This window comes from Oceanobacillus locisalsi (genome assembly GCF_042675985.1).
GTDB classification, from domain to species: Bacteria; Bacillota; Bacilli; order Bacillales; family Amphibacillaceae; genus Oceanobacillus; species Oceanobacillus locisalsi.
Map to the genome: position 1 here is coordinate 1 of NZ_JBHTKK010000010.1, position 57,671 is coordinate 57,671.

Genomic DNA, 57,671 nt, shown 5'->3' on the forward strand with positions numbered 1-57,671 from the left:
CATCATCCGTTCGTAAACTCACGGTGATTCCTTTATCTCAGTTGCTTCGGTCCAGTTGTTACGTTTTTAAACGACGCTTTCCGCTTTCCTTTCAGGAGTCAAAACGGTCCGCCTCCGCTAGTGGGATATTCTATACATGAAATAGCTGAACAAATAAAAGTCAGATCAGACAGAACACATTTTCCGTGATGCATGGTAAAAATGTTCCGCACTCATTCCATTCTGTGCATGAAAGCTATTCTCAATAGAAACGATTCATGCTGTCATGTAATCAATCATTTTGAAACACCAGAATGATGGTTTATTTAGGCTTAAAAGCGATTATTTCATCTAATTTCATTAAGATGTTATTTCTTCCAAGCGTTGTAGCATCCTATTAGAGCGCAGGCCAACCACGGAGACTCCTATGGGAACAGGGCGAGCTGAAGATCCACTTGAAAAGCGGTCTTCTTTTCAAGTTAGCTGAAGCCGTCCCCATGGAAAGCGGAGTGGTTGGCCGGAGCGGTTGCTACACACCATACCTTGTTCAAAAAAAAGGACGCGTTATCGAAAAGCAAGCATGATAACAGAGAACCTGTTCACCTTGGAAAAGCAAGGTTTATATGTTTATTCTTAGGTGCGTAAGTTGAGTAATAATAAATGAAGTTTTCTTTTCATAAATAAAAATGTCTATAGATTGGAGGGGCATAAATGGGGATTTCCAAGCAAGAAAAAATGAAATTGCTGCTTGAGCAAATTCAATTGTCAGAAACATCGATTCAAACGTATTTTGCTTCAAGTTATTTGGAAAAAGTAGAAGTATATAAACAAGAGAAAAAATGGCATTTTTATATTCATTTAGAAGATGTGCTTCCTTTTGATGAATATTTATATTTATACCAGTCCCTGCAAAAAAGCTTCTCATCCATTGCGGACAAGGTAGAGCTGACATTACATACAGATAATAAACAATGTAATGAAAAAGACATGGGCGTATATTGGAAACACTTTTTGGCAACAACACCGATTTCCCCCGCCCATCAGGAAATGGTGATGCAGCAGACACCGCGCATTGCGGAAAATAAGATTATGCTGACTTCCAGAAATGAAACAGAATCAAATATTTTGAAAAAAAGACTGGAACCTGCCTTTAGTCAATTCTGTTATCAAATCGGGGCCAGACCTTATGCTATTGATTTTGAAGTGCAAGCAAATCAAGATGAAATGCAGGCGTTTCAGGATAACAAAGCTAAAGAGGATCAGGAGCTGGTTCAAAAAACGGTTAAGGAAAAAGAAAAACGGGATAAAGAGAAAGATACGCCTGTCAGTCAGCCGCTTGCAATTGGTTATAAAATTCAAGATGAACCTGTAGAGATGAATCAAATCCTAGAAGAAGAAAGACGTATCACGGTACAAGGGTATGTTTTTGATGCTGAAATCCGTGAACTGCGATCCGGGCGTAGTCTGTTGATTATGAAAGTAACCGATTATACAGATTCCCTGCAAATCAAAATGTTCTCAGGCGGTGATGAAGATGTCAGCAAGTTTCAATCTGTGAAAAAAGGCATGTGGGCAAAAGCCCGCGGAAGTATCCAGACAGATATGTATACTAATGAACTGGCTATGATGGCAAAGGATATTCACGAGGTGCAAGTCAAAGAAAAACAAGACGAGGCGCCGGAAAACGAAAAAAGAGTCGAACTGCATGCCCATACGACCATGAGCCAAATGGATGCTGTTGTCTCTCCAGAGGCGTTAATAGAACAAGCGGGGAAATGGGGTCAACCTGCGATTGCTATCACGGACCATGCCGGAGTACAAGGCTTTCCGGATGCGTACTATGCCGGACAGAAAAATGGTGTAAAAGTACTCTATGGCGTAGAAGCAAACCTGGTCGATGATGGTGTTCCAATTGCCTACAATGAGAGCGACCGTTCTTTAAAAGAGGACACGTATGTGGTATTTGACGTGGAAACAACAGGACTGTCTGCGGTGTACGATACCATTATAGAATTGGCCGCTGTAAAGGTGAAGGATGGAGAAATTATTGACCGGTTTGAATCTTTTGCCAATCCACATCATCCGCTATCACAGACAACAACTGATTTAACAGGTATCACAGATGATATGGTGAAGGATGCTCCAGAAGTAGATGATGTGTTAAAAGAATTTCATGCCTGGATGGGCGACGATATCTTAGTAGCGCATAATGCAAGCTTTGATATGGGCTTCTTAAATCAAGGATTTAAACGGATTGACTATGCGAAAGCAGCTAATCCGGTCATTGATACACTGGAATTAGCGCGGTTTTTAATTACCGAGCTCAAAAACCACCGTTTGAATACCTTGTGTAAACATTTAGGGATTGAATTAACACAGCATCACCGTGCGATTTATGATGCGGAAGCTACTGGCTATTTGTTGTGGAACCTGGTTCAGAAATTGTTGGAAAGAGACATAACCAACCACCAAGACTTAAATAACCACATGGGAGAGAACAATGCCTATCAGCGTTCCAGACCGTATCACTGTACGATTTTAGCGCAGACACAGGAAGGCTTGAAAAATTTATACAAGATTGTGTCCCATGCGCATATTGACTATTTCTACCGTGAGCCGCGGCTGCCAAGGTCTATTTTGAAAAAATATCGCGAAGGACTCTTGATCGGAACAGCATGTGACCGCGGTGAAGTATTTGAAACAATGATGCAGAAATCCGAGGAAGAAGCGGAACAGGTTGCCGAATTTTATGACTATATTGAAGTGCAGCCGCCAAAAAACTTTGTGCATTTAGTAGATAAAGATTTAGTACAAAATGAAGCGCAGATTGTCGATATACTGCGAAAACTCGTTGATCTTGGCGACCGGATGGGTAAACTGGTAACAGCAACCGGAAACGTCCACTATCTGCATGACTTTGATAAGCAATACCGTCAAATTCTGATTGCTTCTCAGGCCGGTAACCCATTAAATCGGCAAACCCTGCCGGACACGCCGTTCCGGACAACGAATGAAATGCTTGCGGCTTTCTCCTTTTTAGGGGAAAAAAAAGCAAAAGAAGTCGTTGTTCAAAACACGCAACAATTAGCAGATAATATAGAGGAGATTTCTCCTATCCAGGACGGTTTGTTTACACCGAATATTGAAGGCGCCGAACAAGAAATGCGGGATTTATGCTATAACATGGCCAAGGAAATATATGGGGAACCTATACCGGAAATTGTGACGAAGCGTCTGGAAACAGAGTTAGAGAGTATTATCGGAAATGGCTTTGCTGTTATCTATTTAATTTCCCAGAAGCTTGTTAAAAAGTCACTGAATGATGGTTATCTGGTAGGTTCCAGGGGATCGGTCGGTTCATCCTTTGTTGCAACAATGACCGAAATTACCGAAGTGAACCCGCTGCCGCCGCATTATGTATGCCCAAGCTGTAAGCACTCCGAATTCTTTACAGATGGTTCGGTTGCAAGCGGCTTTGATTTAGAAGATAAGGCTTGTCCATCTTGCGGAGCTGCGCTGAGAAAAGATGGACACGATATTCCTTTTGAAACATTCCTAGGCTTTAAAGGGGATAAAGTGCCCGATATTGACTTGAACTTCTCAGGCGACTATCAGCCTCGTGCTCATAACTATACGAAAGATTTGTTTGGGGTAGATAATGTTTACAGAGCGGGAACAATAGGAACGGTCGCTGAAAAAACAGCCTATGGTTATGTGAAAGGGTACGCTTCCGATCATCAGCTGGTTTACAAAAATGCAGAAATTGACCGGCTTGTACAAGGCTGTACAGGGGTGAAAAGAACGACCGGACAGCATCCGGGAGGAATTATTGTTGTCCCGGATGATAAAGAAATTTATGATTTTACGCCAATCCAGTTCCCGGCGGACGACAGGAACAGTGAATGGCGGACAACGCATTTTGATTTCCACTCGATTCATGATAATTTGCTGAAGCTGGATATACTCGGACACGATGATCCGACCGTCATCCGGATGCTTCAGGATTTAAGCGGTATTGATCCGAAAACCATTCCGACAGATGATGAAGAAGTAATGAAAATCTTTGGCGGAACGGAATCTCTAGGCGTTACGCCGGAGCAAATCCAGTGTAAAACAGGAACGTTGGGCGTACCGGAATTTGGTACAAGATTTGTCCGGCAGATGCTGGAAGATACGAAGCCGAAGACATTTGCGGAATTAATCATTATATCTGGATTGTCGCATGGTACCGATGTATGGCTCGGCAATGCGCAGGAATTGATTAATGACGGCATTTGTAATCTTCCCGATGTTATCGGGTGCCGGGATGATATTATGGTGTATTTAATGCATAAAGGATTAGAACCATCCTTGGCATTTAATATCATGGAGTTTGTCCGTAAAGGCAGAGGTTTGAAGGATGAATGGATCGAGGAAATGAAAAAGAACGGTGTACCTGACTGGTATATTGAATCTTGTAAGAAAATCAAATACATGTTCCCGAAAGCCCACGCTGCAGCCTATGTACTGATGGCTGTGCGCATTGCCTATTTCAAAGTGCATCATCCGATTCTTTTTTACGCTGCCTATTTTACTGTCCGCGCAGATGATTTTGAATTAGATACGATGATTAAAGGGTCAGATGCGATTCGGAAACGTATTGAAGAAATCAGTTACAAAGGCAATGATGCTTCACCGAAAGAGAAAAGTCTGCTTACGGTGCTGGAGATTTGTCTAGAAATGTGTGAACGCGGTCTATCCTTTAACAAGGTAGATTTATATAAATCAAGCGCGACAGAGTTTATTGTGGACGGGAATTCCCTGCTCCCTCCTTTCAACGCTGTGGACGGTTTAGGGACAAACGCTGCCTTAAATATTGTTAAAGCGCGTGAAGAAGGCGAATTTTTATCAAAAGAAGATTTAAGAGAAAGAAGTAAAATTTCCAAAACGGTGCTGGAGTATTTAGATAACCATGGATGCTTAGAAGGAATGGAAGAAAAAAACCAGCTTTCTTTATTCTAAATGAGATGGATTATCCGGTTAAAATGCCCTGTTTTTGGGAAAACTGACTGTAACGGCACAGCTCTGGAAAGCTTTGAAGTCTTGTTTTGATGGTTTGCAATGGGGTATAGAATATGCTATACTATTTTTTGGTTAGAATGTTTGATACGTACGAATGCAAAGAGTGGGTTCACGCCCGCTCTTTCTTCATACTCCGCCTAAACAGGACTCTCTGCTTCCCCCGCCACTTTTTTAGGCAGGGGTTTTATATTGGGGGAAAGTGCGGAGACATGGTTAAAGGAGGTTTACACTTGAGTTCTAAGATAATTGATATAGCAACGGAATTAGTTAATCCAATTTTAGAAGAGAAAAATTTAGAATTAGTTGATATGGAATATGTGAAAGAAGGAAAAAACTGGTTTCTACGTGTTTATATTGATAAAGAGGGCGGTATTGACATTGTAGAATGTGGCGAGGTATCTGAACAGTTAAGTGAAAAACTGGATGAAGCCGATCCGATTAAAGAACCTTATTTTCTGGAAGTATCTTCCCCTGGGGTTGAAAAGCCGTTAAAAACATTGGAAGACTTAAAAGAAAATATTGGACAGAATGTTTTCGTCAAATTATATGAGAAAATTGATGATGAAAAAACATTTGAAGGTACTTTACAAAATGTAGAGAATAACACCCTTTCGATTGAATACAAAGAAAAAACAAGAAAGAAAACCGTGGAAATACCTTATGAAAAAGTTGCAAAAGCAAGACTTGCAGTCATGTTTTAATGAGTGCCTTTAAAAAGACGGTAAAAGGATTTACATCTCCTTTTATCTGATTTATTGATAAACATCAACCAGAAGGGGGAAAAGAAAAAGTGAGCACGCAGTTGTTTGATGCGATTGATCATTTAGCAAAAGAAAAAGGGATAGAAAAGGATATTTTGATGGAGGCCTTGGAAGCAGCGCTTATTTCTGCTTATAAGAAAAATTTTAAAGCAGCGTCAAATGTCCGAGTGGAGTTAAATGAAACGACTGGAAAGATGGGTGTCTTTGCGAGAAAAACGATTGTTGAAAACGTAGAAGACGACCAGCTTGAAATATCTCTTGATGAAGCAAAAAGTATTAATCCAAATTATGAAGCAGATGATGTTATCGAAGTGGAAGTAACACCGAAAGATTTTGGACGTATTGCTGCACAGGCTGCAAAGCAAGTAGTTACCCAGCGTGTGCGTGAGGCAGAACGCGGTGTAATTTTCTCTGAATATGTTGATAGAGAAGAAGATGTTATGACAGGGATTGTTCAGCGCAAGGATGCCCGTTTTGTCTATGTGCATCTTGGAAAAATTGAAGCCAAGCTGGCAGAAGCTGAACAGATGCCAACCGAAGAATATCATCCCCACGATCGTTTGAAAGTGTTTGTAACAAAAGTGGAGAATACAAGTAAAGGACCGCAAATTTATATTTCGCGTTCCCATCCCGGTTTATTAAAACGGTTATTTGAAATGGAAGTCCCAGAAATTTATGATGGCATTGTGGAAATCAGATCTGTTTCCCGTGAGGCCGGCGACCGTTCTAAAATATCTGTTCATGCGCCAGATCCGGAAATCGATCCGGTAGGTTCCTGTGTAGGACAGAAAGGACAGCGCGTTCAAGCGATTGTTACCGAGTTAAAAGGGGAAAAGATTGATATAGTCGAGTGGTCGGAAGATCCGGTTGTTTATGTATCAAATGCTTTAAGCCCTTCCAAAGTATTGAAAGTACTGGTAGATGAGGAAGATAAAGCAACGACTGTTATTGTGCCGGACTATCAATTATCACTGGCAATCGGCAAACGGGGACAGAATGCACGGTTAGCCGCTAAACTTACAGGCTGGAAAATTGATATTAAAAGTGAATCCGACGCAAGAGCAGAAGGTTTGCTTGATGATGCAGATGTAGAAGCAGCTTATTCTGACAACGATGAAGATTTGTTTGAATAAGGAGGTATTTCCCTTGGCTAAGAAGAAAAAAATACCAGAACGAAAATGTGTTATTACAAATGAAATGAAGCCGAAAAAAGACTTAATCCGCATTGTCCGGAATAAGGAAGGGGAAGTGTTTGTGGATGAAACCGGCAAGAAAAACGGCCGCGGCGCTTACCTTTCCAAAGATAAGTCTGTGATTGAGCAGGCCCGGCAAACGGGTGCGCTTAACAAAACATTGAATGCAGAAGTAAGTCCGACAATCTACGATGAGTTAGAAGCTTTAGTAGAGGGAGAATGACATGAATCCGAATTATCTAAACATCATTGGTCTCGCTGTCAGAGCAGGTAAATGTTCCACAGGAGATAACATTATAAAGGATATCCGTAAAGGTCGTGCAAAGCTTGTCTTATTGGCTGAAGATATTGGACCGCAAACGAAAAAGAAACTTGCGGATAAATGCAACTCGTTTGATGTTCCGTACCGTTTTGTCGCTGATCGGGAAGTATTATCACAGGCAATCGGGAAAGAACAGCGGGTTGCGATAGCCATATTGGATGCAGGTTTTGCCAAAAAACTCCTTTCTTTATTAACAAAGAAGGTGTAACCTTTTTCGAGAATGAACTCCCAAGCTATAGATATAGCTTTCTAGCTCCGGGCGCCAAACGAAAGAGATTGCAGCGCTGTATGTTCAACGGCTGAAAAATGGTCATATCGCGTATGGAAGGAAAGCCGGTATGTGTCCGGTAAATTCCGTCAAAGCGGGTAAATACAAGTAAGCGGCCGTATTTAAGGGCGCTCTCCATTTTTAGTTTGTTGGATAAAATAATCCGGAGGTGAAGGTATGAGCAAAATACGTGTATATGAATACGCAAAGAAAAATAACGTTGCGAGTAAGGAAATCATTCAATTTTTAAAGAATAAGAATATAGAAGTTTCCAATCATATGTCTACTATTACTGATAAAGAAATCAAACAATTGGATGAAAAATTCAACCCGCAGCCAAAACAAAATAATAATAATCAGACAGCTGCGAATAAGAAGCCAAAAGATAAAAAAACGACGAATCAAAAACCGAATGCAAATCAGCGCGGGAAGAAAGAAAATCCGAATAATAAAAAACAACATTCCTCTAAAAAAGGGAAACAACATCAACCGCAAAAGGGGCAGTCATTAGTGAAAGAAACTCCAAGTAAAATTATGTACCATGGTACTTTAACCGTACAAGAATTAGCAGATAAACTGCAAAAAGAGCCGTCTGAAATCATCAAGAAATTGATGTTTATGGGTGTGATGGCTACAAAAAACCAGGACCTGGAAGATGACGCTGTTGAGTTAATTTGTGAAGAATTTAATGTAGAAGTAGAAAAAGAAATCATTCTGGAAGATACAGACCTTGACAAATATATTGAAGAAGACGATAGTGATAAATTAGTAGAACGTCCTGCTGTTGTTACAATTATGGGACATGTTGACCACGGAAAAACAACACTGCTGGATGCTATTCGTCATACAAAAGTGACAGCTGGTGAAGCTGGCGGTATCACACAGCATATTGGCGCTTATCAGGTTGAAAACGACGGGAAAAAAGTGACGTTCCTGGATACGCCGGGCCACGCTGCGTTTACCAGCATGCGTTCGCGCGGTGCACAGGTAACGGATATTGCTATTTTAGTTGTTGCTGCAGATGATGGCGTTATGCCGCAAACAACAGAGGCAATTAACCATGCGAAAGCTGCAGGAGTACCAATTATCGTCGCAGTTAATAAAATGGATAAAGAGGGTGCTAACCCGGATCGCGTTATGCAGGAGTTGACAGAGCATGAATTAGTTCCGGAAGCTTGGGGAGGCAGCACCATCTTTGCGAATCTTTCTGCTGTAAAAGGGGAAGGTATAGATGACCTGCTCGAGATGATTTTGTTAGTTGCGGAAGTAGAAGAACTAAAAGCAAATCCGGATGCAAAAGCTTTCGGTACAGTTATTGATGCCAAGTTAGATAAAGGTAGAGGATCTGTAGCGACTCTGCTGATACAAAACGGTACATTGCATGTCGGTGACCCGCTGGTTGTGGGAAGTACGTACGGAAAAGTGCGTGCGATGGTAAACGACCTCGGACAGCGTGTGAATGAAGTCGGTCCATCCGCACCGGCTGAAATTACCGGACTGCAACATGTTCCGCAGGCCGGCGACCAATTCCTTGCATTTTCAGATGAGAAAAAAGCGCGTCAAATTGGTACCGCCCGTCAAGAGAAAGAAATTGATGAAAATCGTGGCAGTCAATCTACGGTCAGCTTAGATGATTTGTTTGAGCAAATTAAGCAAGGGGAAATGAAAGAATTAAACCTTATTGTTAAAGCCGATGTTCAAGGTTCTGTGGAAGCTCTGGCAGCTTCTCTGCGAAAAATTGAAGTGGAAGGTGTAAATGTTAAAATCATCCACACCGGCGTAGGTGCGATTAAGGAATCCGATATTATCCTTGCTTCTGCATCCAATGCCATTGTGATCGGGTTCAATGTCCGTCCGGATGCGAATGCGAAAAGAGCTGCAGAATCCGAAAAAATTGATTTACGTCTTCATCGTGTTATCTATAGCGCGATTGAAGAAATCGAATCAGCCATGAAAGGCCTGCTTGACCCAGAGTATCAAGAAAAAGTAATCGGTCAGGCGGAAGTCCGTGAAACATTTAAGGTATCACGTATCGGTACGATTGCCGGAAGCTATGTAACAGACGGTAAAATCACGAGGGATTCCAGCGTCCGTTTAATTCGTGACGGTGTCGTACTTTTTGAAGGCGACCTGCTTGATTTGAAACGTTTTAAAGATGATGTAAAAGAAGTTCAAAAAAACTATGAATGTGGTATCACATTGAAGAACTTTAATGATATTAAAGAAGGCGACACAATCGAAGCTTATGTCATGGAAGAAATAGAAAGAAAATGATTCTCTATGCAGAAGTAGAATGTATGTTGTATGAAGGAAATTCATTAAAGGCGAAACGGTCCGTTTTAAAACGGGTGATGAACAAATTACGTCAATCTTATAATGTTTCGGTTTCTGAGATTGGGTTTCAAGACCTTTGGCAACGAACAAAACTCGGGATTGTCATTGTTTCGACGGATTATGTGCATGCTGAAAAAGTAATCCAACAAGCTTTACACACAATAGATTCTTTTTCTGAATTAGAGAGAACAATAACCAATGTAGAACGATTGTAAAAGTGCGTGTTCAAAAAGATCTGCATGTTAAGCAATAAATGCTTTCAGACAAGAGCTTTTTGAACATCCTTTAACATGAAGGTTCATCGAAGTATGTGAGGTGAGATGAATGGCTGAATTAAGAGCCCATCGCGTTGCAGAGCAAATGAAAAAAGAAATGGGTGATATTTTATCCAGAAAAATAAAAGATCCCCGTGTAGGCTTTGTGACAGTTACCGATGTAGAAGTAACCGGCGATTTGCAGCAGGCAAAAATTTTTATTTCGGTATTAGGTGATGAGAAGAAAAAGCAGGAAACTTTATTGGGACTTGCAAAAGCAAAAGGGTTTATTCGTTCAGAAATCGGCAAGCGGATTCGTTTGCGTAAAACTCCTGAACTCAGCTTTGAATTTGATGAAGCAATCGAGCAGGGTAATCGGATAGATGCTATCTTGAGAGATCTTAATAAGTAATGTTGAAAACTGATTCTTCTGCTTTCCGGGGGGATCAGTTTTTACTTTTAGGATGTAAAATCTCCACGGAGGATGATAGAGAGCCTCGTTCTATTGACTATTTCTTGAAGAAAGGATGGCTTTTTATGGTGAATGGAATTTTACCGCTTTGGAAGCCTAAGGGCATGACTTCTTTTGATTGTGTGGCGAAATGCCGCCGCTATTTTCAAACGAAAAAAGTCGGGCATACCGGGACGTTAGATCCGGAAGTAGAGGGCGTACTGCCTATTTGTATTGGTCAAGCTACCAAGATTGTTCCGTATTTGACAGATACAGAAAAAGTTTATTTAGGAACGGTAGCCTTAGGAGCGGAAACAGATACAGAAGATGCAACCGGAAATGTGATGGCCGAAAAAGGAGTGACCCGCATGCCGGAGAAGTCAGAAATAGAAGCTGTTTTAGAAAAAAATAAAGGGGCCATAACCCAAGTGCCGCCTATGTACTCTGCTGTAAAAGTGCATGGCAAAAAACTTTATGAATATGCAAGAGCAAATGAAGAAGTCGAAAGGCCGGTGCGGGAAGTATTTATTCATGATTTGCAGCTTACAGCTATAGATGAGGAAAAAAACACCTTTGATATATATGTTACTTGTTCTAAAGGAACCTATATCCGAACGTTATGCGTGGATATTGGAAAACAATTAGGCTACCCGGCACACATGCTGCAGTTAGAAAGAATACAAACCGGCAGCTTTTCCAAGAAAAAGACGGTGACTTTTGCTATGATAGAGGAGGCAGCTACCAAAAGCGAACAGGAACAGCTGTTAAGTCCGATTTCAGAAGGATTAAGCCATTTAACACATCAAGAAGTAGATGAAGCATTAAAGGCCCGTATTAAAAATGGCCAGAAATTAACGATTACAGAAACTCCTTTCTTGACAAATGATCCGATTGTATTTACAAATAATGAAGAAGTGTTAGCGATTTATGGCAGACATCCAGATAAACCGGAGCAGATGAAACCATTAAGAGTATTCTAACGAAAGAAAGTGAAGGTGTAGCAGGATGAAAACGATAGAATTATCCTATCCGCATACGTTACATAAGGAAGATTTACCGGAAACAGTCAGTGCTATTGGATTTTTTGACGGAATCCATAAAGGGCATCAAAAGGTTATTCAGCAGGCTATAGATAAAGCGGCACAAAATAATATGGAAAGTGCTGTCATCACTTTTTTTCCGCACCCTTCTGTTGTGTTAAAAAAAGATGCAGCCCATGTGAAGTACCTGACATTGCCTTCTGAGAAACAGGAAATCGTCGAGGAGATGGGTGTGGACCGTGTATACATTATCCGTTTTAATGAGGAATTATCGAAACTTAGTCCGCAAGAATTTATTGACCACTTTATTATCGGTTTAAATATACAGCATTTGGTTGCCGGTTTTGATTATTCTTTTGGTCACAAAGGAAAAGGGCAAATGGCAGATATGCAGCATTATGCAAGAGATGCATTTACTTGGGAGACGGTAGATAAAGTGACTTTAAAAGAAGAAAAAATCAGTTCTACCCGCATCAGACAGGCATTGGCCGCCGGAGAAATGGAGGAGGCTGAGCAGCTGCTGGGGAGACCGTACACCATATCCGGTGTTGTCGTAAAAGGGGCAAGCCGCGGCCGTGAATTAGGTTATCCCACTGCAAACTTGGCTATACCTAAAGAAACGCTGCTGCCCAAGCAGGGTGTCTACGCTGCACGTGTTTACCGGAAGGACAGGGTATATGGCGGAATGGCGAATATCGGAACCAACCCGACATTCACGGAAGACCAGGTGGACATGTCTGTAGAAGTGTACCTGTTTGACTTTGATGACAATTTGTATGGAGAGGAATTAATGATGGAATGGCTGTCTCATACAAGAGATGAAATCAAATTCGATTCGAAGGAAGCGCTGATAGAAAGAATGCAGCAGGATGACCAGGAGATCAGAGCCTATTTAGAAAATAGATAAACTTATACTTGATTTTTTTCTTCAAAAGCGCTATGCTTGTATTTGTACAACCATCGCTTGGCATCACGTAACTCCGGCGTATGCTAGGGGATTGGGGATAAAAATTATTTTTTTGGAGGTGCCATCATGGCAATTACACAAGAACGTAAAAATGAAATTATTAATGAGTACAAGGTGCATGATACAGATACTGGATCTCCAGAGGTTCAAATCGCTGTTTTAACTGCAGAAATCACTGCATTAAACGAGCATTTACGTACACATAAAAAGGACCACCATTCACGTCGCGGTCTCTTGAAAATGGTAGGTAGACGCCGTAACTTATTAACTTATTTACGTGAAAAAGACGTTACCCGTTACCGTGATCTAATCAGACGACTTGGTTTACGCCGTTAATGACGCAAAAAGCAGGAGCAATCCTGCTTTTTCTTTTATGTAAAAGCATTAAAAGCGGCCATGCACGGAGACAATCAGGCAGCCTGTACCATAGGAAGTGATTGATTCCCGGCAGGCTATCGTTTATCCTATAAAAAGGGATTCTTTTGTGAATAATAGTAGAAAAATGTAATATATGAAGCGCTACATATATATTTAATTTAAATTGCTGTAGCCTTGAAAGGAGCAACAAAACTAATGGCAGACGAAAAAAAGCTGTTCTCTACCGAGATTTCAGGCAAGAAATTTACAGTTGAAGTAGGAGAACTGGCAAAACAAGCAAATGGTGCCTGCATGATTCATTATGGAGACACGTCGGTACTATCGGTAGCAACTGCTTCCAATGAACCGAAAGATTTACCATTTTTCCCTTTAACTGTAAACTATGAAGAAAGACTATATGCAGTAGGAAAAATACCAGGAGGATTTATTAAACGGGAAGGACGCCCCAGCGAGAAGGCTATCCTGTCTTCCAGACTGATTGACCGCCCAATCCGCCCGTTATTTCCGGATGGATTCCGCAATGAAGTGCAAGTAATCAGCACCGTTATGAGTGTTGACCAAGACTGCTCTTCCGAGATTGCCGCAATGATTGGTTCTTCTATTGCTTTAGGTATTTCCGATATTCCGTTTGAACAACCGATTGCAGGTGTGCAAGTCGGTCGTGTTGACGGGGAGTTAATTATTAACCCTACCGTGGAACAAGAGGAAAAAAGCGATATTGATTTAACCGTTGCCGGCACGAAAGATGCAATCAACATGGTAGAAGCCGGGGCAGACGAAGTGCCGGAAGATGTTATGCTTGAGGCAATCATGTTCGGACATGAAGAAATTAAACGTCTCGTTGCTTTCCAGGAAGAAATTGTACAAGCTTTTGGCAAAGAGAAGTTTGAAGTGGAAACAGCAGAAGCTGAGGAAACCCTGGTTGAAAAAATTGAAGCAGAAGCAAAAGAGAAGCTGGTTGAAGCTATTCAAGTGGTTGAAAAACATGCTCGTGATGAAGCTATCGATAAAGTAAAACAAGAAATTGTCGACAAGTATGAGGAAGAAGAGGCAGAAGAAGAAACAATCAAACAGGTAAAATCGGTATTGGATAGCCTCGTGAAAGAAGAGGTACGCCGACTGATTACAAAAGAGAAAGTACGCCCTGACGGCCGGAAGGTAGATGAAATCCGCCCATTATCTTCTCGTATCCATGTTCTTCCGCGTACGCATGGCTCTGGTTTATTTACCCGTGGACAGACACAGGCTCTAAGTGTATGTACATTAGGAGCACTGGGTGATGTGCAAATCTTAGACGGACTTGATTTAGAAGAAACAAAACGCTTTATGCATCATTATAATTTCCCGCAGTACAGTGTTGGTGAAACTGGACCGATCCGCGGACCGGGCCGTCGTGAAATTGGTCACGGTGCATTAGGTGAAAGAGCGCTGGAAAAAGTAGTGCCAAGCGAAAAAGATTTCCCTTATACAATTCGTCTTGTATCCGAAGTGCTTGAATCAAACGGTTCTACTTCCCAAGCAAGTATTTGTGCAAGTACATTGGCTATGATGGATGCCGGAGTACCGATAAAAGCACCGGTTGCCGGTATTGCGATGGGACTGGTGAAATCAGGAGATGATTACACGATCCTTTCCGATATTCAAGGCATGGAAGATGCACTTGGAGACATGGACTTTAAAGTGGCCGGTACAGAAAACGGAGTTACCGCGCTGCAAATGGATATTAAAATCGAAGGCTTGTCACGTGCGATTTTAGAAGAAGCATTAACGCAAGCGAAAAAAGGCCGCATGCATATATTAGATTCCATGCTTGCAACCATTGAACAGCCAAAAGAAGAACTGTCTGAATACGCGCCAAAAATCTTAACGATGTCTATTAATCCTGATAAAATCCGTGATGTTATCGGACCGAGCGGGAAACAAATCAATCAGATTATTGATGAAACCGGCGTGAAAATAGATATTGAACAGGATGGTAAGGTCTTTATTTCATCCACCGACAGCGCAATGAACCAGGAAGCGAAAAAAATCATTGAAGACCTGGTACGTGAAGTAGAAGTCGGTCAAGTATATCTTGGAACAGTGAAACGGATTGAAAAATTTGGTGCTTTTGTGGAACTGTTCAAAGGAAAAGACGGACTGGTTCATATTTCTGAACTTGCAGAAGAACGTACGAACAAAGTGGAAGACGCCGTTTCCATTGGCGACCAAATTACGGTCAAAGTAAAAGAAATTGATCGCCAAGGAAGAGTGAACCTTTCTAGAAAAGCCGTTCTGCAAGATGAAAAGAAAGAAAATGCTAATTCATAACCCTTTTCCTGGGAATATAGATATTTTATAAAAAAGAAGCTGATTTTTTCATTCAGTTTCTTTTTTTATGCTGTACTTTAAAACCATTCATACTTGTCCCTTCAAAAGCATAAACATATCAAGAGGGAGGGATTAGAGATGAAGCGGTATTTAAAGTATGCACATGTTCTTGTATTTCTCATTTTAATAGTTACGGTATTTGATATACGTTATAATCCTTTTCAAACGGATACGGTCGTTGTAGATCCGTCAGAAATAGAAGTAAGTGCACCAAAAGATGCGCTTTATATGGAGATTGAACAAAAGAAAGATACGTACCAGGAAGATGCAGAAAATGCTTATATTGACGAGGTCTGGAAAAAAACACCGGGACGGAACGGATTGACAGTCAATGTGGAAGAGTCCTATCAAAAAATGCAAGAAGCAAATAAATGGGATGAGGAGCTACTCGTTTTTGATGAAACCTCTCCCGATATTCTGTTGGAAGATTTAGAGCCATCCCCCATTTATCGGGGGCATCCTGAAAAAGAAATGGTTTCCTTTTTAATCAATGTTTCCTGGGGAGAAGCGCATATCCCGGAAATGCTGCAAATTTTAAAAGATCATCAGGTCAAAGCAACCTTTTTTATTGAAGGAAAATGGGCGCAAAATAACTCCAGTCTTGTAAAAATGATTGAAGAAGAAGGACATGTTATCGGCAATCATGCCTATGATCATCCAGATATGGCAACGCTTGATAAAAATAATGCCCGTACACAAATCGAAGAAACCAATCAAATTTTAAAAACGATTACCGGAGACGATCCCAAATGGTTTGCGCCTCCCAGCGGAAGCTTTAATGACGAAACCGTAGAAACAGCAGCAGAGTTAAATATGGAAACGATATTATGGTCGCTGGACACAATTGATTGGAAGAATCCATCTGTTTCTGTTATGGTTAATCGCATAGAAAAAAACGCTCATCCCGGAGCAATGATTCTTATGCATCCAACTGCGTCCAGCACAAGCGGCCTGGAGCAAATGATTACCCTACTTAAAGAAAAAGGGTATAAAATAGGAACAGTAGAATCGTTGTTAAGTGAATCGCGTTAAGCTACAAGAGGATGTATGACAAGGAGGAAAAGAATTGGTAGAAAAATATACAAGCAGCAATGGCGTACGGATTGTATTAGAATCCATGCCGTCTGTACGTTCTGTGACCATAGGGGTATGGATCAAAACCGGGTCCAGAAATGAAACCATTCATAATAACGGTATTTCGCACTTTTTAGAGCATATGTTTTTTAAAGGAACGAAAACAAGAAGTGCGCAGGATATTGCGGAAGCATTTGACTCTGTCGGCGGGCAGATTAATGCGTTTACTTCGAAAGAATATACCTGTTTTTATGCCAAAGTATTAGATACACATAAAGCATTCGCGCTGGAAGTATTAGCGGATATGTTCTTTGAATCCACCTTTGATGAAGAGGAAATGGAAAGAGAGAAGAAAGTTGTCTATGAAGAAATAAAAATGTGTGAAGATACACCGGATGATATTGTGCATGATTTACTGGCGGAAGCGGCTTACGGCAAGCATCCGTTAGGATACCCTATTCTTGGAACAGAAAAACAGCTGGCGTCCTTTGACCAGAAACAATTACAGCAGTATGTGGAAGATCATTATACACCTGAAAATGTGGTTATTTCAGTAGCAGGGAATGTAAGCCATGCTTTTATTCATGAGATTGATGCTTATTTCGGCTCATTTACAAGAAATGCTTCCAAAGAAAACATAACAAAGCCTGTATTTTTGCAGGAGGAGATTTATCGGAGCAAAGATACGGAACAGGCGCATCTCTGCCTCGGTTACAATGGTTATGAAGCAGGGGATAAGCAGTTATATCCGTTGGCTATCGTAAATAATGTGCTGGGCGGCAGTATGAGTTCACGCTTATTCCAGGAAGTACGCGAGAAAAAAGGGCTGGCTTATGCTGTCTTTTCTTATCATGCTGCATTTTTGGATGATGGTCTGCTGACAATCTATGCCGGAACCGGAAAAGACCAGCTTGGAGAATTGGAAGAAGTGATTCAATCCACCATTCATGATTTTGTGGAACAAGGTCTATCAGAAAAAGAACTACGGAACAGCAAGGAGCAGATAAAAGGAAATCTGATGCTGGGGCTGGAAAGCACAAACAGCCGGATGTCACGGAACGGACGAAATGAATTAGTATTACAAAAACATCGTACCTTAGATGATTTGGTTCGGGAAATTGATGGCATCACCAACGAGCAAATAACACATGTTATCCAAAATGTGTTCCAGCAAAGTCCATCCCGGGCTCTTATTGCACCTGAGAATTCACGTATATAAGGCATGTTTTCCTGTTTTGGACATATAGTGTATTAATGGAATCTTCAGCGTTCTGAAACCGTAATGCCTTGTTTGCAGAATGGAGAAAAGGAGGTTTTAAGATGGTACGCTTTCGTGACATGGGAGATAAGGAAATTATTAACGTGAATGAAGGAAAAAGACTTGGTATGCTCGGTCAGACCGATCTGGAAATTAATCCGAAAACAGGACAAATTGAGTCATTCATTATCCCGAGCTATAAATGGTTCGGCTTGGTGAAAGAAGGGGAAGAAACCAAGATTCATTGGCAATCCATCCGGAAAATTGGTACGGATATGATTATGATTGATACCGAACTCCCTGAAGAAGAATAATATGGATAAGCTTGTTTATCTGGTTGGAAAAGGATTCCGTTTTATCTTTTCTGAGCCGGGTAAACAAGCTTTTTTTGATATGAAAATAGGTTGTATCCCTTTTTTGACTGGTAAATTGGATTTTTACGGCTTAATTGGTCACCACTGATTTAAAAATTCATAAGCTATATCGAATCATGAATACGTGAAAAGTTGTCTGGAGGTTATACGTAAAATGAGTCGACGAATTGCAGTAATCGGTGGAGATGCAAGGTATTTAGAGTTAATAAAGATATTAAAAGGAAATCCTGATAATGAAGTGATTCTTTGCGGTTTTGATAAATTAGAGCAAGGTTTTACCGGTCTAAATGAATCCGCGCTGGATGAATTGGACCAGAGTAAGTTAGATGTCGTGGTTTTGCCTATAACAGGTATAGACTCCAAAGGGAAAGTGGAAACCGTTTTTACAGATAAAAAAATACATTTAGATGAAGCGTGGTTTCGAAAATTAGCCCCGCAATCTACGGTGTTTACCGGAATTACGAATGCTTACTTAACCAGTTTGGCACAGACAGCAGGTGTAAATCTAGTACCATTGCTTGATCGTGATGATGTTGCCATCTATAACTCCATTCCAACGGCGGAAGGTGCTATTATGATGGCTTTTGAGCATACTGATCAGACCGTTCATTCTTCAAGGGTAATGGTTGTAGGTTTTGGAAGAGTAGGTAATACGGTAGCCAATAAATTCTCGGCGTTGGGAGCAAAGGTTTCCGTTTGCGCCAGAAGTATCAGAGACTTAGCCCGGATTACCGAAATGGGTTTATACGCAGTACCTTTACATGAATTAGATCAACATACGGAGGAATGCGGTATTTTAATTAATACCATTCCGAGTCTGGTAGTGACGAAAGAGGCGATTCGAAACCTGCCGACGAATGCTGTTATTATTGATCTCGCATCAAAACCGGGCGGGACGGATTTTGAATTTGCGGAGAAACGGGGAATTCAGGCTATTCTGGCTCGCAGCCTGCCGGGTATTGTTGCTCCAAGAACGGCTGGGAAGATTCTGGCAAATGTAATGGAACAAATTTTGGAGGAGGAGCGTGCATCCGAATGACATTCAAGGATAAGCGGATTGGCTTTGGCTTAACAGGTTCACATCATACGTTCACGCATATTTTTCCGATTATAGAGGAGCTCATGGATCAGGGTGCGGAAGTGGTTCCGTTTATAACGGAAACCGTTCAGTTCACAGATACCAAACACGGGAAAGCAAAGGACAATGTGAAAAAATTGGAGAGAATCACCAATCAGCCCATTATTACCACGATTCCAGATGCAGAGCCTTATGGTCCGGATAAACCGCTGGATGTAATGATTATTGCCCCGTTGACAGGCAATTCCATGAGCAAATTCGCTAATGCCCACACAGATAATGCGGTGTTAATGGCCGCCAAGTCTACACTCCGCAATGAAAATCCAATCGTATTAGCGTTAACTACCAATGATGCCCTCGGATTAAACGCCAAGAATTTAGCTGTGCTGCTTAATGCAAAGCATATCTATTTTGTACCGTTCGGGCAGGATAATCCGTATCAAAAACCCTCCTCCCTCTCAGCAAATCTGAACCAATTAGTTCCTGCTGTCGAGGAAGCATTAAAAGGAAAACAAATTCAGCCGATTATTGTACCTTATTCCACAAAAAATGTGTTAAAATGAAGATTAGTTGACATTTAATTAAGTGGAGGGAGTAATTGGAATGGCAGAGCAACAAACATTTAATGTAGCTATTGTAGGTGCTACAGGGGCGGTAGGCCAAAAAATCAAACAAATATTAGAAGATAAAAACTTTCCGGTAAAACAGCTGAAATTATTATCCTCAGCTCGTTCGGCAGGAAAGGAAGAAACCTTTCACGGGGAAAAGATAATTGTCGAAGAAGCAGCGCCGGAATCCTTTGAAGATGTAGATATTGCGTTATTTTCAGCGGGTGGATCTATTTCGAAAAAACTGGCTCCTGAAGCGGTAAAAAGAGGAGCAGTCGTTGTTGATAATACAAGTGCTTACCGTATGGATAAAGATGTACCGCTTGTTGTGCCGGAGGTTAATTCGGAAGATATCGCCAGCCATCAGGGAATTATAGCTAACCCGAACTGTTCTACTATCCAGATGGTAGCAGCGTTGAAACCATTAAAAGACGCATTTGGCATCGGGAAAATTATTGTGTCTACCTATCAAGCTGTGTCTGGAGCTGGAAACGAAGCGGTGGATGAATTATATGAACAGTCCAGAGATTATTTGGAAGGCAAAGAAGTAACAGCTGAGGTTTTACCGGTTAAAGGAGATAAAAAGCATTTTCCAATCGCTTTTAATGCTTTGCCGCAAATCGATGTTTTTGAAGATAATGGCTTTACTTTTGAAGAGATGAAAATGATTAATGAAACGAAAAAAATCATGCATGATGACGCGTTAAACGTAGCAGCAACTTGTGTGCGTCTTCCATTTGCTGTTTCGCATGCAGAGAGTGTCTATATCGAACTCGACCAGGAAGATTTGAGTGTAGAAGACTTTAGAAAGACGCTAAAAGAAGCAGATGGAGTGGTACTGCAGGATAATCCGCAAGAACAGGAGTATCCGACACCGCAGTCTGCTCAAGGCAAAGAAGAAGTATTTGTAGGTCGTATCAGAAAAGACTTAGATAATCCAAAAGGGTTCCACTTATGGGTCGTATCTGATAATCTATTAAAAGGCGCGGCTTGGAATACCGTGCAAATCGCACAAACATTAGTGGAACGTGACTGGTTGAAAAAATAAGGTTTTCCAGTCTTTCATGAGACAATCAATCTAATAGACATCCGGAGTTTAATTTCTCGGATCGTGTTGAGGTGTTTATATTGCAAGTATTAGTTCAAAAATTCGGAGGAACTTCTGTACAATCAGAAACGAACCGGGAACATGTTATTCGTCATATTAAAGATGCGCTTGTTCAAGAATATAAGTTAGTCATTGTTGTTTCCGCATTAGGGAGAAAGCCGGATCCTTATGCAACGGATAGTTTACTGAGCCTGGTTGACTTTCCAGCCAATAAAAATGACAATCGCGAGCTTGATTTACTGATGTCTTGCGGAGAAGTGATTTCATCGGTTGTTCTGTCCAATGAATTGCAAAAAAATCATGTGTCAGCGACAGCCTTGACTGGAGCACAGGCCGGCTTTGTGACCAGTGAGGATTATAACCGGGCAAAAATTAAAAAAGTCAATCCGGCACGTGTTTTACAAGAGTTGGAAACCCATGATGTCGTTGTTGTTGCAGGTTTCCAGGGACAGAGCGAATCCGGAGAAGTAACAACAATCGGCAGAGGCGGCAGTGATACATCAGCGGCAGCCTTAGGCGTTGCTTTAGATGCTGAACGTATTGAAATTTTCACAGATGTGGAAGGGATTATGACGGCAGATCCGCGTGTAGTCAAAAATGCACGTCCGCTGGATGTTGTAACGTATACGGAAATTTGTAATCTTGCTTATCAAGGGGCAAAAGTGATCCATCCCCGTGCCGTGGAAATAGCGATGCAGGGAAAAATCCCGATGCGTATCCGCTCCACCTATTCCGAACGGATGGGGACGCTTGTTACTTCGTCCCGGGTGGAAGAAGAGAGTGCGGATATTTCCGAGCGGATGATCACAGGAATTGCCCACATTGCGAATGTGACGCAGATTAAAGTACAGACGAAAGAGTCGGCTTATCGGATGCAGTCCGAAGTTTTTAAGGCAATGGCAGAAGCAGGTATTTCTGTAGACTTTATTAATATTTCTCCGACTGGCGTCGCCTATACTGTGCCGGCTGAGCATACAGCCAAAGCGATCGAAATTTTAGAGGTGCTTGGTTTTCAGCCGGAAATGAAAGAGAACTGTGCAAAAGTTTCAGCTGTAGGCGCAGGGATGACAGGTGTTCCTGGTGTAGCTTCTAAAATTGTCAAAGCATTAACAGATGTCGGGGTACAAATATTGCAGTCCGCAGACAGTCATACGACGATTTGGGTCTTAGTGCATGACCATGAGTTAGTAACCGCAGTAAATGCATTACATGAGGTATTTGGATTAAGCAAACAGGAAGTACCAATATAGAATGTAAAAGGACATGAAGCGGACAGATGATCTGCTTTATGTCCTTTTTACATGGCAATAAAAGCAAAAGAGAGCATTTTTCTGCCTTCCTTCTTCTGTATGATTTTTCAAGGATTGTTTATACTAATTCGTAACATAGCTGGAAGGAGTTTTAATATGCGTATGGATACGGATGATAACAATGAAAATCAAGAAGAAGAGGAAAATCAGCAGAATGCATCTTCTCTTGTAGAAAAAATACAGCAGCTTGGGCAGGCAAATGTTCCACAGGCGCCTGATTCAAATATCCATGTTTTATCGATTATCGGACAGGTGGAAGGACATCTGCAGCTGCCGCCGCAAAATAAAACAACCAAATACGAGCACCTGCTGCCGCAATTGATTGCCGTAGAACAAAATCCTAAAATTGAAGGGTTAATTATTTTGCTCAATACCGTCGGCGGGGATGTAGAGGCAGGGCTTGCTCTGGCAGAAATGATTGCATCGATGTCGAAGCCGACTACTTCTATTGTATTAGGAGGAGGCCATTCCATCGGGGCACCGATTGCCGTGGCTACAGATTATTCTTTTATCGTTCCGACAGCTACGATGACCATTCATCCAGTCCGGCTGACGGGAATGGTTATCGGCGTGCCGCAAACTTTTGAATATCTGGACAAGATGCAGGAACGGGTCATCCAGTTTATTGTGGACCATTCTAATATCGATTCCGAAAAGCTGAAAGAATTGATGTTTGCAAAAGGCAATCTGACACGTGACATCGGCACAAATGTGGTTGGTAAGGAAGCTGTGGACTTTGGAATTATTGATGAAGTTGGCGGCGTTAAAGAAGCAATCCAGAATTTGAACCAGATGATACAACGTACGCACGTTGAACAAGAGGGGGATGTTTCATGATACTTTATACTCCTTTGTCCTATCAGGAAATTTTCCCGGAAGCACAAGGAGCTGGCAACGAGATACAAGCGGTGGAATGGCAGGGCAGAACGGTTTTTGTATCGAAAAATGAGGAGGGCAACTATCAAATAAACCAGTTGATTTCGAGTAATCCGAATGATTATCTGAATCCGGATTTTTTACCAGGAAGAATTATCAGCTGATGGAAATCTGTGCTATAATAAAGAAATGGTAAAGAGATAAGTGCAAGAGACAATATGGGATGATATGATAACTGGAACAGTGGCCTCTTTATGGAGAAGACACCTGATAAAGTCTCTCTGGCAGGATAAAGAGAACTGATTCCAGTTTCCTTGTTACGCTGGGAAGTTAGATGTTATGGTTTTAAATCTAGCATTCTGGCAATCTTTATTTGTTATACATATGGGGGTGAGAAAATGGCTGCCAAAAAGCGAAAGAAAAGAAAAAAACGGACAACGAAGCAGACAAAAGGGCTGCAAATGGAACTGACAGGACTATTATTAATATTTATTGCTATATTTGGAAGCGGGGCAGCTATATTAAGCGGAGGTGCTATACCCGACTGGCTGGGAAACATATTCCAGTTTTTCATGGGGATATGGCATTTTATCCTGCCCGTAGCTTTATTTATAGTTGGATTATACTTGATCTTTAAAAGAAAAGCTCCTGATTTTTTAACGAGAAGATTAATAGGTTTTTATATTTTTCTGGCCGGCGTGTTATTACTGACCCATGTACAAGTCATGGAAAGCTTGCTGAGAAATGCAGAAGATGTTTCCATCTTGCGGTTGACCTGGCAGCTATACTTCCAATATTTAGATGGTACGGGGACATTGGTACAGACGGGCGGCGGAATGATTGGTGCATTGTTATTTACGGTCTCCTTTTTCTTATTTTCAATCGCCGGTTCCCGGATAGTTGTGTTTTTCTGCTTACTCATTGGAATTATTTTTATGACAAACCTGTCTATTGGTGATTTCATGAAAAAAGTGGCAGCAGGGTGTCAAACAGCATTTGCTTATCTCAGAGAACGTATCGAAAGGTCGAAGGATAAACGGGCTGAGCGCAAAGAAGAAACGAAGAATCAGAAAGATACTGCTGACCCGATTATGAACAGTCAGGAAAAAACAGAGAATGCTGTACCGGAAGAACATGAATACAATGCGGAAGAGCTTCTCATCAATAATTTTACCGATGTTGCCAATCAGGAACAGAAACAGGAAAAGGAACAGCCTGCAGCAGCGGAACCAAATAAAGGTAAGGCAGAAAATACGAAAGAAACAGCTGCAAATACAAATAATGAAGAAGAGCTTCATGAAGGAATGCCGATGACAGCCACGGAAAATCATGATTATCAGCTGCCATCAATGGATTTATTAGCTAATCCGGCCCATCATTCGCAGCAGCAGGAGAAATCACATATCCAGGCAACAGTACGCAAACTGGACCGAACGTTCCAAAGTTTCGGTGTGAAAGCGAAAATAGCTAAAGTGCATGTCGGTCCGGCTGTGACAAAATATGAAGTCTATCCAGAATCCGGTGTGAAGGTGAGTAAAATTGTCGGTCTGCATGATGATATTGCGTTGGCGCTTGCTGCTAAGGATATTCGTATCGAAGCGCCTATACCGGGTAAATCAGCAGTCGGCATTGAAGTTCCTAACAAAGAAATAGCGATGGTATCGCTTCGGGAAGTGCTGGATAATCAAGCTTCTAAAACAAATAAATTGATGTTTGCTTTAGGCCGAGATATTTCCGGAGAAGCCATAGCAGGTGAACTAAATAAAATGCCGCACTTACTGATTGCAGGTGCGACAGGAAGCGGGAAAAGTGTCTGTGTCAACGGCATTATTACCAGTATTTTAATGCGTGCTAAACCGCATGAAGTGAAGATGATGATGATTGACCCGAAAAAAGTAGAGCTGAATGTATACAACGGAATCCCGCATTTATTAACACCTGTGGTCACCGATCCGAAAAAAGCGTCCAGAGCTTTAAAAAAGATTGTAGATGAGATGGAACGGAGATATGATCTGTTTTCAGACAGTGGCACGCGAAATATGGAGGCGTATAACGCTTATATCCGAAAATATAATGAAACAGCAGATGAAGAGGATCAGCAGCCTTATCTGCCTTATATTGTGGTGCTGGTGGATGAGCTGGCGGATTTAATGATGGTTGCTTCCAATGATGTAGAAGACGCAATCACCCGCCTTGCACAAATGGCAAGAGCAGCAGGCATCCATTTGATTATCGCGACACAGCGTCCGTCGGTAGACGTTATTACCGGCGTGATTAAAGCAAACATTCCATCCAGAATCGCGTTCAGTGTTTCTTCAACAACCGATTCTCGTACCATTCTGGATTCAGGCGGAGCGGAGAAATTACTGGGACGCGGCGATATGCTGTATGTTCCGGCCGGCAGTTCTAAGACCACCCGTGTCCAAGGTGCATTTTTAACGGATGAAGAAGTAGAACGCATTGTTGACCATTGTGTTGAACAGCAGCAGGCAAGTTATCAGGAAGAAATGATACCGGAAGAGACGAATGAAGTCGTGGAAGAAGTAGATGACGAACTTTATGATGATGCTGTGCAGTTAATTATTGAAATGCAAAGTGCCAGTGTTTCCAAGCTGCAGCGTCGTTTCCGGATTGGTTACACCAGAGCTGCCCGGTTAATTGATGCCATGGAAGAGCGTGGTATTGTCGGACCATACGAAGGAAGCAAGCCCCGTTCTGTACTGGTATCTGACCAGACAGAGGAGCACTCTGGCACCTCTTAAAAAACGCGGTTTATCTCCCCAGAGATAAACCGCGTTTTCCATGCAGCATTTCAAAAGTTCAAAATTTAGAAAAGAAATGATACGATAAGAAGCAGAGAAAAAAAGGTTATCATCAAGTAAGCGACAGGAAAGAGGTGGAAAAATGACTTTACGTGACGATGAGAGACATTTATATTTACAGGTAATGGATAGAATAAAAGCAGGTATTGAAGACGGGACGTATACCGAGGAAGAAAAATTACCGTCGGAATACTCGCTCTCTAAACAATTAGGCGTTTCTAGGGCTACGTTAAGAGAAGCATTAAGAATGCTGGAAGAAGATCAAATTGTCACTCGCAGACACGGCGTCGGCACATTTGTAAATGCGCAGCCGTTATTTCAAGCAGGTATTGAAGAGCTCAGCAGTGTGACGCATATGATTAAGCAATCTGGAAAAAAGCCCGGGACACAATATATCAGCACCGAGGTAGTAGATGCCACCGTACAGGAACAGCATGATTTCGGCAAACATGACCTGGAATCTGTTACAACAATTGAAAGAATACGGACAGCTGATGACATTCCGGTTGTTTTTTGTATTGATAAAGCGCCGGCACCTTATTTGTCTTTAGCAAAATTACGGGAAAAGGCATCCATTTTCAGTACGATTGAAGCAGCTTCGGATAAACAAATTGCTTATGCTATAACAGATATAGAGCCATTTACATATCATGAACGCATCTATAATATTTTACAATGCACACCTGAGGATCCGTTGCTTTTGTTAAAACAGATGCATTATACAAGCGAGGACGAGGCGGTTTTATATTCCATGAATTATTTCCGGGCAGATATGTTCCGTTTTCAGGTTGTCCGCAGAAGAATATGAATTATTTCTGGTTTTCTTTCAAGCAGGATGGATGATAAAGGAGAGAAAGGCGTAAAATAAATAGTAAACCGTTTAGAATGGAGGATGAATATGAGCGTTAAAGAAATCAGGCAGAAAGAAAATAATATCCAATTTCACATGCTGCCGAATAAAAAACATAAAACCATCACCTTTGCAGTAAAATTCCGCGCACCGTTAGAAAGGGAGACGATTACAAAACGGGCTTTGCTTCCTTATGTTTTAAAGCAAGGAACAGCTTCTTTTCCAACACGTAAGGAACTGCAGGAAGAATTAGCGGAACTGTATGGTTCGGTATTATCTATCGGCGGATCCAAAAAAGGGGAAAGTCATATCATCACGTTTTATTTAGAAGTGCCGAATGAAAAATTTCTTCCCGAAAGTGATTCCTTGATGGAACGGGCTGCAGCATTGCTGCATGAAATTGTTTACAAGCCGAATCAGGAAGGGGACGGTTTCTCCAACCAGGTGTTTAATCGAGAAAAAGAGACGCTGCGCCAAAATATTCATGCTATGAAGGATAATAAAGCCAGCTATGCCAATGTGCGATTGATTGATGAAATGTGTGCCGAAGAAGCGTACAGCATTCATGCACAAGGCTATGAAGAAGATTTGTCCGCGCTTTCGAACGAAGCGTTGTTTATGTATTTTGAAAAAGTTCGTACAGAAGATGCAATGGATGTTTATGTGAGCGGTGATTTTGAAGCGGAACAAATGATGCATCTATTAACAGAACAGTTTCAACGTTCTTCCGCTCCGGAGGCCAGCACCCTGTTTGATGCAGACGAATCGAAACAGGCAGAAGACAGCAAAGAGGTTGTAGAGAAAGACCAGGTTCAACAGGCAAAATTAAATATCGGTTATCGGACCAATATTCTGTACCGGGATGAAAAGTACCCGGCATTGCAGGTTTTTAATGCGCTCTTTGGCGGTTTTCCAAGTTCCAAATTATTTATCAATGTGAGAGAGAAAAACAGTCTTGCCTATACCGTTGGTTCTCGTATAGAAAGTCATAAAGGTTTGTTGTTTGTAATGAGTGGTATTGCGCCGGAGGACTATGAGAAAGCACTGTCGATTATCCGTGAACAGATGGAAGCTATGAAACAAGGTGATTTTACGGAAGAAGAACTGGAGGAAACCAAGCAGCTTATCATTAACCAGTTAAAAGAGACGCTTGATCATGCGCAGGGAATGATTGAATTGATGTATCAGCAAGTGGTCGGCCAGAAAGAGATGACTATGGATGAGCTGTTTGCAGCTATCCGGGAAGTAACAAAACAACAGGTTGTTGAGGTAGCGGAACAGGTACAGGAAGACATGGTTTTCCTATTAACAAGTGAAGGAGGAGCGGCTAATGAATAAGCAGTATTTTGAAACAGTAGATGAAACATTATATGAAAAAAAGCTGGATAATGGATTACAGGTTTGCTTGTTGCCAAAATCAGAGCTGACCAAGACATATGGTGTTTTTATGACCAATTATGGATCGGTTGATCGCAGTTTTGTTCCTATTGGTCAAACAGAGCCGATTACTGTGCCGGATGGAATTGCGCATTTTCTGGAGCATAAATTATTTGAGAAAGAAGATCGCGATGTTTTCGCAGACTTTACCAAACAGGCAGCTTCTCCGAATGCCTTTACCTCTTTTACAGAAACAGCTTATTTATTTTCAGCAACGAGTAATATTGAAAAAAATGTGTTAACATTGATTGATTTTGTGCAAGATCCGTACTTTTCCGAACAATCGGTAGAAAAAGAAAAAGGGATTATCGCCCAGGAAATTAATATGTATGATGATCAGCCTGATTGGCGTCTGTTTATGGGAACAAATAAAGCATTGTTCCATAATCATCCTGTCAATATTGATATTGCCGGAACAGTGGATTCCATTTATACAATTACAAAAGATGATCTGTATACCTGTTACCATACTTTTTATCATCCGGAAAATATGATTTTATTTGTAACCGGGAATTTTGATCCGGAGCAGATGATGGACATCATTATCCAGAATCAGGAGAAAAAATCCTTTGACCAATTGGACCGTATTCAACGTGAATTTCCGGAAGAACCGAACCGTGTAAAAGAAAAGGAATTAAAAATAAATATGCCGGTATCCATTCCAAAATGTTCGGTTGGAATTAAAGAGCCGGATTTACAGCTTCAAGGAGAGGCTTATCTAAAACGTGATTTATTAACAGACATCGTGCTTGATTATTTCTTTTCCACCGGCGGCGAGTTTTATCAGGAATTGTATGATGCCGATTTGATTGATAACAGTTTCTTCTTTGAAAGTAATCTGCAGACGTCCTTTGGATATGTTGCGATTGGTTCCAATACCAATCAGCCTGAATTATTTGCTTCCCGCGTAAAGGAAATGCTGCTGTCAACAAGGGACATGGAAATTAGTGAAGCGGCTTTTGAACGGATGAAAAAGAAAAAAATGGGGCAGATGCTTCGTGCCATGAACTCGTTAGAATTCACTGCCAACCAATTTGCTACATTAGCTTTTAAACAGGTGAACTTACTTGATGTTGTGCCATTTATTCAAAAATTGACGGTTCAGGACGTGAATGCATTTTTAAGTACATGGATTGAAGAAGATCGCCTGGGTGCCTGCATGATTCAAAGCGAAACGGTGGAAGAATGAAAAAAACCATCCTTTTGATGGGGGCCAGCGGAGATATCGGCTCAGCCGTTGCCAAAAAACTATTGCGCGACGGTTACCAGCTTATCCTGCATTATCATTCTAACCAGGAACCGATTGAAACGTTAATGCAATCCGATAACGACCACGCAATTTTAGCTGCTTACCAGGCAGATTTAGCAAATGAAGCAGAAGTGAATGCTTTTATCCAGGCTGTCTCTATGTCTGTAGATGGCATTGTCTTCGCAGGAGGGCAAGCCTATTATGGATTGTTTCAAGCTATGAATCCTGGAGAAATGGACGCTTTATTACAAGTGCATGTGAAGGCCCCTTGGCTGATTACCCATCATTTTTTGCCAGGTATGATTCGCAGGCAGCAGGGAAACATTTTATTTGTTACTAGCATGTGGGGAGAATACGGGGCAAGTAATGAAGTAGCTTATTCCAGCGTAAAAGGTGCCCAAAACACATTTGTGAAAGCTTTGGCAAAAGAAGTAGCTTTATCGAATATCCGGGTAAATGCGGTGAGTGCCGGTTTTATTGATACAAAAATGAATGCTCATTTCTCTCCTGAAGAAACCGGGGCTTTTATTGAAGAAATTCCTGCAAACCGTGCCGGACGCCCGGAAGAAGTTGCTAATGCTATCAGCTATTTACTTAGTGATGAATCCAGTTATATCCAAGGTGAAATCATTCATATCCACGGCGGATTGTGATGCATCAGAACCATGTATAAAAACGGACATTCCTCAAATACTATAGGTGCTTCAGGAAAGTTACAGAACATCAAGTTTGTATAACAGCTTTTTATTTATACAGGCAAGACGTTCTGCATGAAACAACTGTAGTCCGGATTCCCGGGGCGAAAGCAGGCAGATGATGACGATGTTTCATTTGCCGAGAATACGTTTGAGGAGGCATGTCCTAATGTCCGTATTAGATAACTTTGATTCATGGAAAGATTTTTTAAAGGGACGTTTGCAGCAAGCTGAAGAAAGTGGTATTAATCATGAAACGCTGACAGATTTAGCGGCTGAAGTCGGTGATTATCTGGCGGAGAGTGTGGATGCGAAAACACCGGAAGAAGAAGTACTGAAAGCGTTGTGGAGTACAGCTTCAGAGGAAGAGCAGCAAGCGCTTGCCAGCACCATGATAAAACTTGTGCAAAAGCATGATTAAATAAGGCATACAAACAAAAGAAGCTGTGTAGTATATTCTATACAGCTTCTTTTGTTCTTTTGAAAAACTTCAAAAAATGAATGGTGAAAAAGGGATTAGTAGTTTAGGAAATATAAAAAAAATGGTATATTATAATAGAAGGTTCATCTTTTTTTCGATATGATGGTACATAGTACGACATGATAAGTTGCCTGATTTGAATAATTATTTCTAAAAATAGGTGTTCAAAAAGAAGCCAGCGTGCCGGCGGATGTTTGAATATCCTCTAAAAGGAGCTTACAATGGACAGAACAGAATGGTACTTAGAATATGAAAATTTAAAAAACCGTCCGGGCCTATTAGGTGAAATCTCTTCTTTGCTCGGCATGCTGACGATTAATATTATTATGATTAACGGTGTCGAAAATTCACGCAGGGCAATGCTGATTCTTTCGAAGCATGATGAAAATATTGTAAGACTGAAATATATTTTAGAAACGATGGATGCCATTAAAGTACACAAGCTTCGGAAGCCTAAACTGCGTGATAAAATTACTGTGCGGCACGGAAAATTTATCCATCATGATAATGAGGATCGGAAAACAATTCGTTTTGTACGAGAGGAGCTTGGTCTATTAGTTGATTTTATGTCTGAATTATTTAAAGTGGAAGGACATAAACTGATTGGGATACGGGGAATGCCCAGAGTAGGAAAAACGGAGTCTGTTGTTGCAGCAAGTGTCAGTGCCAATAAGCGATGGCTGTTTGTGTCCAGCACGATGATTAAACAAACCGTCCGTAAAAGCTTAATAGAAGGAGAATATGATTCGGATAATATTTATATTATCGATGGGATTGTCTCTAAAAGAAAAGTGGATGAAGCAGAGCACTGGCGGCTGATCAGAGAAATTATGCAGCTTCCGGCTGTTAAAGTGATCGAACATCCGGATATTTTTGTTCAAGCTACCGGGTACAGCATGCAAGATTTTGATTACATTATTGAACTTAGAACACATGAAGGACAGGAAATCACTTACGAAACAGTGGAAAATGAGGGCTTGCCTCAAGACGGATTCTCAATGTTTTAAAAAAGAAATGCGGAGAGCGCCCGTTTAAAAACGTAGAGACCCTCGGCGGCACAACTGAGATAAAGGAATCACGGTGAGGTAACGAACCGATGATGACTTTCACCCGCAGGGCACGACGGACACGATGTCCTAGTATCGACGTTGTTCACAGGACGTGACCATTCTTAGTCGATGAAAGTGCGGCGATTTTGATGGGACGAATAAGCGCAGTCCCGACTTTACTTCTGTCTACGCCTGTCGGCTTGCCAGTCAGTAAGTCTTCTTTATCATAGGGTGTGATGCGAAATCTCTAAAGTTTGGCGCTCGGAGCTAGACAACTATAACTTTAGCCTAAAAATAAATTTATGAAAAAGTTATACTTTCTTATTTAATTAAAATAGTGGAAGGTGTTTTAAATGGATGTCGGTGAAAAACTAAAAGAGGCACGGCTGGAGAAGGATATTTCTTTGGACAGCCTGCAGGAGAAAACAAAAATTCAAAAAAGATATCTGGTTGCAATTGAAGAAGGTAATTTTGATATTCTTCCAGGAAAGTTCTACACACGTGCATTTATCAAAGAATATGCGTCTGCTGTAGGTGTGGATCCGGATGATATTATGACGGATCATAAAGAAGAACTCCCTGAAACAGAAGAAGAGAATGTGCAATACAGCAGGATTCAGCGGACAAGAAAAGAGAGCCGGTCAGATAAAGAATCACGTTCATCATCTCTTATCCCGACGGTGACTGTGGTATTATTAATTATCGCTATCATTGCAGTAGCTGTATTTTTCCTGAGCCAAAGTTCATCGCCAAGTGAGGGAGAACCGGCGGAAGATACCAGTAATAATGACGGCGGTATGATTATTGATGATCCCGAAGAAGAAGGCGGCAACGGTGATGCTGATGAAGCGACGGATGACGCTGAAGAAGGAACAGAAGATGGCACAGAGGAAGATGACGGAGAGACAGAAGAAAATGGAGAAGCTTCCATTGAGGTTGTGGAAGAAGGAACAGGTAATTCTCCAACGTCTGTACTTGAAGTAACCAATGTCAGTGACGGCACTACATTGACTTTGGAATCTGCAGATGATGAACAGAACAGCTGGCTGGAAGTAACCGGTTCAGGTGATGAATCTTTATTCAGCGGCAATTTTGATGCAGATTCAGAACCGGTAGAGATTGATTTAGCGGAAGAAGATACCGTTTCTTTAAATATAGGTAATTCATCCGCAGTAACCGTTTCTATTGATGGAACAGAGATAGAATATCCTACTTCTGCGATTCATCAGCGCATCGATTTAGAGATGGAAAGCGAATGAACGAACGTAAGAAATAAACCCTCCTTTTATAGGGAGGGTTTCCTTCTTGCGTATTAGAAAAAATTGAACGTGTTTACGTATTGGAAAAGCTGCGCATGCGGGTTTTCCTTGAATATTGGAGGGTGTAAAATGAATTTACCGAATAAGTTAACTTTTGCCCGTGTCTTAATGATACCTGTTTTTATTATACTGATGAGCATATCATTTCCATGGGGAAGCTGGGATATTGGGGATACCATATTGCCTGTTTCTCACTTTGTTGCAGCGCTTCTATTTATTATTGCAGCAGGCACAGATTGGATAGATGGATACTATGCAAGAAAATATAATCTGGTCACCAATTTAGGGAAGTTTATGGATCCTTTAGCAGATAAATTGCTTGTGTCAGCAGCCTTGATTTTATTAGTAGAAATTGAACTTGCCCCGGCATGGGTTGTCATTATAATTATCAGCAGGGAGCTGGCAGTTACGGGATTAAGACTGGTTGCCGCCGGAGAAGGAACCGTGATGGCCGCCGGAAGTATGGGGAAATTGAAAACAGTAACACAGATGGTTGCCATCGCTTCTTTATTGCTTCATAATTTTCCATTTTCTTATATAGGCTTTCCATTTGGCACGATTATGTTATATATTTCATTAGTATTCACTATTATTTCCGGAGTGGATTACTTTGTTAAAAACTGGCATATAATGAGGGATTCAAAATGACAAAAAGTTATCAGTCAGAAATTATAGCAGTAGGTACCGAGTTATTATTAGGACAGATAGCAAATACCAATGCAGAGTGGATGTCGGAACAACTAGCCGCTTACGGCATTAATGTGTACAACCATACGGTAGTTGGAGATAATCTGGATCGGGTGGAGCAGGCTTTTCGACTTGCACAGTCTCGTTCGGATATTGTGATTGTTACCGGCGGATTAGGACCGACAGAAGATGATATGACACGAGAAGGATTTGAACAATTAACAGGTCTGGAAATGGTAGAAGATAAAGTAACCATGGATAAAATAGAAAGCTATTATCAAGCGCGCAATCGTACCATGACACCGAATAATCGCAAGCAGGCCCGTGTCTTTGAAGGCGCTCGTGTGTTAAAAAATAATGCCGGTATGGCGCCGGGAATGTATGTCGACTTTCAGGGAACACATTGGTTCTTTTTGCCGGGTGTTCCCCGGGAAATGAAGCAGATTTCTGTAGAGGAGCTGTTTCCGTTTTTAGAAAGTTTAACCGGGAAGCAGCAGGTCATTCAATCGACCGTATTGAAATTTATCGGAATCGGTGAATCGAATTTAGAACATGAATTAACCGATATGATTCATGAACAAACAAATCCGACGATTGCACCGCTTGCGCAAGATCAGGGGGTTGTGATCCGGGTTACAGCCAGTGCTTCCTCAAAAGAAGAAGCGCAAAAATTGGTCGCAGATAAAAAACAGGAAATTTTAGCGCGTGTCGGCGACTATTGTTTTGGGGAAGATGAACAGACTATTGAAAATAAAGTTATTGAACTGTTAATAGAGAAGAACAAAACAATTGGTGTGGCAGAAAGCTTAACGGGAGGCCTTTTTTCCAGTAATCTCGTGTCCGCCGCAGGAGCATCGAATGTGTTTGCCGGCAGCCTGGTTACATACCAGACTGCTGCGAAAACATCTTTATTGGATTTATCAGCGGAATGGATTTCGACTTATGGTGTTGTGAGTCAGGAATGTGCAGAGGTGATGGCGAAACAAACGGCTTTGAAACTAAATACGCCGATGGCTATTTCTTTCACAGGTGTCGCCGGTCCGGATGAACAGGAAGGCAAACCGGTCGGGCAAGTCTATATTGCTATTTGGGATGAGGATAAAGTAGTAGAATCCAGCTCTATTCTGTTATCAGGAAACCGCAATAATATCCGTGAAAGAGCTGCTTTAAAAGGATTCGAATTATTATATCAATATTTAAATAAATAATTCAGTATTGCTTTTTAATGATTCCATGTCTTTTTCGTACGGAAAAATTACTTTTTCTGTACGAATAAAACCTGGTATTTTTAATTTTGAGGTGAAAATCTTCCCGAAAATACAAGAACATTTATTCGTCTTTTCACTTGTTAAATCTAAAAAATCATTGTATGATAGATACAGATAGATAAAGGAGGTAATTTTCGGTGAGTGATAAACAACAAGCTTTAGATACGGCTTTAAGACAAATAGAGAAGCAATTCGGTAAAGGTTCCATTATGAAAATGGGAGAGAATGAAACGCCTAAGATTGCTACCATTCCAAGCGGTTCACTGGCTTTGGATGTTTCGCTCGGAATTGGCGGGTATCCAAGAGGAAGAGTAGTAGAGATATATGGTCCGGAATCATCCGGTAAAACCACCGTTGCACTTCATGCAATTGCAGAAGCGCAGAAGCAGGGCGGCCAGGCCGCTTTTATTGACGCAGAGCATGCTCTTGACCCTGTGTATGCACGGGCGCTCGGTGTAGATATTGATGAACTTTTATTATCACAGCCGGATACAGGGGAACAAGCCTTGGAAATTGCTGAAGCACTTGTACGAAGCGGGGCAGTAGATATTATTGTGGTCGATTCTGTAGCAGCACTTGTGCCAAAAGCAGAGATTGAAGGAGAAATGGGAGATTCCCATGTCGGCTTGCAGGCCAGATTAATGTCACAGGCACTCCGTAAACTGTCAGGAGCCATCAATAAATCAAATACAACAGCTGTTTTCATTAATCAGATTCGTGAAAAAGTTGGTGTGATGTTCGGAAATCCGGAAACAACTCCCGGCGGCCGGGCGTTAAAGTTCTATTCTTCTGTGAGACTGGAAGTACGCCGTGCGGAAACGCTAAAAGTCGGCAATGATATGGTCGGAAACAAGGCCCGTATTAAGGTTGTGAAAAATAAAGTAGCACCTCCGTTCAAACAGGCAGAAGTAGATATTATGTACGGGCAGGGTATTTCCAAAGAAGGAGAAGTCCTTGATGTCGGAACCAATCTGGAAATTGTTCAGAAAAGCGGAGCCTGGTACTCTTATAATGGAGATCGTTTAGGCCAGGGCAGAGAGAATGCAAAACAATTCCTGAAAGAAAATCGGGAGATATTTGATGAAATCAATACAGCTATCCGTGACTATTATGAACTGGACAAAGAACCGGAACAAAGTGAAGAAAAATCCGAAGAAGAAGAACAGGGAAGCATGGATATCTAGTCTTTTAAAACCATAGTCATCATACTATGGTTTTTTTACATATTTTTATGTATTGTTTATCTATTTAATTGAGAATTGTTATCATTTGTGGTATGCTACGTAATAATAGCATCATTAATGGCGAGGAGAATATACTATGAAAATATACTGGACTAAAATAAATAAGATTATTGATGAAACCTCCGAGGTTAAAACGTATCTGCTCGATCGTCCGGAAGGATTCACATGGGACGAAGGCGCTCATACCCATTTTGCGCTGGAAGGGTTTAATGCAGGGGAAAAACCTAATCGCAGTCTGATTCGGCATATGTCTATTTCCACTTTACCGAGTGAGGATTCTATCGGTATTACAACACGAATCAGAGAGCAGTGTTCGGAGTTTAAGTCAATTTTAAGAAATATGGAAGTCGGCCATGAAGTGGCTATATTTAAAACCCACTCAAATGTGCCTCTAAAAAGAGAAGACAGAAATGTTTATCTGTTGTCGTCCGGTGTCGGTCTGGCAACGTTTAGGCCACTTGTGCTTGATTATTTGGAGCACGCGGATAACGTCAATCAAATCCACTCTCTGAATATCGATTCATCCAGAGATTTCTTATTTACGCCGATTTTTGAATCTGCTCCAGATAAGAAGTTTACCTCCCGTTTTGTTGATAATCGGGAAGACTATTATGAAGAAGTGAAACAACTTGCGGCAGACAAAGAGGGATTCTTCTACATTGTAGGCAGCGATGAATTTCTCACACAGAACATTGACGTATTACGTGAGCAGGGCATCAAGCCGGAACAGATTATGCTCGACAAGCATGAACAGCAATTGCCTGCATTTTTATCATTCAACTTGTCAAGTTAAGCGAAACGAAAACCATAGTCTTAGTACTATGGTTTTTTAAATGCGTTTAAGCCGGTTTGTGCTTTTTCGATTTTACTAACAAATATAATTTCCAATATATTATAATTTATATCGGGAGTTTCTTGACATTCCGGCTGGTGAGAATTAATATTAATAGTGTATAATTTTATAATTTACTTTATGAAATTACCTTTATTTGATGCATTTGAAAATGTGATATGCCGACAAATACGCAATTTACAATTTTATAGGCAATAGGAGGTGAAGTTATGAATACTGTGGTTATTATCATCTCCATTTTGCTTGCTTTAGTCGTCGTATTTGTTGTTGGTTATCTGGTACGTAAATCTATTGCAGAAGCTAAAATTTCTAGTGCGGAAACGTTAGCAAAACAAATTGTAGACGAAGCACATAGAAATGCAGATACTGCTAAGAAAGAGGCGCTTCTGGAAGCAAAAGATGAGAATCATAAGCTTCGGACCCAAGCCGAAGAAGAGATTCGCGAGCGTCGTGCGGAAGCTCAAAAACAAGAAAATCGTCTGATGCAAAAAGAAGAAAATCTGGACAGAAAAGGTGAAACATTAGACAAACGTGAAGTTCTGCTCGAACAAAAGGAACAAGCAACAGTGGAACAACAACAACAAATTGAAGAAATGAAAAGCAAAGTGGAAGCTATGAAAGACGAGCAGCAAGCTGAGCTTGAGCGCATTTCAGGATATACAACCGAACAGGCGAGACAAGTTATTTTAGAGCGCATTGAAAAAGAAGTTCAGCATGAGTCAGCGGTTATGATTAAAGAAGCTGAAAACCGTGCGAACGAAGAAGCGGATAAGAAAGCTAAAGATATCTTATCGCTCGCACTACAAAGATGCGCAGCTGACCACGTTGCTGAAACAACGGTCTCTGTTGTGAATTTGCCAAATGATGAGATGAAAGGCCGTATTATTGGCAGAGAAGGACGGAATATCCGCACATTAGAAACGTTAACGGGAATTGATTTAATTATTGATGATACACCGGAAGCGGTTATACTGTCCGGTTTTGATCCAATACGGCGTGAAATCGCACGAATGGCATTAGAAAAACTTGTACAGGATGGCAGAATTCACCCTGCACGTATTGAAGAGATGGTTGAAAAATCCAGACGTGATGTTGACGAGTATATACGTGAAGTGGGTGAGGAAACAACATTTGAAGTTGGAGTCCACGGGTTACATCCGGATCTAGTGAAGATTCTGGGTCGTTTGAAATATCGTACAAGCTACGGTCAAAATGTCTTGAAGCACTCAACCGAAGTTGCTTACTTGTCAGGACTGCTGGCAGCAGAATTAGGCGAAGATATTCACTTGGCCAGAAGAGCCGGCCTCCTTCATGATATCGGAAAAGCGATTGACCATGAAGTAGAAGGCAGTCACGTTGAAATTGGAAAAGAATTAGCAATGAAATACAAAGAACATGAAGTTGTTATTAATGCGATTGCTTCCCACCATGGAGATGAAGAGGCAACCTCTGTCATATCTGTGTTAGTTGCAGCTGCAGATGCACTTTCTGCCGCCAGACCAGGAGCTCGCAGTGAAACCCTTGAAAATTACATCAAGCGTTTAGAAAAGCTGGAAGAGATATCTGAGTCATTTGAAGGCGTAGAGAAGTCATTTGCTATCCAAGCCGGTCGTGAAATCCGTATCATGGTTCGTCCTGATGATATTGATGACATGGAATCGTCAAGAATTGCACGTAATATCAGAAAACGTATTGAAGGGGAACTCGATTACCCTGGGCATATTAAAATTACGGTTATTCGGGAAACAAGAGCAGTTGAATACGCGAAATAAAGCAAGGGCGGCATATGTCGCCTTTGCTTTTTAAATTGGAAATAAAGTTGAACGAACTGGGCCGCTGCTGGCTTCCCTATCTCCCGCTTCGAAATAACTGATTTCTTGAAGCGGGAGTCTTATGGTCAGTTACAAAATAATAAATACAGGCTTTTGGATGTTAAACGGAAAGGTTGGAAGAAATGAAAATTTTATTTATTGGTGATGTTGTAGGTTCTCCGGGAAGAGATATGATTTCGGATTACCTGCCGAAATTAAAAGAAAAATATAAGCCGAATCTAACAATTATAAACGGAGAAAATGCTGCTTCGGGAAAAGGAATCACAGAAAAGATTTATAAGCAGTTTTTACAAGCGGGGGCACAGGTTATTACGATGGGGAATCATACCTGGGACAAGAAAGAAATATTTGAATTCATTGACCAGGCTCCGGCAATGATTCGTCCGGCAAATTTCCCGGAGAATAATCCCGGCCAGGGGATGACGTATACCAATATTAACGGAAAAGAAGCAGCCGTCATTAATTTACAAGGAAGAACGTTCCTTCCGCCGATTGATGATCCGTTTGAGAAAGCAGATCAATTAATTGAAGAAGCGAAGAAAAGAACCAATACGATTTTTGTGGATTTTCATGGCGAGGCGACAAGTGAGAAACAAGCTCTCGGCTGGTATTTAGATGGAAGGGTAACAGCAGTTGTCGGCACACATACACACACCCAAACGGCAGATGAAAGAATATTGCCCGAAGGCACTGCATATATATCAGATGTGGGGATGACAGGACCGTATGATGCAATATTAGGTGTGGAGAAGGAGTCCGTTATTAAAAGATTCCAAACTGCTCTTCCAGTACGTTTTGAAATTGAAAAAAAGGGAAGAACACAATTAAATGGAGTATTCATTAGTACGGACGATTCGACTGGAAAAGCAGTTGTCATTGAAAGGATTCTTATTAATGATGACCACCCCTTCTTTGTGTAATATCTGCTATTATACAGTCGGACACGGTATACATCTCCAGGTGAAGTAGTAGCAATAAAAGTATAAATAGCACATGAGGAGGTACTAGTGATGGAAGTTTTAAAAGTTTCAGCAAAATCTAATCCAAACTCAGTGGCAGGAGCTTTGGCAAATGTACTTAGGGAGCGGGGTACGGCTGAAATTCAGGCAATCGGTGCAGGAGCACTGAATCAATCCGTCAAAGCAGTTGCTATCGCTCGCGGTTTTGTAGCACCAAGCGGGGTCGACTTAATCTGTATACCGGCATTTACAGATATTTTAATTGATGATGAGGAACGTACAGCAATTAAGTTAATTATTGAGCCCAGATAAGGGCATGTTAAATGCGTTTTGTTCAGAAGAAAGAAAAGAACATGAACGACCAAAACATGGATGATGAAATGGAAAAATCTCTTTTTTCAATATTGAAAAAAGAGATTTTTTAATGTTTCAAGCTTTGGATATTGTACAATTGATATATAAGCTTTATACTATAGGATAGTGCATAAATACATATGAATCGATGAAAGAAAGGGGACCAACCTGATGAATGAAGAACAGCGAAAACAACAGGCCCAGATTCGTAACGAAGAAGAAAATATAGAACGCATTAAAAATACATCCAGTGATGACTTTATCGCTAAATATTTTCAAATGGAGTATGAACCGCAATCTCCTGATATAAAGCAAGCGAGAAAACGCCGGAAGGAAGATATTCAGTTTCATTATGACTTCTCTATTCCAGAAGATATGCAACGGATCGGAGAAGGCAAAAAATATTTAATTCGTACATACGGCTGTCAAATGAACGAGCATGATACGGAAGTGATGGCCGGTATTTTAACAGAAATGGGTTATGAATCCACGAATGTAACAGAAGAAGCCGATATCATTCTGTTAAATACATGTGCCATACGTGAAAATGCGGAGAATAAAGTATTTGGTGAAATCGGCCATTTAAAACCGTTAAAATTAGAAAATCCGGATCTTATTATTGGTGTATGCGGTTGTATGTCCCAGGAAGAATCCGTTGTTAACCGCATTTTGGAAAAGCATCAGCATATTGACCTGATTTTTGGAACGCATAATATCCATCGTCTTCCACATCTTGTCAAAGAAGCAGTATTTGGCAAAGAAATGGTTATGGAAGTATGGTCCAAAGAAGGCGACATTATTGAGAATCTGCCTAAAGCACGTAAAGGCAAGACAAAAGCATGGGTAAACATTATGTACGGCTGTGATAAATTCTGTACATATTGTATTGTACCGATGACGCGCGGTAAGGAACGCAGTCGCCATCCGCGGGATATTATCCAGGAAGTGCGTCATCTTGTCGCACAAGGGTATAAAGAAGTCACATTCCTTGGTCAAAATGTAAATGCCTACGGAAAAGACTTTGAGGATATCGAATATGGATTAGGAGATTTAATGGATGATGTTCATAAAATTGATATTCCGCGTGTCCGTTTTACAACATCTCATCCGCGTGACTTCGACGATCGTCTGATCGAAGTACTGGCACAGGGCGGAAATCTTCTTGACCATATTCATCTGCCGGTACAGTCCGGAAGCAGTGAAATATTGAAGAAAATGAACCGTAAATATACCCGGGAAGAATATCTGGAATTAGTTAGAAAAATTCGTCAGGCTATGCCAAACGCAACATTGACAACAGATATTATTGTCGGTTTCCCGAACGAAACAGAAGAGCAATTTGAAGAAACAATGACATTGGTTGAAGAAGTCGGTTTTGAAGCCGCTTATACCTTTATTTATTCGCCGCGGGAAGGGACTCCGGCTGCAAGAAAGCAGGATGACGTTCCTGAAGAAGTGAAAAAACAACGCTTATATCGTTTAAATGAGCTTGTTAATAAGCAATCAGCAGCATCGATGCAAACGTATCAAGGTGAAGTTGTAGAAGTTCTGGTAGAAGGGGAAAGCAAGAAAGACCCGGATGTCCTTGCCGGCTATACAGAAAGAAATAAATTGGTAAACTTTAAAGGACCTAAATCCGCAGTTGGCCACATTGTGAAAGTAGAAATTACAGAAACAAAAACATGGTCACTGAACGGGGTCATGGTTGAGAATAAAGTTGAGGTGAAATAGATGGCGATGTATGAGCGAAAAGAAGTACTTGATGAAGCCAGGAAGTTAGCGGCAATGCTTGGAAGTACGGAAGAAATCGAACGTTTTAAAGAAGTAGAGGCCAAATTAAACGCCAATCAAAAGGTGCAAAGTCTGATTCAAAAAATAAAAACCTTGCAAAAACAGGCAGTTAACTTTCAAGCCTATGATAAGAAAGAAGCTTTGCAGCGTATTGAACAGGAAATTGACAGACTGCAAGGTGAAATCGATGAAATTCCAGTTGTACAGGAATTTAAAGAATCGCAAATTGTTGTGAATGATGTACTGCAGCTGGTTTCCAAAACCATATCCCGTACGGTTACCAATGATATTATTGAATCTACAGGCGGCGATGTGCTGAAAGGGGAAACTGGTTCGCAGTCACAAAACAGTTCCAGCTGTGCGAACTAAACCTGTATTTGTGTCATAAAGTAGATAGATGAAAAGCCGGATAGTAAGCTGTCCGGCTTTTCATTATCCTGGGAAATAAACTTTTATATTCTTCCTCCTTTTACAGTGTGGAAATGTCCGCTGTCAGCCCATTTTTTGAAATTAAAACCCTTTCTGCTATTCTTCAAAAGGTGTCTTTTCTTTTTTCTTGGCAATAGTTATGCACTTTAGGTATTTGCCGTGCATAAAATGACTATGAAAAAAGAGGAGGTAAAGTATATCATGACTTTTCTTGATAAAGAATATAGAGAAATCATTACGAAAGCAGTATGCGGTAAAGGCAGAAAATTTACAAAAGATACCCATACCATAACTCCAGGCCATCGTCCGACAAGTATTCTTGGGTGCTGGGTGATTAACCATTTATACCACGCAAAGAAGAAGTCTGAGGATACTGTCATTATCAGTGGCAGTTATGATATTAATGTATGGTATTCTTACAACGATAATACGAAGACAGAGGTTATTACAGAAAGGGTGGAATATACTGATGTCGTCCCTTTATCTGTAAAAGACGATAATTGCATTAATGACGAATATGATATTATCGCCAAAGTACTGCAGCAGCCGAATTGCTTAGAGTGTATGATTGCAGATAAGGGCAAAAGTATTTCCGTTGATATTGAGCGTGAATTCGTGGTTCAAATCATCGGAGAAACAAAAATTTGTGTAAAAGTGAAACCGAATTGGCACAGCGACGATGAGGAAGATGATTTTATCTGGGACTATGAAATGACAGACGATGAGGCAGAAGATATCAAACCGGACTTTATCCATCACAATCACAAAGATTAACAGGAGGCGAGGGTAGTTAATACTCTCGTTTTCTTTTACACTTCAAGAAATGATAAAACGAAACATTCCCGCCTGTTCGCGAATGTTTCGTTTTTTTGCGAACAGGATAGGACAAGGATACTTCAGAATATGCTATAATGGAATTCCATTTATATGAGATGCTATTTAAAAAGTACGTGAACAGATAAATCGATTATTTTAGCAAGCTGGAGGAAATGATTCATGAGTAAATTAACACCAATGATGCAGCAATACATAGAGATAAAATCGCAATACAAGGATGCTTTTTTATTTTACAGACTCGGAGATTTTTATGAGCTGTTTTATGATGATGCCACAAAAGCGGCCGGAGAATTGGAAATTACTTTAACCAAACGTGCCGGCGGGGATGATCCTATCCCGATGTGTGGCGTACCTTATCATTCTGCAGAAAATTATATCAAAGTATTAATCGATAAAGGATACAAGGTCGCGATTTGTGAACAAGTGGAAGATCCGAAGACAGCCAAAGGCGTGGTTAAACGGGAAGTTGTTCAAATGATTACGCCGGGAACCGTAATGGAAAGTAATATGCTTGTCGAAGGAGAAAATAATTATATCGGCAGCTTATCCCATTTTGAGGATGGCTCGTTTGTGATTGTATACAATGATTTGTCCACCGGAGAGAACCGGCTCGCTTTAATGGAAGATGGCTGGGACAGTGTGATTCATGAATTTTATCATCAGCCGGTAAAGGAAATCGTCATTTCACCCAGTCTTCCCGAAGACATGCAAACACAGCTTCAGGAGCGATTGCAGGTTACGGTGTCCTATCAGGATGAAGTCAATTTTAATGCAGAATTTCGTGATCTGAGCGATAACTTAAATGATGAACGTCTGATGGAAGCCTTCAGCAGGTTATTAAATTATATTCAGCGTACACAAAAACGCTCCCTGGATCACCTGCAGCCGGCAGAAGTAATTGAATTAAAACAATATATGACTTTGGATATGTATTCCAAACGTAATTTAGAACTGACAGAGACAATTATGAAAAAATCCAAGCACGGCAGTCTGCTGTGGGTGCTTGATAAGACGGTAACAGCGATGGGAGCAAGAATGCTGAAAAAATGGCTGGAGCGCCCGTTATTGAATCAAGTTACCATTAATCGCCGTCTTGAGGTTGTCGGGACTTTTCTGGATGCTTTTATGGAGCGCGAAAATATCCGGGAAAATTTAAAATCTGTCTATGATTTAGAGCGTTTATCCGGAAGAATTGCTTTTGGGAATGTGAACGCGAGAGACCTTATCCAATTAAAACGTTCCCTGCAGAAAATCCCTGAAATCAAAGAAGCACTTGGGGAACTGCGCACGCCTGAAGTTGACAATTTGGCAGATGCTTTAATTTATCCGGAAGATACGGTGAATCTTCTGGAACAAAGCTTGGTAGAAGACCCTCCGCTTTCTGTCAAAGAAGGCGCCTTAATCAAAGAAGGTTATCACGAAGAATTGGATAAGTACCGTGATGCTTCTAAGAACGGCAAACAATGGATTGCTTCGTTAGAGCAGAAAGAGCGGGAACAAACCGGAATTAAATCCCTTAAAATAGGGTATAACCGTGTATTTGGTTATTATATTGAGGTGACAAGGCCGAACCTGCATTTATTACATGATGATCGTTATGAACGCAAACAAACCCTTACCAATGCCGAACGTTTTATTACGCCGGAGCTGAAAGAAAAAGAAACGCTTATTTTAGAAGCGGATGAAAAAAGTGTAGAATTGGAATACGATTTATTTATTGAAATCAGAGAGCAGATCAAGCAGGATATTCCAGTCATTCAGCAACTTGCACAAGTTATCAGTGAAATCGATGTGCTGCAGGGATTTGCAACAGTCAGTGAAGAGAATAATTATAAACGTCCGACGTTTGAAAAAGGTGTTTTCGCTGTGGAAAACGGCCGGCATCCGGTGGTTGAACAGGTGATGAAAAGCGGCACTTTTGTACCCAATGATGTCCAACTGAATAATCAAAATCAGATGCTGCTGATTACAGGTCCGAATATGTCCGGTAAGAGTACGTATATGCGTCAAGTAGCGCTGATTGCGATTATGGGGCAGACAGGCTGCTTTATTCCGGCAGAATCAGGGGTGCTTCCTGTTTTCGATCAGATTTTTACAAGAATCGGCGCAGCGGATGATTTGGTATCTGGACAGAGTACCTTTATGGTAGAGATGCTGGAAGCAAGACATGCCCTCCGGAATGCAACAGCGGACAGTCTGATTTTATTGGATGAAATTGGACGTGGAACCAGTACGTATGACGGGATGGCTTTAGCTCAGGCAATTGTTGAGTATATTCATCATCATATTCATGCTAAGACGCTATTTTCTACGCATTATCATGAACTGACAGCGTTGGAAAGTACCTTAGAGCATTTACAAAATATTCATGTCCGTGCAGAAGAACATGAAGGAAATGTTGTTTTCCTTCACCAGATTAAAGAAGGAGCTGCAGATCAGAGTTACGGTATTCATGTAGCTAAATTAGCAGATTTACCTGATGAATTAATCAGCCGTGCTTCTGTTATTCTCGAAGGCTTTGAAAACAACGGAATAAAAGAGGGACCGGAAGAAGAGGAACAGAAAGAAACAGCAGCAGAAACGACGGAACCGGAAGAAGCACAATCCGATCAATTATCCTTTTTTGTGGAAGAGAACAATACACCGAGTAAACCAGCGAAGTTAAATAACAAAGAGAACAAAGCATTAGAAGAGCTCCAAAACTTAAATATACTGGAAATGAACCCGTTAGAGGCTATGAATGAATTATATCGCCTGCAGAAGAAATTAAAGTAACACGGAAGAGGAAGGTGATAGCATGCCAATTGAGCAAATGCCGGACAGCCTGGCAAATAAAATTGCAGCCGGGGAAGTTGTGGAACGCCCGGCTTCGGTTGTCAAAGAAATCATGGAAAACAGTATTGATGCGGGCGCCACTTGGATACGAATCGATGTACATGAAGCCGGATTATCTGAAATGCGCATTGTTGATAACGGATCTGGTATTGCGGCAGAAGAGGTGGAAAAGGCCTTTTTGCCACATGCAACCAGTAAAATTAGTACCGAGACGGATCTTTTCCATGTAAAAACACTCGGATTCCGTGGGGAGGCTTTGGCAAGTATCGCATCGGTAAGCAAGCTTTCTGTTCAAACATCACAAGGAGACTCGGCAGGAGCGGCATTGGAATTGGAAGGCGGGGAAATTGTCAAAAGAGGTAAAAGTGATGCCCGTCAAGGGACGGAAATTGTTGTTCGTGATCTATTTTATAATACGCCTGCACGGCTAAAATATATGAAAAGCCTGCATACGGAACTTGGGCATATATCTGATGTGTTAAACCGGATGGCACTAGCTCATCCGGAAATTCGGATCGAAGCAACGCATAATGGGAAAGGGCTGTTAAAAACCTCTGGAAATAACGATATGCTGCAAGTCATTTCACAAGTGTACGGGATGAGTGTTGCTAGACAAATGTCGCCCGTAGAGTACAAAACGGTGGACTTTACCATTACTGGATATGTAGCAAAACCGGAAGTAACAAGGGCTTCCAGAAACTATATGTCAACGATTATTAATGGCAGGTTCATTCGTAATGTTGTATTAAATAAAGCGATTATCGAAGGCTATCATACTTTGCTGCCAATTGGCCGGTCTCCTATTGTTATTCTTTCTATTGAGATGGATTCCATTCTTGTTGATGTGAATGTGCATCCTGCTAAACTGGAGGCTCGTTTCAGCAAAGAGAAAGAATTGTATGAAGCAGTCAAAGATATGATTCAAAACCATTTCCGGAAGATGACACTGATTCCAGAGGTCACAAAAAAACCGGAACCAAAAGAAAAATCAGAACAGCATGCGTTTCAGTTTGAGACGAATCCAGCCCCTTCATTTCAGGAGAAAACAGAAGAAGTAAATCAAACAGAAACGGTTATCAAGGAAAATAACGCATCGCAAAATGAAATACCTGCCTTTCTTCGTGACGAGAGCAAGGCTGTAGAAGCTGACACAACGCAACAGGATATAACAGTCGAACAAGAAGAAAAAACCTCTGAGAAGCTTTTAAATGAATCTTCCTTTCCCCCTCGGGAGGAAGAATATCCGGAAAAGCAGTCCCGTGTGCCAATGATGTATCCGATTGGCCAGCTGCAGGGAACGTATATTATGGCGCAAAACGAGAATGGCTTGTATATGATCGATCAGCATGCGGCGCAAGAACGGGTTAAATATGAATTTTTTAAACAAAAACTCGGCAAACCAATCAATGAATCACAAGAACTTTTAATCCCGATGACTTTTGACTTCTCCAAAAAAGAGGCCATCTTTATTGAAGAAGCAAAAGAAACATTAGAAAAAGCAGGTTTATTCTTTGAACCATTTGGTAATCAGACTTATGTGATACGTTCTCATCCTACTTGGTTTCCTGCCGGTCTGGAAGAAGAGATTATCCGGGAAATGGTCGATCAGTTTATCCGGGAGTCTACGGTGAATGTGGAAAAGATACGGGAAGAAGCAGCGACATTAATGTCCTGTAAACGGTCGATCAAAGCTAATCATTATTTAACGAACGAGGAAATGTTCCAGCTGCTGGAAGATTTACGCAATACCACAGATCCTTTTACTTGTCCGCACGGAAGACCGATTATTGTGCATTTCTCCACCTATGAACTGGAGAAGATGTTTAAGCGTATTATGTAAGATGAAAATCGTTTCTTCATCAAAATTTATGAGTGACTTTACTTTCGCACTTTAAAAGTAACTACCCTCCCATAGGAACAGGGGCGAATTGTTTCTTCCGTATATCTGTTGAGAGAGGTGAGAAGGTAGAGTGTCATGCGACCGCTGCGGCGTACTGTTTTGCTTTCCTAGGGTGCTGGTCCCTCGTCCAGCTACAAGCGTCAAAAACTAGACAACTTCCCGAGAGCGCCCTACGATAAAGAAGACTTAGCGATTGGCAAGCCGGCAGGCGCAGACAGAGCTAAAGTCGCACTTATGCCCCGCGGGTGAAAAGAAGACTTAGCGATTGGCAAGCCGGCAGGCGCAGACAGAGCTAAAGTCGCACTTATGCCCCGCGGGTGAAAAGAAGACTTAGCGATTGGCAAGCCAATAGGCGTAGACAGAGCTAAAGTCGCACTTTCATCGACTAAGAACGGTCACGTCCTGTGACCAACGTCGATACTAGGACGTCGTGTCCGTCGTGCCCCGCGGGTGAAAGTCATCATCCGTTCGTAAACTCACGGTGATTCCTTTATCTCATAAGTGATGGAAGTTCGACCAAGGTCGAACCACCCCCAAAGATCGGGGGCGCAGTTGTTACGTTTTTAAACGACGCTTTCCGCTTTCCTTTCAGGAGTCAAAACGGTCCGCCTCCGCTAGTGGGATGTTCTATACATGAAATAGTTGAACAACTAAAATCATTTAACTTCATTAGGATGTTATTTCTTCCAAGCGCTGTAGCATCCTATCAGAGCGCAGGCCAACCACGTAGACTCCTAAGGGAACAGGGCGAGCTGAAGATCCACTTGAAAAGCGGTTTTCTTTTCAAGTTAGCTGAAGCCGTCCCCTTGGAAAGCGGAGTGGTTGGCCGGAGCGGTGGCTATACAGCCTATCCTGTTCAAAAATAAAAGAATGATTGAAATCATGTTCATCCTGGTACAGCAAGGTTTTTATGTTTATGCTCAGGTGCGAAAGTCGAGTGAGTGACAAATGGCTATATTTTTATTAGTAGCAACTGCTGCGGAAAAACACTACGCTTTTCCATAGGAGTCTCCGTGTTTTTTCTCCGCTAACTAGATTCATTAGCTTGTTTATAGAACAATACTAACTATGGATGTTGATATTGAATCTGAAAAAAATAAGGAAAAAGTTGAGGAACAAGTGCATGAAGAAAAAAGTTATTTCTATTGTAGGGCCGACAGCTGTCGGAAAGACGTCGTTAGGAATTGCTGCTGCTAAACAGTTTCAAGGAGAAATTATCAGCGGTGATTCCACCCAAGTATATGTTGGAATGGATATTGGAACAGCAAAGGTAACGGAAGAAGAAACAAAAGGTATCCCGCATCATATGATTGATATCATGGAGCCGGATCAACCATTCTCGGCAGCTGATTTTCAAGCGCATGTAAAATATCATATTGAAGCTATTCACGGACGGGGCAATCTCCCCATTATCGTCGGCGGGAGCGGATTGTATATACAATCTGTACTGTTCGATTATCATTTTTCCGACCAGCGCCGTGATGAAGAAGTTACGAAAAGATTATTTCAAGAGATAGAAGAAGAAGGTCCGGGAAAATTATATGAACGTTTGAAAAAAGTTGACCCGGAACAAGCCGAAAAAGTTCATCCCCACAATCACAGACGTCTGGTACGTGCATTGGAAGTTTATGAACTGACCGGCATGACAATGACAGCGTATCAGCAAGCGCAGCAGAAAGAATCTCCATATGACCCGTTTATTATCGGATTGGATATGGAACGTTCTATATTGTATAATCGAATTAACCAGCGTGTGGATCAGATGATAGAAGCTGGTTTGATCGAAGAAGTGGCATCTCTAATCGAAAAAGGTTATAAAAATTGCCAAGCTATGCACGCCATTGGTTATAAAGAGATAGCAGCCTATCTCGACCATCGCTTATCTCTGGAAGATGCAGTTCATGCTGTGAAGCAAAATTCACGCAAATATGCGAAAAGACAGCTGACATGGTTCCGGAATAAATTGGATGTGCATTGGTACCAGCTTACAAGAGAAGAAAGTTCGCAGCAAATGGAATTAATTTTAAAAGATTTAGCAGGATTTTTACAGAACAAATAGAATAAAAGAAGTATAGATAGAAAAGAGGAGGAAATTATTTATGGCCCAATCCGTTAATATTCAAGATCAATACTTAAATCAATTGCGAAAAAATCATGTTTTTGTCACGGTGTTTTTAACCAATGGTTTTCAGTTGCGCGGAGTATTAAAAGCGTTTGATAATTTTACCGTATTATTGGAAACAGACGGGAAACAGCAACTTATCTTCAAACACGCTATTTCTACATTTTCGCCATCTAAAAATGTGGAGATTGAAAAAGAATAAAGAGGGCACGAGAGAGAAGCGTCGATTAGCTTCTCTCTTTTTTCGTATATGTATCTTTGTACAAAAAATGCTTCAAGTGACTGTTAACCACTTGAAGCATTTTGAAATGTACGAACAGGTTAATGGGATGGATGCTCATTTCGGTAATACTCATGAAACACCTTCATCAAGGCGCGTTTTTCAATACGTGATACATAACTTCTGGAGATATTCAGCTTTTTCGCAATTTCCCGCTGCGTCATTTCCTCTTGATCGTTTAATCCATAACGGTACACAATTACTTCCCGTTCCCGGCTGTCTAGGATGGAAAAATACTGTTCAATCTTGGAAATTTCCATATTTAATTGGATATATTCAATGACATTTTCATTTTCCGCTTCTAAGATATCGATTAAGCTGATTTCATTACCCTCTTTATCTTGCCCGATCGGATCATGCAGAGAAACATCTTTCTTGACTTTCTTGAGAGCTCTTAAGTGCATCAGTATTTCATTCTCAACACAGCGCGCTGCATAGGTGGCCAGTTTTGTTCCTTTGCCGGTAGAAAAACTTTCTACCCCTTTGATTAAACCAATCGTCCCGATAGAAATTAAATCTTCCATATCTTCCCCAGTATTTTCAAATTTCTTCACCAGATGAGCTACAAGCCGGAGATTATGTTCAATCAGTTTGTTTCTGGCATCTTCATCTCCTTCCTGCATCAATTGGATGTATTTTGCTTCTTCTTTAGGGGATAGTGGCTGGGGGAAAGATTGGTTCTTGACATAAGAGACAAAAAATAAAGCTTCTTTAATAAAGAGTCCAAGTGCAGATAAAACAATGGACAAATCCCGTCACCTCCAAGAGTAAGCAACTTAAAACTTTCTAGGTAATTGCCTATAGCTTCATCTTATGTGCGAAAGGTTAAAAACGTGTCTGTCCAAGGAAAATACAACTGCGGAGAATCATCATCCGAAACTTCATCCCAAATAAAAAACGCAAGTTTCCCTTTCGGATGGAAACCTGCGTTTTTGTGTCTGTTATTTCGATTGATTATCTCTTTCACGAGTTTGGTACATGTCTTTCAGGTCATTGGTTACTGTGCTTTTATCGAATTTCACGCCGTTGCGGTAGGCTGACCTTGTAATCATTAAACTGGCTACTGGAGCTGTCAGGAATAAAAACAGGATAGCCAGCAATACTTTTGCATTGATAACACCTTGTGATAAAAAGTGAATAAATACAGCGACCATAATAAAAATAACACCTAAGGTAGCACTCTTACCCGAAGCGTGCGCACGACTGTATACATCTTTTAACCTGACAATACCAATCGCACTTACTACTGCGAAAAACACGCCGATAATAACGAAGATAGTTACAAGTACATCAATCATCACGTTCAATGACAACACCTCTTTCCAGGAACTTGGAGAGAGCCAATGTCCCGACAAAACCTAATATAGACAGTACGAGAACAATGTCAGAGAATACAGAGGTGTCTTGCAGAATCATCAAGACGCCGATAAAACCGACAAGCAAAACACCAATCGCATCCAATGCCAGTATTCTGTCCTGTGTAGAAGGGCCGATAATAACTCGGATAAATAATAGAATCAGAGCGAGGGAGAGTGCAGTTAATGCTACAATCAAAATCGTATCAAACATTATTTCGTCACCTCCATAATCGCTTTTTCAAAAGAGTCGTGGATCCCCTTAACCATTGCCTCTTTATCCGGAACATCCAAAGAATGCACGTAGATGGTCCTGCTGTCGTCTGAAAAATCCATGGATATGGTTCCGGGAGTTAATGTAATTAACGCTGCCAGAATCGAAATCTCAAGATCCGAATCCAGACGAGTTTCTACAGCAATGATTCCGGGCTGATGATCTTGTTTTGGTTTCAACACAACTTTTACAACTTCAATGTTGGCTTTAATTAATTCAACTATAAATAAATTAATTAATTTTATAAGTGCCCAGATTCTTTTTAAATAAAAATCAAACTTAAGGAACCGGCGTATAATGACTAAAATCAAAATTCCGATCACATAACCGTAAATAAAATTGATTAATGTATACTCATTTTGTAAAAACATCCAGAGTATCGCGAGCAAAACATTAATTAATATTTGAAAAGGCATAGCAACTACTCCTTCAGTACAGATTCAATATAATTTGCAGGATCCATTATATCTTCTGCCACTTCCATCGAATATGTGAAAATCGGTTCTGCTGCAAAACCTAAAATAATAGTAAGTGCAACGAGCGGCAAGATTGGCAGTAATAATTTTCCTGCTGGGATTTTTGCTTGTTCTTCTGTATGCTTCTGCTTGCCCCAGAAGGCATAGCTGAATATTTTCATCATCGAAAATAGCGTCAGTAACCCTACTAACAGAGCTACACCGGAAATAACATACTGCTGTTCCTCGAAACCGGATAAAATGATAGGAAATTTACTGAAGAATCCGCTCAATGGAGGGATTCCCGCTAAAGAAATAGCCGTGATAAAGAACAGCCATGCCACCCATGGATGTGTTCCGATTAAACCGCCCATTTTCTTTAAATCGGTTGTTCCAGTAATTTTTTGTGTGACACCAGCAAATAAGAATAGGGCTGTTTTGACAATCATATGGTGCGCAATATAATAAATAGCGCCAGCAACGGCCAGTGGTGTAAAAATCCCCAGTCCCATCACCATATAGCCGACCTGGCTGATAATGTGATAAGAGAGTATCCGTTTGAAATCAAATTGCGATACAGCTCCGAGTACGCCCAAGAGCATCGTAAAACCGGCAATGGTAGTGATAAGCCCTTTATGCGTAAAAGTGACATCATGGTTAAAAATAACCGTGAAGGTGCGGATAATCGCATAAATACCTACTTTTGTCAACAAACCGCCGAAAAGAGCTGCTATAACAGCAGGCGGGCCGTAATACGATCTTGGAAGCCAAAAGTACAACGGGAATAGAGCCCCTTTTGATGCAAATACAATAAATAGCATCACAGCTACAATATTGAGTGCCCCTGTCTGGTCTAATTCAGCAACACGCTCGCCGATATGCGCCATATTCATTGTTCCGGTAATGGAATAAATCCATGCGATTCCGACAATAAAGAGGGCGGATGCAAAAATATTGATAATCACATATTTAAAAGACTCTCTTAATTGATAGCCTGTACCGCCATGAACAATTAATCCATAAGAGGCGATTAACATGACCTCAAAAAATACGAACAGGTTAAATAAATCACCTGTTAAAAAGGAACCATTTACCCCAATCATTAAAAACAGGTACAGGGGATAGAAAAATTGTTTTTCACGGTCCCTGGCTATCGTTTGGAATCCAAAGAATAAACATGCAGTTCCGACTAAGGTAGACAGAAGCAGCATTAATGTGGATAGTAAATCAGCCACAAAAACAATTCCAAATGGAGCTTCCCAGTCACCAAGTTCTAAAACAAGCGTTCCATGCTGGTATACATATATGGCTAAGTAAACAGAAAGTGCCAGTAACCCGAGCATTGTGATTCCGCTTATGACACGCTGCACCCCGTGTCGTTTGTATAATAGTATAAGTATAGCGCCGATTATAAAAGGTATAATAATCGGCAGAATAATTACATTACTCATCAGCAGAACCCCTTAATTCTTCTAAATCATCTGTTTTATGCACTTTATAAGTGCGATAAGACATTACTAACAGCAAAGCAGTTACTGCAAAGCTGATAACAATTGCCGTGAGTACCAGTGCCTGTGGCAGCGGGTCAGCATATGCTTCTGCATCGAAACTTAAAATAGGAGCAGCGCCGCGCTGCAGTCCAGACATAGTTAATAGTAAAAGATGCACGGCATGAGACAGCAATAGTGTTGCAACAACAACGCGGAGCAAGTTTTTAGACATAAATAAATAGATCGTAACACTAAAAACAATCCCTATAACAATTGACATTAAAAGTTCCATTATTTATCATCCTCCGCAATCGTTAAAATAATTGCCAGCGCACTGGCCAATACAACAAGGTAAATACCTACGTCAAAAGGAAGTGCCGTGGTCAATTCCACTTCTCCCAAAATAGGGAATGTAAAATAATCGAAGAATTGCTTGAGGTATGGAAAACCAAAAACCATCGAAACAACACCTGTTAAGCTGGCCAAAAGCAATCCAATCCCGATTATTTTAATATAGTCAAATCGAATGACCTTCTTAATTGATTTTAAATCAAAGGAAAGGTACAAAATTAGAATGGCGGTTGCCGTCATCAAACCGCCGATAAAGCCTCCGCCAGGGCTGTTATGCCCTGCCAGCAGCAAATAAATGGAGAAGGAGAGGACAATCATAATAATTAACCTGGCAAACGTCTGCAGCATTACATCATTAGGTTTTTTCATCATACATCCTCATCTCCTTTAAAACGTAATCGGATCAAACTGATCACAGTTAGTACAGCAAGAGCGACAACAAGCACTTCCAGCATCGTATCTAAGCCACGGAAGTCTACTAGGATAACATTGACAATATTGTAACCGCCCGCTTCGTCCTTAGCATTTTCTGTAAAGTAATCGGAAATAGATGAATAGTTTGCTTCCTGACCCAACGAAAATGCGGATAAGGAACCAAGTGTAATCATCAATCCGAATCCGATAGAAATAATTAATTTAACAGCTTTCCATTTTGGAGGTGTTTTCACCTTTTTCAGTTTCGGCAAGTGATAAAACACAAGCATAAACAGAATAACGGATACCGATTCAATCAATAGCTGGGTCAATGCTAAATCTGGAGCTCTGAATAGAACAAATAGTAAAGCTACGATAAAGCCGCTGACACCAGTCGCTACAATCACTCCTACCCGATTATTAATGAACGGGATAACAATGACTGAGCAGACAAATACCACAACCACACACCATACATAAACTGGAACAGGTGATAAATCAAGTGATTGAATAGCCGGTAAGCTATAACGGTACATGGTATAAGCCATGATGAAAATAATAAATGCACCCATATAAATAAAGTAGTCTCTTAATCGGCCGGTCATTTGCATACGAGTTAATATTTGTGAGCCTTTAATTAATCCATTATACCCGTTGTCATAAGCAGCGTTGACCAAATCTTTTTCGCCGCGGTAGAACGCAGTATTTTCCCATTTTTTGAAGGTCATAAACAAGATGACACCTAAAATAACAATGCCGATAGTCATCCAAAGTTCCGGCGCCAAAAAGCCGTGCCAATGGGTAATATGCACATCGAAAACTTCTCCTGGAGAAATAATTCCCGGAGCAATGGCTGCCATAGCCGGTTCGATAATGGAGTAGGCCAGCAGATTAGGGAAAAGTCCAAATACGATAACCAATACAGCCAATATAATTGGGCTGATCAGCATACCAGCAGGTGCTTCATGTACATGATCGACTTTCAGCTTGCTGCCGTCGAATTTCCCCATAAATGTTTTGGAAAACATAAGAATACAGTAAAGAAAAGTAAATACACTGGCAATCCAAGCAATAATCGGAATGATAAATCCGATTGTTTCCAAGTTGAAAATGCCGTATTCCGTTACATTCAGCATACCAGTAAGGAACATTTCCTTACTTAAGAATCCGTTAAGCGGAGGCAAACCTGCCATGGATGCAAGGCCAATCAGTGAAATCGTTGCTGTCACAGGCATAATTGTCATTAATCCGCCTAAGTTACGAATATCCCTTGTACCTGTTTCATGATCCACAATTCCAGCCGCCATAAAGAGGCTTCCTTTAAAAGTAGCATGGTTAATTAAATGGAATACCGCAGCAAGAATAGCGGTCATGTATAATGCATTATCTCCATCCTGGAAATAAAATGCAGCAGAACCTGCTCCGAGTAAACTCATAATTAAGCCAAGCTGACTGATGGTAGAATATGCCAGAATGCCTTTTAGATCCTTTTGGCGTACCGCAAAGATAGACCCCCAGGTTAAGGTGATTAATCCTGCTCCGGTGATAATCCAAAACCACTCCGGAGTGCCGCCGAAAACACCTGTTAATCTAGCAACCAGATAAATCCCCGCTTTAACCATGGTTGCAGAGTGAAGGTAAGCACTGACTGGAGTCGGTGCTTCCATCGCATCCGGCAACCAGATATGAAATGGAAATTGGGCGGATTTGGTAAAAGCCCCTAACAAGACCAGAATCATTGCCGGAATAAATAAGCCGCTGGTCATAATCATATCTGCATTTGCAATAAGCTCCCTGATACTGAATGTGTCCGCAATAATGTAAAGTAAAGAAAAACCGGCAAGCATGGATAATCCGCCAAAAACGGTGATATACATTGATTTTTGAGCACCATAAATCGATTTTTCTCTTGTATACCAATAACTGATCAATAAAGAAGAAGCGATACTTGTTACTTCCCAGAAAACATAGATAACAATCAAGTTGTCGGAAAGAACGACTCCTAACATAGCACCCATAAACATTAAAAGATAAACATAAAAATTATTCAGTTTCTCTTTACGTTTTGACAAATAATAAATGGAATACAGAACAACGAGTGCTCCGATTCCTGTAATCAATAAGGCGAAGATAAGACTCAGTCCGTCTACATATACATCAAAATTGATGCCGAGTGAAGGCACCCAGTGTAATGTATTTAAAATGGCTTCGCCAGATGATGTACTGGGTATAAAGGATAAGAAATAAATGAATAGAATCAAAGGCAGAATGAAAACAAACCAGCCAGTATGTATTCTTTTGAAATACTTATACAAGAATGGAATAAGTATGGCTGCGATAAATGGCGATAATACAGCCCAATGTAATAATGTCAACAGTAATTTCCTCCTTTTATGGTAATTACGAATTCCTTTTTTAGTAACTTATATTAGAAATAAGGATGAGATTTAGCTTTTACAGAATGCTTAAAGGTTATTCGGTGCTTAATAAAGGGGGAATACCATGCTTTTCTTTATTTCTTCTCCATCTCTTTACGATTTTTACACAAAATCAGAGCGCTATAAATGATTATAACCTATTCGGAAGTTGGTTGCATACTAAAATAACGAAGCCTGCAGCAGTTAAAAGTTTATATTTTAAATAGGAAGAAACGAGGGGAAAAGCACAAAAAAAACTTCAATGTTTCCATTGAAGTTTTATCGGTAGGACAAAATTATACAGATTCTTTGATTTTATGAGTCAGAGATCTTTTATGGATTTCTTCCTCAAACAAAGAAAGAAAATCAGGACTTAAATTTAAGGCTATTGCCGTATAATATGATTCAAGTAATAGTTCGTCCGATAATGTTTCCACAATACAACCTCCTCAATCGTCAGCAATTCTTCTAAGTTAATAATAATTTAACACGTGTATCTTGTGTTCACAAGCTTCAACTTATCTACATATAGTTGTACATAAGTTGTGTATAAAAAGG

At 40.9% G+C, this 57,671-nt stretch carries 52 protein-coding genes; 43 read left to right on the forward strand and 9 right to left on the reverse strand.

What is annotated here, in order from left to right; genetic code table 11:
• The first annotated feature begins 690 nt into the window (after positions 1–690).
• The 43 genes from ACFQ19_RS09525 (at position 691) to hfq (ending at position 50,279) form a co-directional block, all read left to right on the forward strand.
• Positions 691–4,980, forward strand: coding sequence for a PolC-type DNA polymerase III (locus tag ACFQ19_RS09525; protein WP_379591846.1), 4,290 nt, complete (start codon positions 691–693; stop codon positions 4,978–4,980).
• A gap of 290 nt (positions 4,981–5,270) precedes the next feature.
• A complete protein-coding gene (rimP, locus tag ACFQ19_RS09530; RefSeq protein WP_379591847.1) occupies positions 5,271–5,741 on the forward strand; it encodes a ribosome maturation factor RimP in 471 nt (156 codons plus the stop codon).
• 89 nt (positions 5,742–5,830) lie between these two features.
• A complete protein-coding gene (gene nusA, locus ACFQ19_RS09535; RefSeq protein WP_379591848.1) occupies positions 5,831–6,934 on the forward strand; it encodes a transcription termination factor NusA in 1,104 nt (367 codons plus the stop codon).
• Between the two features lie 13 nt (positions 6,935–6,947).
• On the forward strand, positions 6,948–7,217 hold the full coding sequence (gene rnpM / locus ACFQ19_RS09540) for an RNase P modulator RnpM (RefSeq protein WP_379591849.1): 270 nt from the start codon (positions 6,948–6,950) through the stop codon (positions 7,215–7,217).
• Position 7,218: 1 nt separating this feature from the next.
• A complete protein-coding gene (locus ACFQ19_RS09545; protein ID WP_379591850.1) occupies positions 7,219–7,524 on the forward strand; it encodes a L7Ae/L30e/S12e/Gadd45 family ribosomal protein in 306 nt (101 codons plus the stop codon).
• Between the two features lie 237 nt (positions 7,525–7,761).
• Positions 7,762–9,858, forward strand: coding sequence for a translation initiation factor IF-2 (infB, locus tag ACFQ19_RS09550; RefSeq protein WP_379591851.1), 2,097 nt, complete (start codon positions 7,762–7,764; stop codon positions 9,856–9,858).
• Positions 9,855–10,133 (forward strand): DUF503 domain-containing protein, encoded by a 279-nt coding sequence (locus ACFQ19_RS09555; protein WP_379591852.1) that lies wholly within the window; start codon positions 9,855–9,857, stop codon positions 10,131–10,133. The genes infB and ACFQ19_RS09555 overlap by 4 nt, the downstream gene beginning before the upstream one ends.
• A 109-nt stretch (positions 10,134–10,242) precedes the next feature.
• Complete coding sequence (rbfA, locus tag ACFQ19_RS09560; RefSeq protein ID WP_379591853.1) at positions 10,243–10,584, forward strand: 30S ribosome-binding factor RbfA; 342 nt, start codon at positions 10,243–10,245, stop codon at positions 10,582–10,584.
• A gap of 125 nt (positions 10,585–10,709) precedes the next feature.
• Positions 10,710–11,603 carry a tRNA pseudouridine(55) synthase TruB gene (gene truB, locus ACFQ19_RS09565; RefSeq protein ID WP_379591854.1) on the forward strand — a complete coding sequence of 298 codons (894 nt, stop codon included), beginning with the start codon at positions 10,710–10,712 and terminating at the stop codon, positions 11,601–11,603.
• 25 nt (positions 11,604–11,628) lie between these two features.
• Positions 11,629–12,570, forward strand: a complete 942-nt coding sequence (locus tag ACFQ19_RS09570; protein WP_379591855.1) for a bifunctional riboflavin kinase/FAD synthetase — start codon at positions 11,629–11,631, stop codon at positions 12,568–12,570.
• Between the two features lie 126 nt (positions 12,571–12,696).
• Positions 12,697–12,966 carry a 30S ribosomal protein S15 gene (gene rpsO, locus ACFQ19_RS09575; RefSeq protein WP_379591856.1) on the forward strand — a complete coding sequence of 90 codons (270 nt, stop codon included), beginning with the start codon at positions 12,697–12,699 and terminating at the stop codon, positions 12,964–12,966.
• A gap of 237 nt (positions 12,967–13,203) precedes the next feature.
• Positions 13,204–15,318, forward strand: a complete 2,115-nt coding sequence (gene pnp, locus ACFQ19_RS09580) for a polyribonucleotide nucleotidyltransferase (RefSeq protein ID WP_379591857.1) — start codon at positions 13,204–13,206, stop codon at positions 15,316–15,318.
• 138 nt (positions 15,319–15,456) lie between these two features.
• Entirely contained in the window at positions 15,457–16,410 is a 954-nt protein-coding gene (locus ACFQ19_RS09585; protein WP_379591858.1) for a polysaccharide deacetylase family protein, read from the forward strand.
• Between the two features lie 34 nt (positions 16,411–16,444).
• Positions 16,445–17,671: a M16 family metallopeptidase gene (locus tag ACFQ19_RS09590; protein ID WP_379591859.1), complete on the forward strand. Its 1,227-nt coding sequence runs from the start codon at positions 16,445–16,447 to the stop codon at positions 17,669–17,671.
• 101 nt (positions 17,672–17,772) lie between these two features.
• Positions 17,773–18,024: a YlmC/YmxH family sporulation protein gene (locus ACFQ19_RS09595; protein ID WP_379591860.1), complete on the forward strand. Its 252-nt coding sequence runs from the start codon at positions 17,773–17,775 to the stop codon at positions 18,022–18,024.
• A 214-nt stretch (positions 18,025–18,238) separates the two neighbouring features.
• Complete coding sequence (gene dpaA / locus ACFQ19_RS09600) at positions 18,239–19,123, forward strand: dipicolinic acid synthetase subunit A (protein ID WP_379591861.1); 885 nt, start codon at positions 18,239–18,241, stop codon at positions 19,121–19,123.
• Positions 19,120–19,725: a dipicolinate synthase subunit B gene (gene dpaB / locus ACFQ19_RS09605; RefSeq protein WP_379591862.1), complete on the forward strand. Its 606-nt coding sequence runs from the start codon at positions 19,120–19,122 to the stop codon at positions 19,723–19,725. The genes dpaA and dpaB overlap by 4 nt, the downstream gene beginning before the upstream one ends.
• 40 nt (positions 19,726–19,765) lie before the next feature.
• Complete coding sequence (gene asd / locus ACFQ19_RS09610) at positions 19,766–20,818, forward strand: aspartate-semialdehyde dehydrogenase (RefSeq protein WP_379591863.1); 1,053 nt, start codon at positions 19,766–19,768, stop codon at positions 20,816–20,818.
• Between the two features lie 80 nt (positions 20,819–20,898).
• Positions 20,899–22,128 (forward strand): aspartate kinase, encoded by a 1,230-nt coding sequence (gene dapG / locus ACFQ19_RS09615; protein WP_379591864.1) that lies wholly within the window; start codon positions 20,899–20,901, stop codon positions 22,126–22,128.
• Positions 22,129–22,284: 156 nt separating this feature from the next.
• The gene (locus tag ACFQ19_RS09620) at positions 22,285–23,025 is read left to right on the forward strand and encodes a ClpP family protease (protein WP_379591865.1); all 741 of its coding nucleotides are present in this window, start codon (positions 22,285–22,287) and stop codon (positions 23,023–23,025) included.
• Positions 23,022–23,228 (forward strand): YlzJ-like family protein, encoded by a 207-nt coding sequence (locus ACFQ19_RS09625; RefSeq protein WP_379591866.1) that lies wholly within the window; start codon positions 23,022–23,024, stop codon positions 23,226–23,228. Before ACFQ19_RS09620 ends, ACFQ19_RS09625 begins: the two co-directional genes overlap by 4 nt.
• Before the next feature lie 234 nt (positions 23,229–23,462).
• On the forward strand, positions 23,463–25,826 hold the full coding sequence (locus ACFQ19_RS09630) for an FtsK/SpoIIIE family DNA translocase (protein WP_379591867.1): 2,364 nt from the start codon (positions 23,463–23,465) through the stop codon (positions 25,824–25,826).
• A gap of 142 nt (positions 25,827–25,968) precedes the next feature.
• Positions 25,969–26,694, forward strand: a complete 726-nt coding sequence (locus tag ACFQ19_RS09635; protein ID WP_379591868.1) for a GntR family transcriptional regulator — start codon at positions 25,969–25,971, stop codon at positions 26,692–26,694.
• 90 nt (positions 26,695–26,784) lie between these two features.
• Entirely contained in the window at positions 26,785–28,074 is a 1,290-nt protein-coding gene (gene yfmF / locus ACFQ19_RS09640; protein WP_379591869.1) for an EF-P 5-aminopentanol modification-associated protein YfmF, read from the forward strand.
• Positions 28,067–29,362 (forward strand): EF-P 5-aminopentanol modification-associated protein YfmH, encoded by a 1,296-nt coding sequence (yfmH, locus tag ACFQ19_RS09645; protein WP_379591870.1) that lies wholly within the window; start codon positions 28,067–28,069, stop codon positions 29,360–29,362. Before yfmF ends, yfmH begins: the two co-directional genes overlap by 8 nt.
• Entirely contained in the window at positions 29,359–30,075 is a 717-nt protein-coding gene (gene ymfI, locus ACFQ19_RS09650) for an elongation factor P 5-aminopentanone reductase (protein ID WP_379591871.1), read from the forward strand. Before yfmH ends, ymfI begins: the two co-directional genes overlap by 4 nt.
• Positions 30,076–30,286: 211 nt before the next feature.
• Positions 30,287–30,538: a DUF3243 domain-containing protein gene (locus ACFQ19_RS09655; RefSeq protein ID WP_379591872.1), complete on the forward strand. Its 252-nt coding sequence runs from the start codon at positions 30,287–30,289 to the stop codon at positions 30,536–30,538.
• Between the two features lie 281 nt (positions 30,539–30,819).
• Positions 30,820–31,605 carry a DUF3388 domain-containing protein gene (locus tag ACFQ19_RS09660; RefSeq protein ID WP_379591873.1) on the forward strand — a complete coding sequence of 262 codons (786 nt, stop codon included), beginning with the start codon at positions 30,820–30,822 and terminating at the stop codon, positions 31,603–31,605.
• A gap of 395 nt (positions 31,606–32,000) precedes the next feature.
• Entirely contained in the window at positions 32,001–32,906 is a 906-nt protein-coding gene (locus ACFQ19_RS09665; RefSeq protein WP_379591874.1) for a helix-turn-helix domain-containing protein, read from the forward strand.
• 129 nt (positions 32,907–33,035) lie between these two features.
• Positions 33,036–33,614: a CDP-diacylglycerol--glycerol-3-phosphate 3-phosphatidyltransferase gene (gene pgsA, locus ACFQ19_RS09670; protein ID WP_379591875.1), complete on the forward strand. Its 579-nt coding sequence runs from the start codon at positions 33,036–33,038 to the stop codon at positions 33,612–33,614.
• The gene (locus ACFQ19_RS09675) at positions 33,611–34,861 is read left to right on the forward strand and encodes a competence/damage-inducible protein A (RefSeq protein ID WP_379591876.1); all 1,251 of its coding nucleotides are present in this window, start codon (positions 33,611–33,613) and stop codon (positions 34,859–34,861) included. The genes pgsA and ACFQ19_RS09675 overlap by 4 nt, the downstream gene beginning before the upstream one ends.
• A 197-nt stretch (positions 34,862–35,058) precedes the next feature.
• On the forward strand, positions 35,059–36,105 hold the full coding sequence (gene recA / locus ACFQ19_RS09680) for a recombinase RecA (RefSeq protein WP_379591877.1): 1,047 nt from the start codon (positions 35,059–35,061) through the stop codon (positions 36,103–36,105).
• A 136-nt stretch (positions 36,106–36,241) separates the two neighbouring features.
• A complete protein-coding gene (locus ACFQ19_RS09685) occupies positions 36,242–36,958 on the forward strand; it encodes a dihydropteridine reductase (protein WP_379591878.1) in 717 nt (238 codons plus the stop codon).
• A 269-nt stretch (positions 36,959–37,227) separates the two neighbouring features.
• Positions 37,228–38,790, forward strand: coding sequence for a ribonuclease Y (rny, locus tag ACFQ19_RS09690; protein ID WP_379591879.1), 1,563 nt, complete (start codon positions 37,228–37,230; stop codon positions 38,788–38,790).
• 182 nt (positions 38,791–38,972) lie between these two features.
• Entirely contained in the window at positions 38,973–39,770 is a 798-nt protein-coding gene (locus tag ACFQ19_RS09695) for a TIGR00282 family metallophosphoesterase (RefSeq protein ID WP_379591880.1), read from the forward strand.
• A gap of 90 nt (positions 39,771–39,860) precedes the next feature.
• The gene (locus tag ACFQ19_RS09700) at positions 39,861–40,121 is read left to right on the forward strand and encodes a stage V sporulation protein S (RefSeq protein WP_040980240.1); all 261 of its coding nucleotides are present in this window, start codon (positions 39,861–39,863) and stop codon (positions 40,119–40,121) included.
• 213 nt (positions 40,122–40,334) lie between these two features.
• The gene (miaB, locus tag ACFQ19_RS09705; RefSeq protein WP_379591881.1) at positions 40,335–41,894 is read left to right on the forward strand and encodes a tRNA (N6-isopentenyl adenosine(37)-C2)-methylthiotransferase MiaB; all 1,560 of its coding nucleotides are present in this window, start codon (positions 40,335–40,337) and stop codon (positions 41,892–41,894) included.
• Positions 41,895–42,323: a RicAFT regulatory complex protein RicA family protein gene (locus ACFQ19_RS09710; protein WP_379591882.1), complete on the forward strand. Its 429-nt coding sequence runs from the start codon at positions 41,895–41,897 to the stop codon at positions 42,321–42,323.
• Positions 42,324–42,584: 261 nt separating this feature from the next.
• The gene (locus ACFQ19_RS09715) at positions 42,585–43,157 is read left to right on the forward strand and encodes an outer spore coat protein CotE (protein ID WP_379591883.1); all 573 of its coding nucleotides are present in this window, start codon (positions 42,585–42,587) and stop codon (positions 43,155–43,157) included.
• A 222-nt stretch (positions 43,158–43,379) separates the two neighbouring features.
• Positions 43,380–45,995 (forward strand): DNA mismatch repair protein MutS, encoded by a 2,616-nt coding sequence (gene mutS, locus ACFQ19_RS09720; protein ID WP_379591884.1) that lies wholly within the window; start codon positions 43,380–43,382, stop codon positions 45,993–45,995.
• 22 nt (positions 45,996–46,017) lie between these two features.
• Positions 46,018–47,895, forward strand: a complete 1,878-nt coding sequence (mutL, locus tag ACFQ19_RS09725; protein WP_379591885.1) for a DNA mismatch repair endonuclease MutL — start codon at positions 46,018–46,020, stop codon at positions 47,893–47,895.
• A 1,183-nt stretch (positions 47,896–49,078) separates the two neighbouring features.
• Complete coding sequence (gene miaA / locus ACFQ19_RS09730) at positions 49,079–50,014, forward strand: tRNA (adenosine(37)-N6)-dimethylallyltransferase MiaA (RefSeq protein ID WP_379591886.1); 936 nt, start codon at positions 49,079–49,081, stop codon at positions 50,012–50,014.
• A gap of 40 nt (positions 50,015–50,054) precedes the next feature.
• Positions 50,055–50,279 (forward strand): RNA chaperone Hfq, encoded by a 225-nt coding sequence (gene hfq, locus ACFQ19_RS09735; protein ID WP_080874686.1) that lies wholly within the window; start codon positions 50,055–50,057, stop codon positions 50,277–50,279.
• 119 nt (positions 50,280–50,398) lie between these two features.
• Here the strand turns inward: hfq and sigK are convergent, their stop codons facing one another.
• The 9 genes from sigK to ACFQ19_RS09780 all read right to left on the reverse strand — a co-directional run bounded on the left by sigK (position 50,399) and on the right by ACFQ19_RS09780 (position 57,550).
• Positions 50,399–51,106 carry an RNA polymerase sporulation sigma factor SigK gene (sigK, locus tag ACFQ19_RS09740; protein ID WP_379591887.1) on the reverse strand — a complete coding sequence of 236 codons (708 nt, stop codon included), beginning with the start codon at positions 51,104–51,106 and terminating at the stop codon, positions 50,399–50,401.
• A gap of 192 nt (positions 51,107–51,298) precedes the next feature.
• Positions 51,299–51,655: a monovalent cation/H(+) antiporter subunit G gene (gene mnhG / locus ACFQ19_RS09745; protein WP_379591965.1), complete on the reverse strand. Its 357-nt coding sequence runs from the start codon at positions 51,653–51,655 to the stop codon at positions 51,299–51,301.
• The gene (locus ACFQ19_RS09750; protein WP_379591888.1) at positions 51,648–51,926 is read right to left on the reverse strand and encodes a Na(+)/H(+) antiporter subunit F1; all 279 of its coding nucleotides are present in this window, start codon (positions 51,924–51,926) and stop codon (positions 51,648–51,650) included. The genes mnhG and ACFQ19_RS09750 overlap by 8 nt, the downstream gene beginning before the upstream one ends.
• Positions 51,926–52,402, reverse strand: a complete 477-nt coding sequence (locus ACFQ19_RS09755; protein ID WP_379591889.1) for a Na+/H+ antiporter subunit E — start codon at positions 52,400–52,402, stop codon at positions 51,926–51,928. The genes ACFQ19_RS09750 and ACFQ19_RS09755 overlap by 1 nt, the downstream gene beginning before the upstream one ends.
• A 5-nt stretch (positions 52,403–52,407) precedes the next feature.
• On the reverse strand, positions 52,408–53,892 hold the full coding sequence (locus ACFQ19_RS09760; protein WP_379591890.1) for a Na+/H+ antiporter subunit D: 1,485 nt from the start codon (positions 53,890–53,892) through the stop codon (positions 52,408–52,410).
• Positions 53,885–54,223 (reverse strand): Na(+)/H(+) antiporter subunit C, encoded by a 339-nt coding sequence (locus ACFQ19_RS09765; RefSeq protein ID WP_379591891.1) that lies wholly within the window; start codon positions 54,221–54,223, stop codon positions 53,885–53,887. Before ACFQ19_RS09765 ends, ACFQ19_RS09760 begins: the two co-directional genes overlap by 8 nt.
• The gene (locus ACFQ19_RS09770; RefSeq protein WP_379591892.1) at positions 54,223–54,654 is read right to left on the reverse strand and encodes a Na(+)/H(+) antiporter subunit B; all 432 of its coding nucleotides are present in this window, start codon (positions 54,652–54,654) and stop codon (positions 54,223–54,225) included. The genes ACFQ19_RS09765 and ACFQ19_RS09770 overlap by 1 nt, the downstream gene beginning before the upstream one ends.
• Positions 54,651–57,071: a Na+/H+ antiporter subunit A gene (locus tag ACFQ19_RS09775; RefSeq protein WP_379591893.1), complete on the reverse strand. Its 2,421-nt coding sequence runs from the start codon at positions 57,069–57,071 to the stop codon at positions 54,651–54,653. The genes ACFQ19_RS09770 and ACFQ19_RS09775 overlap by 4 nt, the downstream gene beginning before the upstream one ends.
• 338 nt (positions 57,072–57,409) lie before the next feature.
• Positions 57,410–57,550 carry a sporulation histidine kinase inhibitor Sda gene (locus ACFQ19_RS09780; protein WP_040980271.1) on the reverse strand — a complete coding sequence of 47 codons (141 nt, stop codon included), beginning with the start codon at positions 57,548–57,550 and terminating at the stop codon, positions 57,410–57,412.
• Positions 57,551–57,671: the final 121 nt, after the last annotated feature.

Bases quoted from the DNA above. Each gene is read 5' to 3' on its own strand.
- ACFQ19_RS09750 (WP_379591888.1), bottom strand. From the start codon at position 51,926: ATGTTTGATACGATTTTGATTGTAGCATTAACTGCACTCTCCCTCGCT.
- ACFQ19_RS09630 (WP_379591867.1), top strand. From the start codon at position 23,463: ATGGCTGCCAAAAAGCGAAAGAAAAGAAAAAAACGGACAACGAAGCAG.
- miaA (WP_379591886.1), top strand. From the start codon at position 49,079: ATGAAGAAAAAAGTTATTTCTATTGTAGGGCCGACAGCTGTCGGAAAG.
- truB (WP_379591854.1), top strand. From the start codon at position 10,710: ATGGTGAATGGAATTTTACCGCTTTGGAAGCCTAAGGGCATGACTTCT.
- ACFQ19_RS09625 (WP_379591866.1), top strand. From the start codon at position 23,022: ATGATACTTTATACTCCTTTGTCCTATCAGGAAATTTTCCCGGAAGCA.
- ACFQ19_RS09655 (WP_379591872.1), top strand. From the start codon at position 30,287: ATGTCCGTATTAGATAACTTTGATTCATGGAAAGATTTTTTAAAGGGA.
- ACFQ19_RS09665 (WP_379591874.1), top strand. From the start codon at position 32,001: ATGGATGTCGGTGAAAAACTAAAAGAGGCACGGCTGGAGAAGGATATT.
- ACFQ19_RS09595 (WP_379591860.1), top strand. From the start codon at position 17,773: ATGGTACGCTTTCGTGACATGGGAGATAAGGAAATTATTAACGTGAAT.
- pgsA (WP_379591875.1), top strand. From the start codon at position 33,036: ATGAATTTACCGAATAAGTTAACTTTTGCCCGTGTCTTAATGATACCT.
- pnp (WP_379591857.1), top strand. From the start codon at position 13,204: ATGGCAGACGAAAAAAAGCTGTTCTCTACCGAGATTTCAGGCAAGAAA.
- ACFQ19_RS09710 (WP_379591882.1), top strand. From the start codon at position 41,895: ATGGCGATGTATGAGCGAAAAGAAGTACTTGATGAAGCCAGGAAGTTA.
- yfmF (WP_379591869.1), top strand. From the start codon at position 26,785: ATGAGCGTTAAAGAAATCAGGCAGAAAGAAAATAATATCCAATTTCAC.
- ACFQ19_RS09675 (WP_379591876.1), top strand. From the start codon at position 33,611: ATGACAAAAAGTTATCAGTCAGAAATTATAGCAGTAGGTACCGAGTTA.
- mnhG (WP_379591965.1), bottom strand. From the start codon at position 51,655: ATGATTGATGTACTTGTAACTATCTTCGTTATTATCGGCGTGTTTTTC.
- ACFQ19_RS09525 (WP_379591846.1), top strand. From the start codon at position 691: ATGGGGATTTCCAAGCAAGAAAAAATGAAATTGCTGCTTGAGCAAATT.
- dpaB (WP_379591862.1), top strand. From the start codon at position 19,120: ATGACATTCAAGGATAAGCGGATTGGCTTTGGCTTAACAGGTTCACAT.
- dpaA (WP_379591861.1), top strand. From the start codon at position 18,239: ATGAGTCGACGAATTGCAGTAATCGGTGGAGATGCAAGGTATTTAGAG.
- ACFQ19_RS09770 (WP_379591892.1), bottom strand. From the start codon at position 54,654: ATGATGAAAAAACCTAATGATGTAATGCTGCAGACGTTTGCCAGGTTA.
- ACFQ19_RS09555 (WP_379591852.1), top strand. From the start codon at position 9,855: ATGATTCTCTATGCAGAAGTAGAATGTATGTTGTATGAAGGAAATTCA.
- ACFQ19_RS09755 (WP_379591889.1), bottom strand. From the start codon at position 52,402: ATGCCTTTTCAAATATTAATTAATGTTTTGCTCGCGATACTCTGGATG.
- ACFQ19_RS09700 (WP_040980240.1), top strand. From the start codon at position 39,861: ATGGAAGTTTTAAAAGTTTCAGCAAAATCTAATCCAAACTCAGTGGCA.
- mutS (WP_379591884.1), top strand. From the start codon at position 43,380: ATGAGTAAATTAACACCAATGATGCAGCAATACATAGAGATAAAATCG.
- ACFQ19_RS09660 (WP_379591873.1), top strand. From the start codon at position 30,820: ATGGACAGAACAGAATGGTACTTAGAATATGAAAATTTAAAAAACCGT.
- rbfA (WP_379591853.1), top strand. From the start codon at position 10,243: ATGGCTGAATTAAGAGCCCATCGCGTTGCAGAGCAAATGAAAAAAGAA.
- yfmH (WP_379591870.1), top strand. From the start codon at position 28,067: ATGAATAAGCAGTATTTTGAAACAGTAGATGAAACATTATATGAAAAA.
- mutL (WP_379591885.1), top strand. From the start codon at position 46,018: ATGCCAATTGAGCAAATGCCGGACAGCCTGGCAAATAAAATTGCAGCC.
- ACFQ19_RS09715 (WP_379591883.1), top strand. From the start codon at position 42,585: ATGACTTTTCTTGATAAAGAATATAGAGAAATCATTACGAAAGCAGTA.
- hfq (WP_080874686.1), top strand. From the start codon at position 50,055: ATGGCCCAATCCGTTAATATTCAAGATCAATACTTAAATCAATTGCGA.
- asd (WP_379591863.1), top strand. From the start codon at position 19,766: ATGGCAGAGCAACAAACATTTAATGTAGCTATTGTAGGTGCTACAGGG.
- rny (WP_379591879.1), top strand. From the start codon at position 37,228: ATGAATACTGTGGTTATTATCATCTCCATTTTGCTTGCTTTAGTCGTC.
- ACFQ19_RS09545 (WP_379591850.1), top strand. From the start codon at position 7,219: ATGAATCCGAATTATCTAAACATCATTGGTCTCGCTGTCAGAGCAGGT.
- ACFQ19_RS09635 (WP_379591868.1), top strand. From the start codon at position 25,969: ATGACTTTACGTGACGATGAGAGACATTTATATTTACAGGTAATGGAT.
- ACFQ19_RS09570 (WP_379591855.1), top strand. From the start codon at position 11,629: ATGAAAACGATAGAATTATCCTATCCGCATACGTTACATAAGGAAGAT.
- miaB (WP_379591881.1), top strand. From the start codon at position 40,335: ATGAATGAAGAACAGCGAAAACAACAGGCCCAGATTCGTAACGAAGAA.
- ACFQ19_RS09685 (WP_379591878.1), top strand. From the start codon at position 36,242: ATGAAAATATACTGGACTAAAATAAATAAGATTATTGATGAAACCTCC.
- ACFQ19_RS09695 (WP_379591880.1), top strand. From the start codon at position 38,973: ATGAAAATTTTATTTATTGGTGATGTTGTAGGTTCTCCGGGAAGAGAT.
- ymfI (WP_379591871.1), top strand. From the start codon at position 29,359: ATGAAAAAAACCATCCTTTTGATGGGGGCCAGCGGAGATATCGGCTCA.
- rpsO (WP_379591856.1), top strand. From the start codon at position 12,697: ATGGCAATTACACAAGAACGTAAAAATGAAATTATTAATGAGTACAAG.
- ACFQ19_RS09760 (WP_379591890.1), bottom strand. From the start codon at position 53,892: ATGAGTAATGTAATTATTCTGCCGATTATTATACCTTTTATAATCGGC.
- ACFQ19_RS09585 (WP_379591858.1), top strand. From the start codon at position 15,457: ATGAAGCGGTATTTAAAGTATGCACATGTTCTTGTATTTCTCATTTTA.
- ACFQ19_RS09765 (WP_379591891.1), bottom strand. From the start codon at position 54,223: ATGGAACTTTTAATGTCAATTGTTATAGGGATTGTTTTTAGTGTTACG.
- infB (WP_379591851.1), top strand. From the start codon at position 7,762: ATGAGCAAAATACGTGTATATGAATACGCAAAGAAAAATAACGTTGCG.
- ACFQ19_RS09620 (WP_379591865.1), top strand. From the start codon at position 22,285: ATGCGTATGGATACGGATGATAACAATGAAAATCAAGAAGAAGAGGAA.